General features: G+C 47.1%; 61 protein-coding genes (1 of these 61 running past the window's edge). 29 read left to right on the top strand and 32 right to left on the bottom strand.

Going from position 1 to position 56,716, the window contains the following annotated elements; translation table 11 throughout:
• Window positions 1-978: the 3' portion of a GGDEF domain-containing protein gene (locus LPA26_RS12465; RefSeq protein WP_229008589.1), read on the top strand. It extends 885 nt beyond the left edge of the window; the window shows 978 of its 1,863 coding nt (coding positions 886-1,863); its start codon lies beyond the left edge, outside the window; it ends in the stop codon at window positions 976-978.
• 354 nt (window positions 979-1,332) lie between these two features.
• Here the strand turns inward: LPA26_RS12465 and LPA26_RS12470 are convergent, their stop codons facing one another.
• The 4 genes from LPA26_RS12470 to LPA26_RS12485 form a co-directional block, all read right to left on the bottom strand.
• Window positions 1,333-2,322, bottom strand: coding sequence for a hypothetical protein (locus tag LPA26_RS12470; RefSeq protein ID WP_229008590.1), 990 nt, complete (start codon window positions 2,320-2,322; stop codon window positions 1,333-1,335).
• A 132-nt stretch (window positions 2,323-2,454) separates the two neighbouring features.
• Window positions 2,455-2,610 (bottom strand): DUF3309 family protein, encoded by a 156-nt coding sequence (locus LPA26_RS12475; RefSeq protein WP_082488023.1) that lies wholly within the window; start codon window positions 2,608-2,610, stop codon window positions 2,455-2,457.
• Window positions 2,611-2,892: 282 nt separating this feature from the next.
• Complete coding sequence (ligD, locus tag LPA26_RS12480; RefSeq protein WP_229008591.1) at window positions 2,893-5,538, bottom strand: DNA ligase D; 2,646 nt, start codon at window positions 5,536-5,538, stop codon at window positions 2,893-2,895.
• A 38-nt stretch (window positions 5,539-5,576) separates the two neighbouring features.
• Complete coding sequence (locus tag LPA26_RS12485) at window positions 5,577-6,509, bottom strand: Ku protein (RefSeq protein WP_229008592.1); 933 nt, start codon at window positions 6,507-6,509, stop codon at window positions 5,577-5,579.
• 449 nt (window positions 6,510-6,958) lie between these two features.
• Here LPA26_RS12485 and LPA26_RS12490 point away from each other — a divergent pair, with 449 nt between their 5' ends.
• Window positions 6,959-7,405 carry a DUF6232 family protein gene (locus LPA26_RS12490; protein ID WP_229008593.1) on the top strand — a complete coding sequence of 149 codons (447 nt, stop codon included), beginning with the start codon at window positions 6,959-6,961 and terminating at the stop codon, window positions 7,403-7,405.
• Window positions 7,406-7,441: 36 nt separating this feature from the next.
• On the opposite strand, the gene LPA26_RS12495 is transcribed toward LPA26_RS12490, so the two are convergent.
• Window positions 7,442-7,855 (bottom strand): CBS domain-containing protein, encoded by a 414-nt coding sequence (locus tag LPA26_RS12495; RefSeq protein WP_229008594.1) that lies wholly within the window; start codon window positions 7,853-7,855, stop codon window positions 7,442-7,444.
• 167 nt (window positions 7,856-8,022) lie between these two features.
• Window positions 8,023-9,222 carry a zinc-dependent alcohol dehydrogenase gene (locus tag LPA26_RS12500; protein ID WP_055828373.1) on the bottom strand — a complete coding sequence of 400 codons (1,200 nt, stop codon included), beginning with the start codon at window positions 9,220-9,222 and terminating at the stop codon, window positions 8,023-8,025.
• Window positions 9,223-9,496: 274 nt separating this feature from the next.
• On the opposite strand from LPA26_RS12500, the gene LPA26_RS12505 reads away from it, so the two are divergent.
• Entirely contained in the window at window positions 9,497-10,024 is a 528-nt protein-coding gene (locus tag LPA26_RS12505; RefSeq protein ID WP_055828376.1) for a DUF4142 domain-containing protein, read from the top strand.
• 85 nt (window positions 10,025-10,109) lie between these two features.
• On the opposite strand, the gene LPA26_RS12510 is transcribed toward LPA26_RS12505, so the two are convergent.
• From LPA26_RS12510 to LPA26_RS12530, 5 genes are all read right to left on the bottom strand, one after another.
• The gene (locus tag LPA26_RS12510) at window positions 10,110-10,595 is read right to left on the bottom strand and encodes a TIR domain-containing protein (RefSeq protein WP_229008595.1); all 486 of its coding nucleotides are present in this window, start codon (window positions 10,593-10,595) and stop codon (window positions 10,110-10,112) included.
• 162 nt (window positions 10,596-10,757) lie between these two features.
• Window positions 10,758-11,417 carry a hypothetical protein gene (locus LPA26_RS12515; protein WP_229008596.1) on the bottom strand — a complete coding sequence of 220 codons (660 nt, stop codon included), beginning with the start codon at window positions 11,415-11,417 and terminating at the stop codon, window positions 10,758-10,760.
• The gene (locus tag LPA26_RS12520) at window positions 11,347-12,498 is read right to left on the bottom strand and encodes a TIR domain-containing protein (RefSeq protein WP_229008597.1); all 1,152 of its coding nucleotides are present in this window, start codon (window positions 12,496-12,498) and stop codon (window positions 11,347-11,349) included. Before LPA26_RS12520 ends, LPA26_RS12515 begins: the two co-directional genes overlap by 71 nt.
• Window positions 12,499-12,870: 372 nt before the next feature.
• A complete protein-coding gene (locus tag LPA26_RS12525; protein ID WP_055869647.1) occupies window positions 12,871-13,053 on the bottom strand; it encodes a hypothetical protein in 183 nt (60 codons plus the stop codon).
• 273 nt (window positions 13,054-13,326) lie between these two features.
• Window positions 13,327-13,542, bottom strand: a complete 216-nt coding sequence (locus tag LPA26_RS12530; RefSeq protein ID WP_229008598.1) for a hypothetical protein — start codon at window positions 13,540-13,542, stop codon at window positions 13,327-13,329.
• A 654-nt stretch (window positions 13,543-14,196) separates the two neighbouring features.
• On the opposite strand from LPA26_RS12530, the gene LPA26_RS12535 reads away from it, so the two are divergent.
• From LPA26_RS12535 to LPA26_RS12560, 6 genes are read left to right on the top strand one after another with little or no spacing between them, the layout of a single operon-like run.
• Complete coding sequence (locus LPA26_RS12535) at window positions 14,197-15,057, top strand: STAS domain-containing protein (protein ID WP_229008599.1); 861 nt, start codon at window positions 14,197-14,199, stop codon at window positions 15,055-15,057.
• A 9-nt stretch (window positions 15,058-15,066) separates the two neighbouring features.
• Entirely contained in the window at window positions 15,067-15,420 is a 354-nt protein-coding gene (locus LPA26_RS12540; protein WP_055828397.1) for an STAS domain-containing protein, read from the top strand.
• Window positions 15,421-15,460: 40 nt separating this feature from the next.
• Window positions 15,461-15,877 carry an ATP-binding protein gene (locus LPA26_RS12545; RefSeq protein WP_055869639.1) on the top strand — a complete coding sequence of 139 codons (417 nt, stop codon included), beginning with the start codon at window positions 15,461-15,463 and terminating at the stop codon, window positions 15,875-15,877.
• The gene (locus tag LPA26_RS12550; protein ID WP_229008600.1) at window positions 15,874-16,887 is read left to right on the top strand and encodes an ATP-binding SpoIIE family protein phosphatase; all 1,014 of its coding nucleotides are present in this window, start codon (window positions 15,874-15,876) and stop codon (window positions 16,885-16,887) included. The genes LPA26_RS12545 and LPA26_RS12550 overlap by 4 nt, the downstream gene beginning before the upstream one ends.
• Before the next feature lie 13 nt (window positions 16,888-16,900).
• Window positions 16,901-18,721, top strand: coding sequence for an ATP-binding protein (locus tag LPA26_RS12555; RefSeq protein WP_229008601.1), 1,821 nt, complete (start codon window positions 16,901-16,903; stop codon window positions 18,719-18,721).
• A gap of 29 nt (window positions 18,722-18,750) precedes the next feature.
• A complete protein-coding gene (locus LPA26_RS12560) occupies window positions 18,751-20,277 on the top strand; it encodes a response regulator (RefSeq protein ID WP_229008602.1) in 1,527 nt (508 codons plus the stop codon).
• 59 nt (window positions 20,278-20,336) lie between these two features.
• On the opposite strand, the gene LPA26_RS12565 is transcribed toward LPA26_RS12560, so the two are convergent.
• The 10 genes from LPA26_RS12565 to LPA26_RS12610 all read right to left on the bottom strand — a co-directional run bounded on the left by LPA26_RS12565 (window position 20,337) and on the right by LPA26_RS12610 (window position 25,910).
• Window positions 20,337-20,495 carry a hypothetical protein gene (locus tag LPA26_RS12565; RefSeq protein ID WP_156376460.1) on the bottom strand — a complete coding sequence of 53 codons (159 nt, stop codon included), beginning with the start codon at window positions 20,493-20,495 and terminating at the stop codon, window positions 20,337-20,339.
• 468 nt (window positions 20,496-20,963) lie between these two features.
• The gene (pal, locus tag LPA26_RS12570; protein ID WP_229008603.1) at window positions 20,964-21,515 is read right to left on the bottom strand and encodes a peptidoglycan-associated lipoprotein Pal; all 552 of its coding nucleotides are present in this window, start codon (window positions 21,513-21,515) and stop codon (window positions 20,964-20,966) included.
• Window positions 21,516-21,623: 108 nt separating this feature from the next.
• Window positions 21,624-21,887: a hypothetical protein gene (locus LPA26_RS12575; RefSeq protein ID WP_229008604.1), complete on the bottom strand. Its 264-nt coding sequence runs from the start codon at window positions 21,885-21,887 to the stop codon at window positions 21,624-21,626.
• 117 nt (window positions 21,888-22,004) lie between these two features.
• Entirely contained in the window at window positions 22,005-22,160 is a 156-nt protein-coding gene (locus tag LPA26_RS12580) for a DUF3309 family protein (protein ID WP_082488022.1), read from the bottom strand.
• A gap of 198 nt (window positions 22,161-22,358) precedes the next feature.
• Window positions 22,359-22,778, bottom strand: coding sequence for a hypothetical protein (locus LPA26_RS12585; protein WP_229008605.1), 420 nt, complete (start codon window positions 22,776-22,778; stop codon window positions 22,359-22,361).
• A 101-nt stretch (window positions 22,779-22,879) separates the two neighbouring features.
• Window positions 22,880-23,590, bottom strand: a complete 711-nt coding sequence (locus LPA26_RS12590) for an MBL fold metallo-hydrolase (RefSeq protein ID WP_229008606.1) — start codon at window positions 23,588-23,590, stop codon at window positions 22,880-22,882.
• 123 nt (window positions 23,591-23,713) lie between these two features.
• Window positions 23,714-23,953, bottom strand: coding sequence for a hypothetical protein (locus tag LPA26_RS12595; protein WP_229008607.1), 240 nt, complete (start codon window positions 23,951-23,953; stop codon window positions 23,714-23,716).
• An 88-nt stretch (window positions 23,954-24,041) separates the two neighbouring features.
• On the bottom strand, window positions 24,042-24,416 hold the full coding sequence (locus LPA26_RS12600) for a hypothetical protein (RefSeq protein WP_055828426.1): 375 nt from the start codon (window positions 24,414-24,416) through the stop codon (window positions 24,042-24,044).
• A gap of 294 nt (window positions 24,417-24,710) precedes the next feature.
• Window positions 24,711-25,019, bottom strand: a complete 309-nt coding sequence (locus LPA26_RS12605; protein ID WP_229008608.1) for a hypothetical protein — start codon at window positions 25,017-25,019, stop codon at window positions 24,711-24,713.
• 237 nt (window positions 25,020-25,256) lie between these two features.
• Window positions 25,257-25,910, bottom strand: coding sequence for a pyridoxamine 5'-phosphate oxidase family protein (locus LPA26_RS12610; RefSeq protein WP_055869618.1), 654 nt, complete (start codon window positions 25,908-25,910; stop codon window positions 25,257-25,259).
• A 418-nt stretch (window positions 25,911-26,328) separates the two neighbouring features.
• On the opposite strand from LPA26_RS12610, the gene LPA26_RS12615 reads away from it, so the two are divergent.
• From LPA26_RS12615 to LPA26_RS12675, 13 genes are all read left to right on the top strand, one after another.
• On the top strand, window positions 26,329-27,474 hold the full coding sequence (locus tag LPA26_RS12615; RefSeq protein WP_229008609.1) for a diguanylate cyclase: 1,146 nt from the start codon (window positions 26,329-26,331) through the stop codon (window positions 27,472-27,474).
• A 347-nt stretch (window positions 27,475-27,821) separates the two neighbouring features.
• Window positions 27,822-27,998, top strand: a complete 177-nt coding sequence (locus tag LPA26_RS12620; RefSeq protein WP_229008610.1) for a Flp family type IVb pilin — start codon at window positions 27,822-27,824, stop codon at window positions 27,996-27,998.
• A gap of 58 nt (window positions 27,999-28,056) precedes the next feature.
• The gene (locus LPA26_RS12625) at window positions 28,057-28,506 is read left to right on the top strand and encodes a prepilin peptidase (protein ID WP_229008611.1); all 450 of its coding nucleotides are present in this window, start codon (window positions 28,057-28,059) and stop codon (window positions 28,504-28,506) included.
• An 8-nt stretch (window positions 28,507-28,514) separates the two neighbouring features.
• The gene (locus LPA26_RS12630) at window positions 28,515-28,988 is read left to right on the top strand and encodes a TadE/TadG family type IV pilus assembly protein (protein ID WP_055869605.1); all 474 of its coding nucleotides are present in this window, start codon (window positions 28,515-28,517) and stop codon (window positions 28,986-28,988) included.
• A 26-nt stretch (window positions 28,989-29,014) separates the two neighbouring features.
• Complete coding sequence (gene cpaB / locus LPA26_RS12635; RefSeq protein ID WP_229008613.1) at window positions 29,015-29,944, top strand: Flp pilus assembly protein CpaB; 930 nt, start codon at window positions 29,015-29,017, stop codon at window positions 29,942-29,944.
• A gap of 25 nt (window positions 29,945-29,969) precedes the next feature.
• Window positions 29,970-31,352, top strand: coding sequence for a type II and III secretion system protein family protein (locus LPA26_RS12640; protein WP_229008614.1), 1,383 nt, complete (start codon window positions 29,970-29,972; stop codon window positions 31,350-31,352).
• Between the two features lie 3 nt (window positions 31,353-31,355).
• The gene (locus tag LPA26_RS12645) at window positions 31,356-32,561 is read left to right on the top strand and encodes a hypothetical protein (protein WP_229008615.1); all 1,206 of its coding nucleotides are present in this window, start codon (window positions 31,356-31,358) and stop codon (window positions 32,559-32,561) included.
• A 10-nt stretch (window positions 32,562-32,571) separates the two neighbouring features.
• Window positions 32,572-33,837 carry a CpaF family protein gene (locus LPA26_RS12650; RefSeq protein ID WP_055869595.1) on the top strand — a complete coding sequence of 422 codons (1,266 nt, stop codon included), beginning with the start codon at window positions 32,572-32,574 and terminating at the stop codon, window positions 33,835-33,837.
• Window positions 33,834-34,751 (top strand): type II secretion system F family protein, encoded by a 918-nt coding sequence (locus LPA26_RS12655; RefSeq protein WP_229008616.1) that lies wholly within the window; start codon window positions 33,834-33,836, stop codon window positions 34,749-34,751. Before LPA26_RS12650 ends, LPA26_RS12655 begins: the two co-directional genes overlap by 4 nt.
• 2 nt (window positions 34,752-34,753) lie before the next feature.
• Window positions 34,754-35,671: a type II secretion system F family protein gene (locus LPA26_RS12660; protein ID WP_229008617.1), complete on the top strand. Its 918-nt coding sequence runs from the start codon at window positions 34,754-34,756 to the stop codon at window positions 35,669-35,671.
• On the top strand, window positions 35,668-36,357 hold the full coding sequence (locus tag LPA26_RS12665) for a tetratricopeptide repeat protein (RefSeq protein WP_229008618.1): 690 nt from the start codon (window positions 35,668-35,670) through the stop codon (window positions 36,355-36,357). Before LPA26_RS12660 ends, LPA26_RS12665 begins: the two co-directional genes overlap by 4 nt.
• 17 nt (window positions 36,358-36,374) lie before the next feature.
• On the top strand, window positions 36,375-36,710 hold the full coding sequence (locus LPA26_RS12670) for a DUF3613 domain-containing protein (protein WP_229008619.1): 336 nt from the start codon (window positions 36,375-36,377) through the stop codon (window positions 36,708-36,710).
• Window positions 36,688-38,319, top strand: a complete 1,632-nt coding sequence (locus LPA26_RS12675; RefSeq protein ID WP_229008620.1) for a TadG family pilus assembly protein — start codon at window positions 36,688-36,690, stop codon at window positions 38,317-38,319. Before LPA26_RS12670 ends, LPA26_RS12675 begins: the two co-directional genes overlap by 23 nt.
• 256 nt (window positions 38,320-38,575) lie before the next feature.
• Here LPA26_RS12675 and LPA26_RS12680 read toward each other — a convergent pair whose 3' ends face one another.
• From LPA26_RS12680 to LPA26_RS12695, 4 genes are read right to left on the bottom strand one after another with little or no spacing between them, the layout of a single operon-like run.
• Complete coding sequence (locus LPA26_RS12680; protein ID WP_229008621.1) at window positions 38,576-40,945, bottom strand: hypothetical protein; 2,370 nt, start codon at window positions 40,943-40,945, stop codon at window positions 38,576-38,578.
• A gap of 9 nt (window positions 40,946-40,954) precedes the next feature.
• Window positions 40,955-41,707 (bottom strand): ABC transporter permease, encoded by a 753-nt coding sequence (locus LPA26_RS12685; RefSeq protein ID WP_229008622.1) that lies wholly within the window; start codon window positions 41,705-41,707, stop codon window positions 40,955-40,957.
• A gap of 2 nt (window positions 41,708-41,709) precedes the next feature.
• Entirely contained in the window at window positions 41,710-42,717 is a 1,008-nt protein-coding gene (locus tag LPA26_RS12690; RefSeq protein WP_229008623.1) for an ABC transporter substrate-binding protein, read from the bottom strand.
• A 13-nt stretch (window positions 42,718-42,730) separates the two neighbouring features.
• On the bottom strand, window positions 42,731-43,570 hold the full coding sequence (locus tag LPA26_RS12695; protein WP_229008624.1) for an ABC transporter ATP-binding protein: 840 nt from the start codon (window positions 43,568-43,570) through the stop codon (window positions 42,731-42,733).
• Between the two features lie 215 nt (window positions 43,571-43,785).
• Here LPA26_RS12695 and LPA26_RS12700 point away from each other — a divergent pair, with 215 nt between their 5' ends.
• On the top strand, window positions 43,786-44,481 hold the full coding sequence (locus tag LPA26_RS12700; RefSeq protein ID WP_229008625.1) for a GntR family transcriptional regulator: 696 nt from the start codon (window positions 43,786-43,788) through the stop codon (window positions 44,479-44,481).
• A gap of 51 nt (window positions 44,482-44,532) precedes the next feature.
• Here LPA26_RS12700 and LPA26_RS12705 read toward each other — a convergent pair whose 3' ends face one another.
• Window positions 44,533-44,793, bottom strand: coding sequence for a hypothetical protein (locus LPA26_RS12705; RefSeq protein ID WP_229008626.1), 261 nt, complete (start codon window positions 44,791-44,793; stop codon window positions 44,533-44,535).
• Between the two features lie 196 nt (window positions 44,794-44,989).
• Window positions 44,990-45,220, bottom strand: coding sequence for a DUF2171 domain-containing protein (locus tag LPA26_RS12710; RefSeq protein ID WP_055828448.1), 231 nt, complete (start codon window positions 45,218-45,220; stop codon window positions 44,990-44,992).
• 289 nt (window positions 45,221-45,509) lie between these two features.
• On the opposite strand from LPA26_RS12710, the gene LPA26_RS12715 reads away from it, so the two are divergent.
• Window positions 45,510-45,953 carry an OB-fold putative lipoprotein gene (locus tag LPA26_RS12715; RefSeq protein WP_229008627.1) on the top strand — a complete coding sequence of 148 codons (444 nt, stop codon included), beginning with the start codon at window positions 45,510-45,512 and terminating at the stop codon, window positions 45,951-45,953.
• A 48-nt stretch (window positions 45,954-46,001) separates the two neighbouring features.
• Here the strand turns inward: LPA26_RS12715 and LPA26_RS12720 are convergent, their stop codons facing one another.
• On the bottom strand, window positions 46,002-46,277 hold the full coding sequence (locus LPA26_RS12720; protein WP_229008628.1) for a hypothetical protein: 276 nt from the start codon (window positions 46,275-46,277) through the stop codon (window positions 46,002-46,004).
• Window positions 46,278-46,482: 205 nt separating this feature from the next.
• Between LPA26_RS12720 and LPA26_RS12725 the strand changes: the two genes are divergently transcribed.
• Window positions 46,483-47,232, top strand: coding sequence for an AAA family ATPase (locus tag LPA26_RS12725; protein ID WP_229008629.1), 750 nt, complete (start codon window positions 46,483-46,485; stop codon window positions 47,230-47,232).
• Window positions 47,233-47,375: 143 nt separating this feature from the next.
• Here LPA26_RS12725 and rnk read toward each other — a convergent pair whose 3' ends face one another.
• Window positions 47,376-47,735, bottom strand: a complete 360-nt coding sequence (gene rnk / locus LPA26_RS12730; protein WP_229008630.1) for a nucleoside diphosphate kinase regulator — start codon at window positions 47,733-47,735, stop codon at window positions 47,376-47,378.
• A 240-nt stretch (window positions 47,736-47,975) separates the two neighbouring features.
• Window positions 47,976-48,881 (bottom strand): LysR family transcriptional regulator, encoded by a 906-nt coding sequence (locus tag LPA26_RS12735; RefSeq protein ID WP_229008631.1) that lies wholly within the window; start codon window positions 48,879-48,881, stop codon window positions 47,976-47,978.
• A 124-nt stretch (window positions 48,882-49,005) separates the two neighbouring features.
• Between LPA26_RS12735 and LPA26_RS12740 the strand changes: the two genes are divergently transcribed.
• Together LPA26_RS12740 and LPA26_RS12745 are read left to right on the top strand one after the other, a co-directional pair.
• Window positions 49,006-49,359, top strand: a complete 354-nt coding sequence (locus LPA26_RS12740; protein ID WP_229008632.1) for a hypothetical protein — start codon at window positions 49,006-49,008, stop codon at window positions 49,357-49,359.
• A 378-nt stretch (window positions 49,360-49,737) separates the two neighbouring features.
• Complete coding sequence (locus LPA26_RS12745; protein WP_229008633.1) at window positions 49,738-50,274, top strand: D-alanyl-D-alanine carboxypeptidase family protein; 537 nt, start codon at window positions 49,738-49,740, stop codon at window positions 50,272-50,274.
• Window positions 50,275-50,331: 57 nt separating this feature from the next.
• Here the strand turns inward: LPA26_RS12745 and LPA26_RS12750 are convergent, their stop codons facing one another.
• Together LPA26_RS12750 and LPA26_RS12755 are read right to left on the bottom strand one after the other, a co-directional pair.
• Entirely contained in the window at window positions 50,332-52,497 is a 2,166-nt protein-coding gene (locus LPA26_RS12750; RefSeq protein WP_229008634.1) for an ATP-binding protein, read from the bottom strand.
• The gene (locus LPA26_RS12755; RefSeq protein WP_229008635.1) at window positions 52,494-53,084 is read right to left on the bottom strand and encodes a biliverdin-producing heme oxygenase; all 591 of its coding nucleotides are present in this window, start codon (window positions 53,082-53,084) and stop codon (window positions 52,494-52,496) included. Before LPA26_RS12755 ends, LPA26_RS12750 begins: the two co-directional genes overlap by 4 nt.
• 163 nt (window positions 53,085-53,247) lie before the next feature.
• Between LPA26_RS12755 and LPA26_RS12760 the strand changes: the two genes are divergently transcribed.
• Both LPA26_RS12760 and LPA26_RS12765 read left to right on the top strand, forming a co-directional pair.
• On the top strand, window positions 53,248-55,248 hold the full coding sequence (locus tag LPA26_RS12760) for an MHYT domain-containing protein (protein WP_229008636.1): 2,001 nt from the start codon (window positions 53,248-53,250) through the stop codon (window positions 55,246-55,248).
• A 60-nt stretch (window positions 55,249-55,308) separates the two neighbouring features.
• Complete coding sequence (locus LPA26_RS12765) at window positions 55,309-56,568, top strand: MFS transporter (RefSeq protein WP_229008637.1); 1,260 nt, start codon at window positions 55,309-55,311, stop codon at window positions 56,566-56,568.
• The last annotated feature ends 148 nt before the right edge of the window (window positions 56,569-56,716 follow it).

Genomic DNA, 56,716 nt, shown 5'->3' on the forward strand with positions numbered 1-56,716 from the left:
TACCAGAATAGTTACATCGCACTCGACCACCGCTCCAATGTCAGCAAACTGCTGAAATACATTCCGCCGATACAAGCGGACATGACCAATAACGAGGTGATGCGCGTGATTGATGCGGACAGCAATATTCACATGCTACCAGTTGTGAACGGTGAAACACCCATCGGCCTGATTACCCGCTACACCATGATAGATAATCTGGCGCGGCCTTATCGCCGGGAGTTATATGGTAACCGCCGCTGCGCAGAGACGTTTATGGATCCGCATCCGCTGATCGTCGAAAAATCCATGAGCCTGAAAGCTTTGAGCGACATCATCGCTGAAGAAGCGCAGCACTTCAGCAACGGTTTTATTATTACCGACAACGGCCGCTACCTGGGCATTGGCCGCGGACAGGATTTACTGCGTGAAGTGACGCAAATGCAGATCAATGCCGCCCGCTATGCGAACCCGATCACACTATTACCGGGTAACGTCCCCATCAATGAGCAACTGGAAAGATTACTCGCTTCAGAATGCAAATTCAGCGTCTGCTATTTTGACCTGGATACGTTCAAGCCGTATAACGACATCTATGGTTTCAGACGTGGTGATGAAATCATCAGCTATACCGCAAAATTATTGCTAAGCAATGTAGATCAGAATTTTGACTTTGTCGGCCATATCGGCGGCGATGATTTTATTGTGATTTTCCAGAGTGAAGACTGGCAGGAACGCTGCAAGAAAATCCTGGCGAGTATGGAAGCAGATATCGCAAACTTCTATGATGAAGCGCACAAAGATGTAGGCGGCATTGTGGCTGAAGACAGGCAAGGCAAAGTGGTTGAATATCCCTTCGTCAGCCTGTCTATTGGTGCAGTTAAAGTGAAACCAGGCAAATTTCGCTCACAGCATGAGTTGTCATCCGCCGTCAGCATGGCAAAAAAGCAGGCTAAAAAAATGCCGGGCAACAGTTTGTTTATTGAACGCAGGCTTTAAAGGAACACAAGTTATAAAGATGGAAAGTTATAAAAAGCAAAAAGGCGAAGCCAGCTTCGCCCTTATCTGATTTAGCGTACGAATAACGCAATCAGGATAATAATTGGAATTGGAACCCCAATAAACCAAAGTAATAATGAACGCATAACAACCTCCTGAACTAATAGTTAACAATCACTTCGCGAATTAACGCACGAACAAAGCAATCAAGATAATCAATGGAATAGGCACGCCTAAAAAGAAAAGTAGTAATGAACGCATGTTAGTTCTCCTGATAATTTAAAAAGCTGGGCCTTAATGATTCACTTAACTTTATTAAACCCCAGCTTGGTCAGCCAGGGTTTCACTAGCTAATTAGGCATCACGGCAACGACCGCCCCATGTTGCGGCCAGACTAGCTGAGAAAGCGCCGATCAACAGGGAAACAAACAACCACAAGCTGATGCCAACCGAGGCTTTGCGAGCTGCGTCAGCGGCTTCTTTAGCTCTCACTTCTACTTCTTTGGCTTTGTCCTGCACGGTTGTGTAAATCTGGTTAACGCGTGCTTCAGCTTCCTGCTGGGTTAAACCGGTATGTTGTGAAACCAGTTGCGCAAGGTAAGTTGAATCTTCAGCAGATAATGCACCATTGGCAATTGAAGTCGCAATGATGCGGCTTACCTCTGCACTAGGAACAGCATCTTGCTGTGGCGCAGTCATGGCAGCATGGTGGTGCCCAGCACTTGAAGATGGATCATGATCCGCAGAATCTGTTGTAGTATTTGCAGGCGCTGGTCTGAACAAAGCATCTACAAAATACGCCGAAGCACCACTTGCCTGATCGCCAGCATCTTCACTAATGCCCGTGTGAGCAGCAGCAACCACACCTGCAGTTGCTGCACCGCCGGCAACGCTGGCAGTGGCTTGCACACCTGTGCTAACAATAGAGCCAATCACCGATGTCAACAGCGCAGCCGTTAGCAATGTAGCAACACCCCAGGCAATAAAGCCATGCGCGGTGTCGCGGAAATAGACCTCATCAGGGTCTGTATCTTGCCATCTAACGCGCAGGCGACCTGTCAAATAGCCACCCAAACCTGAGGCTAGTGCCTGAGTCACAGTGATCCAGATAATCGCAGCAATACCAAAAGTGGCAGCCGTTACACCATCATGTGACCATGGTGAAATAGAGGAAAGACCCAGGCCTGTACCGAGTATGAATAAAATCAGTGAAAGTGCTGCAGCAGCAACCGCGCCAAGCAGGATTGCAGCCCATGAGATTGCGCTCCTGTTAGTCGTATCGACAGAGGTGATAGTGGTGTTTCGACCCACTAGCGGATCATTTGATAAATTAGCTTGTGCCATGATGTAACTCCAAAATTTATAATTAAAATATTTTTTAAACTGCTAACACCGGTCCACATCTGTGCCTTGCTAACCGGGGAAATCACTTTTCTGGTTAATCAGGTCGTCTATCACTTGGTTGTTTAATTATTTTTAAATTAATCCTGCCAGTGACAAAATCAGCAATAGAACAAGCGCTGAACCTAAAATACCCGTCGGGTAATAACCCCATTTGGTGCTGTATGGCCATGTTGGCAATACAAATAACAATGCAAAAATTAAAAACCCGATCACAACATTACCCAACATGATTCCCTCCAAAACCAAATACTGAATAAAGGATTGAACTGTTTACGATCACTTCCGTAACTAGCATTAAGCTGCTAAACACTGGAAGTTTCGCTAAAGAGGCTTCGAGTAAAAGCCCTCTTAGAGTAAGGCTCCATCATGCGTATTTGTCATACACAGCTCCATACAATTTAATCTGAAATTTTTGTAGGAATTCTCGGACGCTTTAACTGCGAAGACAGCTAGTGCAAGGGGATTAATGAAGTATTAGTACAGACTGAAATCACAGGCTGAAAAATAAGCTTAATCTGCTTTGTTAAATAATTTGATTAGTTTAGGACTGAGTTTTTGTTTGGTTTTTAGATACTCTTTCCAGGGGTCAGACTTCAGCTGCGACAATCGTTTCCCAATATTCATGATATTGAAACTATCCCCCTGAATATCTCTGCCAACCTCATCCCATGTCAGTGGTGTAGCCACCGGTGCACCTGTGCGGGCTCGCGTCGAGTACGGAACGATAGCGGTGGCACCTGAACCATTGCGCAGGTAATCAATAAAAATCCGCCCTTCGCGTTTCTTTTTAGAAATACTGGAAGTGAATCGTTCAGGAATCTGGTCTTCAAGATACTGGGCAATACCGCGCGTAAAAGCTTTCACAATATCCCATGGGTAATCCGCTTTAATCGGCACTTCTATGTGCAAACCTTTGCCGCCGGTGGTTTTCACAAAACATTGCAAATCGACTTCTTGTAACAGCCCTCTTAGTAAATTGGCGGCTTCAGTGACTTTTTGCCATGCAAGATCAGGGGCCGGATCCAGATCGAAAATCAAGCGGTCTGCCAATGACGTTACCGGATAACGTGAGCCCCAGCTATGTAACTCCAGGACCCCTAACTGCACCAGTTCGATGATGGCGGGCAGGTTATTGGCAATAAAGTATTTCGCGTCTTTTCCGGCAGGATCAAGCTGTATTGACTGCAAGTGACTATCACTGTCATCAGCCACATGCTTCTGGAAAAAACAGGACTTATGGTAACCATCCGGACAACGCACAATAGACAGTGGCCGGTCTTGTAAATACGGCATTATCCACTGCTCGATATCTGCGTAATAACTGGCAATATCGGCTTTGGTATAGCCATCTTCAGCATAGAGTATTTTGGCAGGATTACTGAGTTTGATACCGGCAATCCGTGCTCCGTTAACAGACGTTGCGAGTGTTAAACTCGATGTTTTACTAGCGGTTTTTTCAGGTACAGCTTTTTTATCCCGCGTCGTTTTTTTCTGTTGTGTTCCAACGGGTGTTTCTTTATCAATGTGCTCCGGCGCCAGCATAGTTTCATGTGTGACGTCTCTGGCAGGTTTATCATTCCTTAACCCTACAAAACTGGCATGCCGCACTGAGCCATCATTAGTCCATTGCGCAAACTTGACTTCTGCCACCAGCGTAGGCTTTAGCCAGTGCACACCAATGGCTTCCTTACCTTTGGGGGGATTTACGAACGGAGTCTTTGCAGTGAGCAATTTAGGAAACTGTCCGGCAATCATCTTCAGCGTCTCGGCATCAAAACCGGTGCCTACGCGACCGGCATAACGTAACTGGCTTTTTCCTTTATTATCTTTATCATTGGCATCATAAGTACCAAGTAGCAATGCGCCAAAGTGTTCGCGACTCCCGGCGGGATCAGTATAGCCTGCCACCACAAACTCCTGCCGCATGCCACACTTCACCTTTAACCAATCTGCGGACCGATATTGCACATAAGGCGCTTGTGCATCTTTTACCACCACGCCTTCCTGACCCAACAAGCAGGCTTGCCGGAATACTTCACCCGCATGACCTTCTACGTGATCACTGAAATGGATGGGACCTTGTGCCTCTTCATCAGCCTCATCTTTTTTGGCTAGTAACTCTCGCAATAATTCTTTGCGGTCTATCAGTGGCAATGCCGTCAGGTCATAACCATCGAGATACATCAGGTCGAAAACAAAATAGACCAGCGTAGCTTCCTTATCCAGCCGCATGGCATTTTGAAGCAATTGGAAACTGATATGGCCATCCGGCCCAATTGCCACCACTTCGCCATCCAGCCACGCAGAATCTACCGGTAAATCAGCCATCGCCTTGACCAGGCCCGGCCATTTGGCTGACCAGTTATGGCCGTTGCGCGTGAGCATGCTGACCTTGCCTTTTTCAATGCGCGTCAGAGCCCGGTAACCGTCATATTTCAACTCAGCCAGCCATTGATCACCTTCCGGGGCAAGTGTTGCCAGCGTCGCCAGTTGCGGTTTGAAAGTTTCCGGCATGGGCTGGTGTGCCTGTTTGGATGAAATATTTTTTGCAGTAGTTTTTCGAGCTGGTTTATTAGTATTGAACTCTGCCGATAAATCATGAATGTCAGGCAAAGTACTGACAGACTCAGCCGCAGTTTCGGTAATCTGTGCCTTTGTACCTGTGCGGGATTCATCATCTTGTTCTTTAATCAACAGCCAGTTGGTTTTATCGTCTTTATCTGCAGGCCTGCTTTTCATACGCACCAGCGCCCATTTACCCTGCAACTTGTGGCCCTGCAGCTGAAATTTCAATGAGCCGTTTTTGTAGCCTTCCGCCGCATTGCCTATCGGTTCCCAGGTACCTTTATCCCATAACAGCACATGCCCTGCCCCATACTGGCCAGTGGGAATCTCGCCTTCAAAAGTCCCATAAGCTAAAGGATGATCTTCCACCTCTACCGCCAGCCGTTTGTCGGCAGGATCCAGGCTGGGGCCTTTTGGTATTGCCCAGCTTTTCAGCGTGCCGTCCAGTTCCAGCCTGAAGTCATAATGCAACCGGCGCGCATGGTGTTTTTGAATGTAGAAACGCAAATGCTTCCCAGCCGCTTCCACCTCACCACGTGGTTCACTGGTGATATCGAAATCACGCTTTTTCCAGTATTTTTGTAAGCCCATGTGTTTACCCGTTTATCATCAACTGTCTAATGAATGCGCTAGGCAGAACGTTTGCGGGGCGGCGTGTCTGCTTTAGACTCGGCTATTTTTTTACTTGTCGTTTTGGACTTGACTATCAGTTTTTCCGCTTCGGGTTTTGACCTGGATTTAGTCACTCCCAACTTAGCCGTTTTATCCCCGATACTGGCTTTGAGTAATTGCATAAGGTCAACCACATTGCTGGATGATGATGCACGCGGAACGTCGCCCTCAGCCTCGGGTTCTGTCAATGTATGCGTTTGCTTGGCTTTGACTTTTTTCTTGACCAGCGCCAGCACATCCTGACGGTAAGTGTCTTGATATTGCTCAGGGTTCCAAGGCTCAGACATATCTTTTACCAGTGATAACGCCATCTCAACCTCTTTGGCGGATACCAGTGATTGCTTGCCGGTTTTAGGTTCGGCCACCTCAGGTAACTCCCTGATTTCTTCCTGGTAACGCAGAAGATTGAGGACGATGACCTTCTGGAATGGCATTAACGCAGCCAGGTGTTGCTTGGTCCGGATGACCACTTGCCCCAAGGCCAGTTTGCCGGATTTCTCCAATGTCTGCCGCAATAAGGCATACACTTTTTCGCCGCCTTTGCCTGGTACTAAATAATAAGGTTGTTCAAAAAAGAATACCGGGATCTCACTGGTATCGATAAAGGACAGGATATCGATGGTCTGGGTACTTTCAGGATTGGCCCTGCGCAAGTCTTCATCGGTCAGCACCACATATTCATCCTTTTCATAGGCATAGCCCTTAACGATATCCGGCTGCTTTACTTCTTTACCCGTCACTTTGTTATAGCGTTTATAACCGACAGGTGCAAAATCACGTTTATCCAGCAAATCCAAGTCAATACCTGAACTGCTACTGGCAGAATGTAGTTCAACCGGGATATGTACCAGGCCAAAGCTGATGGCACCTTTCCAAATAGGACGTGACATGCGGTGAATCTTTCAAGAATCAGGAAGAAATATAATCATCCTTAATCCATTGTCCCAAGTATCAGGATTCAGCTGAAAATCCTGTAGGAAAAGTACTAAATTTAATAGCTGCCACAGCAAAAGGTTCCCAACTCTTGACTAAAGACTACCGCCAGAAAATTAACATATGAAAATATATACCTTTATCTCTATATCAGCGTATATTGAAATCTGACTTCGGAAAACAGTTATGAATTTTTCACTCGTGTAGCCACGTGAGACTCTTTCACCAAGTACCTGTTTAAGCAGTCGTTATAAAACTTTCCTTCTCGTGCTTCCCTAGTAGTTTGTTTACTTCCGTAGCATACGTTTGCATTTCGCATAACACGCATTACGCTTGGGCACACTGGTAGCTGCATCTCTCCATCCATTCTTACCCTCGCTTTTAACTATTAAAAAAGGTCAAGAACATGGAAGAAACTATCTTATTCAGCAATACCGACATAAAAGTCAGTCATCAGCACTTGAATATTCACGGGCAAACTTATGCTATCGCAGACATCAACCACATAGAGCTGAAACTGATAGAACCTAAACGCATTGTGGCGACTATTCTATTTTTGGCAGGGTTATTTTTGCTCATTGATGAAGGGCAATTATTCGCCCTGGGTGGCTTTTCAGTGCTTCTCGGTGTCGTGTTCTGGGTATCTGGCGGCACTAAATATGCGTTAATGATACACTCTTCGGCAGGTGAACAGCGGGTTCTGACCAGTGACGATCGTTTGCTCGCTGAGAAAATCATTCATGCAGTAGACACTGCAATGTTGGAATATGCGAATCCACGAGTGACAAGTGCTCCTACCTCTAGCGAAACAACTTACCGGGATTACAATAGCGACAGCCTTGGTGCTTACTAGTGTAGCCGTCAGTAATTTCAATACACAAGCTGCGGTTTAAGCCGGTTGTGAAATACCTGCCAGTGCCTCAGTGGCAGCTGTTTCATCAGTCATGACAATATCTGCTAGCGAGATAATGCCAACCAGCTGATTTTCCCGGTCTAGCACTGGCAATCTGCGTATTTGGAACTGTTTCATCTCGTGTGCTGCCTCTTGTACTGTCTGGTCATCAAATACATATCTGGCTTCAGTGCCAAGTAATTGGCTGATTCTGGTGTCATCCAGTGACAAGCCTCTTGCTACCGCGCGTATCGTGATATCTCGATCCGAGAGCATGCCTATCAGTCCATCATTCTCGCAAATGGGTAATATACCCAAATCGTGCTCCAGCATGGTTCTGGCGGCTGAGCGTAAGGTATCATTAGGTGATGCGACAATTACCTCTGGTGTCATTATCTGGCTAATCAGCATGTTGTTTCCTTTGCATAATCTGTGTGCCAGCTTGCGAGAGCAAACTTGAAGCACCGTTAGACATGATTCTAAAGATCTGAACGCCACAAAATCATCCGTGGCAGGCTGATTGCAGCGTCAGACTTTGAGTCAGTTGTATACAGACTTCTCTGACAAGCCAGCCATGCTTAAGCGGGTAATGCCTGTTTTGCTAAAGAAGATCCGCCTGGACTCAGCACGACTTTACGGCAAGCTTCTTCCTTCTTGTTGAAAATTTCATACCCTCTGGCGGCGTCCTCCAGCGACATGCGATGGGTGATGATATCAGCCGGATGTAATTTGCCTTCTTCAATGCTATTGAGCAATTCGGGCAGGAAACCATGCACATGGGTTTGTCCCATCTTAAAGCTCAAGCCTTTATCAAACGCATCCCCCATTAAAAAGCCATGAATAAAACCAGCATATAAACCTGGAATGCTGATAATGCCGCCGCGACGGGTAGCTGCAATACATTGGCGTAATACTTTACCGCTGCTTGTTTCGACCTTTAACGTTGTCAGGGCAGTTTCAAGCATGCTGCCTTTTGCTTCAAAACCAACTGCATCAATACTGGCGTCTACACCTCGGTTACCGGTTAACTGGATAATCAATTCGGCCGGATCATTATTTTCATCAAAATTAATACTGATGGTGTCATACGCTTCTTTGGCAAAATCGAGGCGATACTGGTGATGGTCGACCATGAAAATGGTTTCCACACCCAGCATGCGGGCACAAGCGGCAGCCATCAGGCCCACTGGCCCTGCCCCGAAAATCGCGATTTTTGAACCGGGCCCGACATCTGCATTGAGTATTGCCTGATAACCGGTTGGTAGGATATCGGTGAGAAATAATACCTGCTCATCTGCTAATGACCCGGGCACTTTAAAGGGACCGACATTGCCATGCGGCACTCGCACAAGCTCTGCCTGCCCGCCCGGGACGCCGCCATACATGTGGCTATAGCCGAACAAAGCAGCCGGAGGTCTTGTATCTTTTTTATTCAGCGATGCGCCACGATCCGGATTGGAAGTTTCACAGGCAGCGTACTGGCTTTTCTCACAGAAAAAACAGTGCCCGCAAGCAATTACAAATGGAATAATTACCCGGTCACCTTTTTTGACATTGGTAACGTTGGGGCCCACATCTTCTATGACACCCATGAATTCATGGCCAAGAATATCGCCATCCCTTACTTCCGGTATTTTGCCGCGATACAGGTGAAGGTCAGAGCCGCAGATAGCAGTTGCTGTGACCCGCAAAATGACATCCTCCTCGTGTTTCAAGATGGGATCAGGAACAGTCTCGACTCGAACATCATTACTGCCGTGATAGGTTAGTGCGCGCATAGGAAATCCTTTGTTAAAGAAGAGAACTGGTGAAATTGACTCAGTTTGTTGGCTTCGACTTCAAACTTTAAGGATTGGGCAAAAACAAGATAAGCGTGCTATCTCTGATTATTTTGTAGGTATTGCTAGTCATAAAATCCAGGGATTTTTCATTTGACTGATGCGATAGCAAATGAAAAGCTGCGTCTGACAATAGAATCAGATATTCACTGACAGTATCCCCACGCATTACGCCCTAAACTGGTTTCAATTCAATGATAAAAAGGAAATCGCCATGTATTCAATTAAACGTTTAGTGCTGGGTTCAGCTGTGTTGGGCCTGCTTTGTATGAGCTTGAATGTCAATGCCAGAGATGTGACTTCTTCCGACAAACGCTTTTTAAAGAACGCGGCAGAATCAGGTAATTACGAAGTCGAAGGCAGTCAGCTTGCGCTGAAAAAATCGAAGGATGCAGACATCTTGAAGTTTGCAAAAATGATGACTGAAGACCATACACAAGCTGCTGCTAAAGTTAAAGATTTGGCGGCAAAACGCAATGTGGAGTTGTCCAAGGAACCTAGCCTGATACAACAAGCCAAGCTTAAATATCTGGAAACAAAAGAGGGTACAAAATTTGATAAAAGTTATGCAGCGGGTGTAGGGGTGGCTGCTCACGAGCAAACGATAAAGTTATTTGAAGATGCGGCTGAAGATGCAACGGATCCGGAAATTAAAAAATTCGCAGCGGATACGTTACCAGTGTTGAAAAAACATCTGGAAGAGGCAAAACGGATCGATGCTAAAGTTAACAAAGATGACTAATTATTAGTTGCTTGTCCCTATAGCAAAAAAGCCTAACCAGGTATCCCGGTTAGGCTTTTCGCTGTTCTAATACTCGTCGGTGGATTTAACGCTGGGCAACCGCAGTTTCGATCCAGCTTTCAATGTTTTCACTGATATGCGCATACACTTCTTTGCTGGTTTCGCCTGGCGGATCATAAGTGTGAATAGTGTGCATCGCCGGTCGGCCGTCCGGCATACTCAACCCCTCAAAAGGATTAGGCCCGGGAGCACTTTCCTGCTGATTTTGATCCAGCAATCTGTGTATCCTGATACCCAATAAACCCTTGCCTTTAGCCAGGGATTGTTCTATTTCATAATGTACCCATTTGCTATTTGCAGTTTGTGCGCCTATGAGTACAACTGTGCAACTACGCCCATTTAGTTGCTCGTTAATCCAGCGTCTAATAGCTGAATCCTTAGTTTTCAACACTGACTCCCAGGAGTTATCAATTGCAGCCTGATTACCTGCCACTACGCCGATATTCCGCACCATAGAAGCCCGCCAGCTATCATGGTCATAATCAAAACTGTAGAAAACCTTGCGCGCCATACAAGCCCTGTGAAATCCAAACCATTATGGTACTTTAAATGCCAGGAAGCTTGTAGGACAAATCAGATTTTTTTGATTTTCCTGGTGATCATCAAAACTAAGCAGTTGCTGGTTAATTAACTGATGGTCAATAAGCTAGAGTCTGATATTTTATTTGGAATGCTATTGCAACGGATTGGTGGTGGCATAAGCAAAATGGGCATGAAAAAGTCGCGCAAAATCTATATCTGCAAGATCAGTTTGAGTGCCATAGCCATGATCTAACACTAAATTTAAAGCGGCACCACCGGGCGAAGGTACTGGTAAAATGCTGGCGTTCGGATGATAGTATTTGAATATTGCATGTTCGGTTTCCACTCCTTCCATGCCGCCTATAAAGACGGCTCCGATGAGATCCTTACGTGAAAGCATCTCTTTGCGCATATGCAGGATGCTAGCTTCCCTGTTATTTGAGACAGCGTTGGTATAAATGACATTGCCAAACTTTTTGTTTTCTTCAGCAAACTCATCTTCAAAAAACTTGCTCTGATAGAGAATGACTGCATCGGCGTAATCTACGCCCAAGTCCTCGCAGATGCTCCATAACATGGGTGTAATCGCCGGGTGCCCTCCCCAAACAATTTTATGCTGCCTGATCACAGCAACCACCATCTCACGCACCGCACACTGGATAAGAAACGGGTTAGCCGTCTCGTGATAGGTACCACGGTTTATAACCGGCACACTGGCTGAAAGAAATATTGCTCCCATATTAATGATTTCCCCAATGCTCAAATTGCTGACTGGCTTCGGTGATTTTAATCCAACTGTCGGGTTGAGCATGTGTGTTTAGCCAATCCAGGTAATGCAGGCCTTTTTGACACATACCTATTGGATCATATATTACGGCTACGGATTGTTCGGGTGACGATGTATGGTTAAGCGCTTCATCCAGAAGGACAGGAGTTGGTACACCAAAAGTTGGATACACTGTCAGAAATTGTCCCGCAGGTAACTGCATATGCATCGCCCTGTTAGTGCTGACACCCAGCATTTTTCCACCGATCGCCTGAATAGCGATACGGAGGTTGCTGATAATATTGACTGAACGTATGGCGTGATTCTGGCTCCGGATTTCTTCCAGTTTCAAGCAGACACCTTCCAATGCACCTTCTTCAAGTAGCCCTGTGTCAGCATGAATATCTTCGGTTTTAAGATCGGTCAGCCAGGCAGTTGCAGAGCGTCGGGAGGGAGTAACTTCAGGCCAGCTCACCCGCAAAATGCTAATGCCTTTAGCCAAGACCCGGCCAAATTCCGCGTTAGTCCAGCGATCATCAAAATAGCTGGGGGTGTCCAGCATTAACAATACATCCGTGTCATATAGCTTGTGCCATGACAGGGCCTTTACATCTTCATCTATTTCATTGCCATGCGTGTCAAGAAACACATCAAATTGGCGTGCTGAAAACGCTTCATAAAGCTGTAAAGCAGCGGCTGAAGCTTCACCATGATGGTGACTGATAAATACGCGACGTTGGTATGGCAGTAACCCTACACACTCGAGCAAAGCGTTCGCGATGCGCTGAGCGCCGCCTTCTGCGTAATTCAGGCAGTTCAGTGGCTGCAATATTTCAGGTAATTCTGCCTGCGGTTTATTCAAGTCGGATACCACTGGCAATACTGGTACGCCACGCTCTAAAAGTTCTTCGAGGTTTGCAATATCTAGGGTGTCTCCGCCAAAGAATACCGCGGCTGAGGGTTGAAGCTGATGTGGCTTGAAACTGGCAGGTAATACATCCCAGGCCACTTCATGTCCAAGTCGTAAATTAAACTTTTCCAAAGCAGTGGCTATGCATTGGCTGAGATCGCGAATTTGCGTTTCTGTTGGCGCACCCAGCACGGCAAGTTGATATAAAAAAGTCATGTTAAAGCAGCCATATATTCTTTCGAAAGATCATTTTTATTGCTTTTGATCTTAATTATGCAAATACTCACTTACAGTATATAGGTTAATCCTTAGCCAAATACGTTAAGTGCGTCAAAACCATAAGTATTAATGGAGCTGTGTTGTTTTTGAAAGTAATTATCATCCAATTAATTACGTAATCATTGAATAACTGGTAAAAATCCTCTAGTCATGAAGGGCTGATATCAATGTAAGAATTATCGCACCACGCCGACATGAGCGCATCCTGGCAAAATATAGTAATATTGTTTATTAACCACGAAAAAAAGGATGTGTTCGCACACATCCTAAAATGACCCGACAAAACACCTCGTCGGACATCATCATGAATTAGCTTTTCTTTGCACCCTGCTTGCCAGACTTGTCATTGCTTCCAGAAGAACTACGACCAGTTGAGGAGTCTTGATCACTCTTTTGATTTTTTTCACTCGGACTAGCCGCTTTGGATTCCTTGTCACTAGAACTGCCACGCGTATTTGATGAACCTTGTTTGTTACCTTGATTTGCTGCCATGATACTTTCTCCTATTTGTCATCCAGATGATTAACCCACTGCCTCAGGTATCTGGAAGACTAGAATGAGGCGAAGCAATGTGTAGTTATCATAGGGGGAATGTATCTGTTCTTTCATCCGCAGATGGCTGATTGCAGCGTCAGAATTTCATTCAGGTAAACGCATTTGCCAGCAATAAAATGACATAGCATTCTAGCCAAAACAATAAAGACTCAAGATAGCGTAGCTTGAGTCTTTAGGTATTGTCAGAAGCGTCTGATTGATCAGCGGCTATTAAACAGACTTTGCAATTAAATTAGGTTGTTGGTCGTGAGTTTGCTTGGATATAGGCTTGTAAACAAAAGTGATTTTAGCACCGCTTTCTGCAGCCGCATTGGCTAGCTGGTCTATATCTTCAGCGGTTTTGCCAGTAGCAATAAGCGTGAATCCCAAGCCGGCTTTAGCAATCCGCAGTAATTCATCCGTAGACTTATTTTCAAAGCTCATCATATGTATCCTTGCGTAAACTGATCGGAGAGTGTTACATCCCTTGATTCAAGATTAGGAAATAGCGGGTGCGAAAAGGCTAGCATTTGGCAAATAATCATATCTTTAATGACAAGTTTTAGCATACTCGCCTCGAGATTAATAATCAGCATTCCTTTAGACTTTCAATCATATTCGGGAATAATTCCCACCCAACGCAGCTGCCTTAGAAAATGGCTAGATCGGCAATTCAATAAATAAAGCCACGATATTGCCACCAATTCTACTAGTCCCCAGTAAGTCACAATCCGGAGATTAATGCGCCTGAACATGAATTTTGATTTTCTGATATTGAATTAGGAAAGAAGCGCGGTGATTTACAAAACACGATCGGTTAAACACTAAGCTTGGTGTAAGAATCACCAGTGGAAAAACCACCGATAGAGCGTTTTTATATCGATTTGTAGGAATAACTTTACAGATTTAGGCATTTTTATATTTATCTTCTGCCAAATTAAAAGCCACAATAAATCTTGCTTTTAAAGCGCTCCCCTAAACCCTCAAAACCATATAGACTGGTTGCTTTGGCAATGATTTTAGATATTAAAGAACAGTTGATTTCGTTCTTTAGAATAGCTGGTAATCAAAATTACCTATAACCGAACAGCGGAGATAACAATGAGTCAGGATTCAACATTGCAACTTGCAGGGCTTATCAAAGGGAATGAAGCAGCTTTAGTCGACGAATTAATCACGGCAATGAGAAATAAACTCATGCGTTTTGACAAGGTATCAGAGTCAGAGATTAGGCAACAGACCGCGCAGTTGCTCAAGCTGTTGGAACTGAACATCCCGAAAACAACGACCCACAACCTGAATGATTCCATCTGGGCTGAAACAAAACAATTGCTGACCGAGTTTTCCCATGCCAGGGTAAAACAAGGATATACCCCTGCTGAAACTGCTAGCATCATTTTTTCTTTAAAAGAACCGATTTTTAAACTTTTGCGCGCCTCTCTGACAGATCAACCACAACAACTGGTAGAAGAACTGGCAACCACTACCGCCTTGTTCGACAGTCTGGGACTGTACACCATTGATGTTTTCCAAAAGGCCAGGGAGCTGGTGATTTCACGTCAGCAACAGGAACTGCTCGAATTATCAACCCCGGTGGTGCAATTATGGCAAAACGTTCTCGCGTTGCCACTGATCGGAACGCTGGACAGCGCCAGAACGCAAGTGGTGATGGAAAACCTGCTGCAAAAGATTGTAGAAACAGGCGCGCTGATTGCGATTATTGATATCACTGGCGTACCGACAGTCGATACCCTCGTCGCGCAGCATTTGCTGAAAACAATCGCTGCGGCGCGCTTAATGGGTGCGGATTGCATTATCAGCGGCATCAGGCCTCAAATTGCCCAAACCATTGTCCATCTGGGTGTCAACCTGGAAGACGTGATTACCAAAGCAACACTGGCAGATGCTTTCGTGATTGCATTGAAAAAAACCGGTGCTTCTATCACTAACTCAGCGGCGTAAGGGGGCATTATGGAACGCATTCCAATCCTCAGGATGGGCTCATTATTGCTGGTGACTATCCAGGTCGATATGCATGACCGCCTGGCGATGACTTTACAGGAGGATTTGACAGACCGCATTGTGAAAGACCGCGCTAAAGGAGTCCTGATTGATATCTCTGCGCTGGATATTGTGGATTCATTTATTGGCCGCATGATCAGCAATACCGCTGCCATGGCAAAGATACTTGATGCCAAGACTGTAGTGGTTGGCATGCAGCCCGCTGTGGCGATTACGCTGGTTGAACTGGGTCTGGCACTTGAAGGCGTGAGTACAGCGCTGAATGTTGAACGCGGCATCGCCATGTTAGCTCAACGCGAATGAGCGGCTTTTCAGAGTATAAAAAACCACGCATGGTGCTTAAATGAAAACAGCAGAGTCAGGTGCGGTAGTCATGCCCTTGTATAGTGACGAGGATGTGGTCCGCTTAAGAAAACTGGTTCGCGAGGAACTGGCTGCTTTGGGGTTTGGGATTGTTGACCAGACCAAAATGATTACAGCGGCGAGTGAGCTCGCCAGAAACACTTTGAAATATGGCAAAGGCGGCGAATGCCATTTAGGCAAATTGAATGAATCGCCCAAAATTGGTGTCGAATTAGTATTTACCGATGATGGTCCCGGGATAGAAGATACGGCTCTGGCACTCACTGACGGTTATACCAGCGGTGGTGGTTTAGGGTTGGGCCTGAGCGGTGCCAAAAAACTTTCTGATGAGTTTCATCTTGAAACACGGCTTGGTGAAGGCACGACTGTCACCATCAGAAAGTGGAAATTCGCATGATGCGTTTAGGGTCACAAAGTAGACATAATATAGGTGAAATCGGCGAAGTTTCATCTGCACGCAGGGCTGGCGTAGAGCTGAGCCGAAAGTTAGGGTTTGATGAAGTGCGCGCCGGGGAGTTGGCCATTATCATTACCGAGGCGGGGACCAATATTGATAAACATGCCAGCTCGGGAACAATTTATATCCGGGCGATCTCAGCAGGTGAAAAACATGGTGTAGAAGTGCTTGCCGTCGATTCAGGCCCTGGTATGGGGAATATTGAGCTAAATTTTGAAGACGGTAATTCTTCCACCGGCACTTATGGCACAGGCTTGGGCGCAATCAAACGACTGGCACACCATGTGGACATTTACTCCGAGCATGGCAAAGGTACGGTGCTGCGGATGATTCTGTGGGCTGAGCCGGCAATGGTCTCCGAAGACTTCTGGGAAATTGGCACTATATGTGTACCGATCCCATCAGAAGAGGTGTGTGGTGATTCCTGGACGGCGGTTGGCTCGGGAACTGTACTGAGTGTATTGGTCGCTGACGGACTCGGCCATGGACAAGGCGCGGCAGATGCCTCTTTATTGGCTGTGAAAGCGATGGAAACTGACCCGGATTTTTTCCCGTTACGGGCCATGCAAAACAGTCATGCGCTGATGCGCGGCAGTCGGGGCGCAGCAGTCGCCATCGCCAGAATTGATGTCAATGCCCAAGAGATCAGGTATTGCGGCGTCGGTAATATCGCCGGCTGCATATTTTCAGCAGAAGGCCGCCAGCACCTGATTAGCCACAATGGCATTGTCGGTACCAATATGCTTAAAACACAGGAATTTACGCATGCTTGGAAAGAAGATGCACTTGTCATCATGCACTCCGACGGCATCAGTACTAAATGGGCGCTGGAAAATTATCCAGCTCTTGAAAAATGCCATTCGTCAGTGATTGCGGCAGTGATTCATCGCGATTTCACACGTGGCAGGGATGACGCTACTATCGTTGTTTTCAAGCGTATCTTAAATTAATCATTAGGCACAAATGTCGATTAGATTTCTCGCGCTAAGTATCGAAACCGAACTGGATGTCGTCGCTGCCAGACAGCGTGCGAGGGATATCGCTGCCATCTGTGGCTTTGCCTTGCAAGATCAGGCACGCATTTCCACGGCGGTTTCAGAGCTTGCCAGAAATGTCTACAACTACGCCGGTAAAGGCCGTATTGAATATTCAATTGAGGGAACGACGGTTCCGCAATTATTGACGATTCATATCGAAGACAAAGGCCCGGGCATTCCGCATATCAAGGAAGTGTTGTCTGGCGGTTATCAATCACCTACCGGTATGGGTCTGGGCGTGATTGGGGCAAAAAGGTTGATGGATCGGTTTGAAATCCACACGGATAGTAGTGGCACGTCGATTATCCTGCGCAAGTTTTTACCTAAAAGCGCACCCTTGCTCACGCCGGCCAAAGTTGGTAGTTCTATCTCGCAACTATCAGCACTGGCACCCAATATTTCTCTATCTGAAGTCCAGCACCAGAACCGTGAATTGCTTCGCATCCTGGATGAATTGAATGCCAGACAAAAAGAGCTAATTTCCCTGACTGAGGAACTGGAAGATACCAATCGCGGTGTACTGGCCTTATATGCCGAGCTTGACGAAAAAGCCAGTCATTTACGCCGGGCGGATGAATTGAAGTCGCGTTTTCTTTCCAATATGAGTCATGAGTTCAGGACGCCGCTCAACTCAATCAGGGCATTGGCGAAACTGTTGCTAGACAAAATGGATGGCGACCTCACCACCGAGCAGGAGGTGCAGGTGCAATACATTATGAAAGGTGCAGTTTCTTTAAGCGACCTTGTGAATGATCTGCTGGATATTGCAAAAATAGAGGCGGGTAAAACTGAAGTAAAACCGACCAGTTTTTACGTCAGTGAAATGTTCAGCGCCTTAAGGGGTATGCTGAAACCGCTGCTGGTATCCAATAAATTAGCACTTAACTTTACCTTCCCTGAAGCAGATATAGAACTGTTTCAGGATGAAGCAAAAATTTCGCAGATTCTTCGTAACTTCATCTCAAATGCGCTGAAATTTACCGAAGTCGGCAGCATTGAAGTCAGCGTATCAGTTGACGAACGCGATTGTGTGACTTTCGCGGTTAAAGATACCGGCCTTGGCATCCCGAAAGAGCATCTTGATTTGATTTTTGAGGAGTTTTCCCAGGTAGAAAATCACTTACAAAAAGCCGTCAAAGGGACTGGTTTAGGCTTGCCATTATGCAAAAACCTGGCCTCATTACTGCAGGGGAAAGTTTCAGTTGAAAGTACAGTCGGCCAAGGTTCGACTTTTGCAGTATCGCTGCCCGCCAAAATCAAACTGGTCAGTGCTATTGAAGATCCGATTCCAGCCATGACCGTCCAGGATAATCGCCTACCGGTGATGATTATCGAAGATGAGGAGTTTGAACAGTTGCTATATAGGCGCTATCTGGATGATAGTGAATTCAGGGTAATTCCAGCTCGTTCCCTGCGTGAAGCAAATGCCATGTGGAGCCAGGTTAAACCGGTGGCTGTATTACTGGATATTTTGCTCAAGGGCGAAGATTCCTGGCGCTGGTTAGCGGATTTGAAACAGGATGAACAGCGCAATGTACCTGTGATTATTGCTTCAAGCGTAGAAGATGAAAGAAAAGGCCTTGCCCTGGGGGCAGATGCCTATTTCCAAAAACCGTTGCTTAAAGCCGATTTGCTTTCCAGCTTAAGAGAATTATTAAATGTGGGGCGAGAAAACTCTTTAGAAGCGCTAGCCAGCGCTAAACATTCGACGGCAGATGCGACAACTATTCCATCGGATAACCTGTAATGAGAGACACTCAACCAAAGGCGGTTGAAATGATAAGAAATCATCCATTGCATGATTTTTTGATACTGAATGTGGATGATACTGATGCCGCCAGGTACGCAAAATCGAGGATTCTGACCAAAGCCGGGTTCAGCATCATAGAGGCTTCCAATGGTGGCGATGCCATCTCCATGGCAAACAGCGAACAGCCCAACCTTATTTTACTGGATACCCGATTACCGGATATCAACGGCTTCGAGGTATGCAGAAGATTAAAGTCTTCCCCCGCCACCGCTTCCATTGCCATCCTTCAAACGTCTGCTTCGTTCATTACCTTGATAGATAAAATCAATGGTATTGAATGCGGCGCTGATAATTACCTGTTTGAACCCATAGAGCCTGAAGAGTTAGTCGTCAATATTAAAGCGTTACTGAGACTTAGCTTGGCCGAGCAGGATGTGCGCGAAATTGATAGAAGAAAAGATATATTCCTGGCCACCCTTGCGCATGAGTTGCGTAACCCGTTAGGTCCGATACGAAACTCTATCAAGTTGCTGAAAACCTTGAATACCAAGCTCAATGCCAAAGAGTTTGAGCTATTGGATATTATCTCGCGCCAGACCGACCAGATGGTAAAACTGGTGGATGACCTGCTGGATGTTTCGCGAATCTCGCAGGGGAAAATTTCGCTAGATATCGAGACCTTGAATGTGCGTGACTTTGTCGAGGCAGCGGCAGAAAGCAGCAGCAATTTAATTGCCGATCGCGGCCATCAGATCACCATCACAATCTGGCCTGAGCCACTGTGGGTTTCCGGTGATAGAGTGCGCTTGATCCAGATCATCAGCAACCTGATTAATAATGCCGCCAAATTCACACCTGCCGGAGGCTTGATTACTGTTGATGTGACAAAAGATCAAAAGTGCGTACTGATTAAAGTGACAGATAATGGCATCGGTCTGGATGAAGAGCATCTGCACAATATTTTTGACCTGTTTGTACAGCATGCGCATACCGAAGAGCGCGCACAGGAAGGCCTGGGCATCGGGCTTTCGCTGGTAAAAAACCTCACACATTTGCATGACGGCGAAATCAACGTGACCAGCCCAGGTATCAATAATGGCAGTACATTTACTTTGGAATTAAAGCTGGTAGCCGCACCACAGCATGAAATCAAACCTGTTGCTGCAGCACAGGTCCCTCAGGACTTATCAAAAGAAAATACCAGAGTATTGGTAGTCGATGACAATGAGGATGCTGCCAGCACGCTTTCCGATTTATTGGAGCTGGCTGGTAATAACGTGAGGAGCGCTAACTCAGGCAAAGAAGCCCTCAAAGTAGCTGAGGAGTTTTTACCAAACATCATATTTCTGGATATCGGCCTGCCTGATATGACCGGCTATGAAGTTGCAAAAGCCGTTCGCCAGATAGAAAAACTCAGTAAATGCTATCTCATTGCCCTTACTGGCTATGGTACGGCGTCGGACAAGAAAAATGCACTGGATGCAGGTTTCGATTTGCATTTAACCAAGCCCCTGGATTATGAAAAAATTGAATCCATCAATCTCGGGCTTTAACTCAAATACAATTTGTGAATCAGGTTTGAATAGAATGCTGGATATATTCCAGGCTTGAATCAATGCTTACTTTTTGAGGTGTAGGTCACATTATTACCGCTAATCGAATGATTGTTAAACACAATGCCAATCAGCATGATGGTAGTAATAAATATAATAAACATCATCATTAAAGACGTCACCACAATGCCTGCCGAGATGATCAAGGAAGTCATCATGTTCAACATTTCTTTTGTGAAATCCCTTTTTTGCATTTAAGCCTTTATGTCTAAGCTAATGAATTTGGCTAGTAGTGAATGTGGAATATACATAGCTAGCAGGCTGTGTGAGTTGAGTTTGTTGTAACAGTGATCGTGGTGAAACCCGATAACGCATCGAAATTGCTCACTCTAGAGTTAAAAATTATCCCCTTTAAAAAAAATCCCCACCTAGGTGGGGAGATAAATTAGGGTGTCTCAGGGAAACAAAATGACTCTAAGCCAGCCACTCTGTTAGTAGTAATAATCGCACTTGCGATGAAATTAACATATAGGCAAATGCTGATTCGCTAGTAGGAGTTTTCTGACGTTACTTGTGATCGCATTCGGATTGATGAGGACTTATCCCACTATCACATAGTGAGCAAAACCTCTAATGCCTGCAAGGCATTAGAGGTTTCAAAGTTTTAAACCAAATAAAGCTAGTACTTACTGACCTGAATATACAACATCCACGCGACGGTCATGCTGGAAACAATCCTCATCACCGCAATTTTGCTTTGAGCGCTCTTCGCCGTAGCTTACAGTCTCAATTTGCTGATCGTTTACACCTTGAATATTCAGCGCATTTTTAACTGCCGCAGCGCGACGCTGACCTAAAGCAAGATTATATTCATGTGTACCACGCTCATCTGTATTGCCTTGCAGTACTACTTTGGTTTGCGGATGTGCGGCTAAATATTTGGCGTGATTTTCTATCAATCCTTTGTATTCATCGCGTATAGCATCACTGTCATAATCAAAAAAGATCTGGCGTTTAGCCAACTCAGATGCACTCATTTGATCTTTGCTGGAATCGACATCTACCGTTTTAATCGTAATTTTGTTTGGGGCGGCAGGAGCCTCAGCGCTGGTATTTTCTTGCTGGGTATTGATTGGACGTGTCACGCTAGGGTCAACCTGAGCCGGTTTCATCGGTGTGCTACTACAAGCTGAAAGTAATAATGCAAGTGAGGCAATTTTCCAAAGATTGTTGTTCATGATTTTTCCCTTAATTTAAATTATAAAATTCTCACTCATAGCCTTAATAAAAATTGATTATAAACCTGAGTACTCATTCAGATTTTTATTTTTATTATAGCCATACCGCTATGTTGGCTCAGTAAATATGCTCATAAACTCGGAGCGGTACAGCGCATCCAGGAAATGTCCTTCTTTGTCTTGATGCTCTGCATTTGAAGGGATGTTCGCTTCCATTTGTGATGGCATCATGACTTTGGTACGTGCAATTTCGTCACCGGTTAAAGTCCTGGTTGCCCAGATGCGATCACTAGTTATAGGCCAGTTAGCATCGTTAGATACGAATGAAGAAATCAGGAGGAACATAACCGCGGCAATAATGCCTGCAGTCATAGTAGCTAAAGATATGCCGCTATCTGAATTACTTGAAGTATCTGTGCTGTTCATCTTGAGGATCTCACTTACTAAAAATTTTTAATAATGTTGAAGCGTAAGCGGTTATTGGCAGGATTAAACGCCACCAGTTAGAGCCAGGATAATCAGGATTAAAAGTACCAAGCCTAGTCCACCGCTTGGGTAGTAACCCCATTTGGCGCTGTGAGGCCATGTAGGCAAGGCTCCAATCAGAGCAAGTATTAATACTACTATTAGAATTGTATGCAGCATGAACCTCTCCTAAAACCTAAGCCAAAAATCTCAAAATGAATGCTGTGCTAAAACACAATTCATTCAGTGGAGGCTCCATCATGCAGAACTTGCTTAAAACGCTGTATACAGTTTCAGCTGAATTTGACGTAGGAATCATCGTACAAAAAGACCCAAGGTACTAACCTTGGGTCTTCTTTATCTTAATTAAATTACAATTTAATCGTTGCGTGATTTCAAACTCTCTAACAAAGCATACTTTTCCCTGTCAATTTCATCTCGTGTACGGATTCCCATTCGACGCAGGATAGGCAACGGAGGACACCAGCCTTGCAGGCCATGCTGCAATAAAAACGGTAATACCACTGCAGGCAGCGCGAACCATTTCTTGTTGACGGTTAATCCCAATACTAAGCCGGTAAGTGCCAGCGTAGAGGCATTCACTTCCAGGACACGTTCAGTATCCCATTCTTTTTCCAGCGCAATGATGCGTTGTTTCACTTCCCAGGCTGGCCGGGTTGCGTAGTATTGGATATTGGTATTGGTCACACAGTCAATTTGCTCATTGACGTCTTCATCTGTCGAGTTCCTGACGCGATCAAACTGGTTGGAATTCTTTACCTCATAGTTTAAATCCATAACTTCACCTTACTGTTTAATTACTTTATACGAATAGGACAACTGAACTGTAGTTCACTTAATCGTGCGTGCCGAACAATAAGCGCTACTCATAACACCTATTAAATCCCGGCCACATGCCTGATGTTTAAACCTAGCTTTAAATTTGCTGGAACTGCCTTATCGATCATTTTTGGCGGTGGCAGATTCAGGTTATCCATCATGCGGATAAATTCTTCGCGGCTTTTACCGGCTATTCTTTCGTTTGAACGCCGCTCTTCGCCTATTGAAGAATGTGTCTTGCCCTCATAGTCGTGGCATGGGTAGACCAGGGTTTCATCAGGGTAGCTAAAAAGGCGCTGCGTAATGCTGTCGTAAAGCGTACCGGCATCACCGTTCTGGAAATCGGTACGCCCACAACCATTAATCAACAGGCTATCGCCAGTGAATAATTTGCCACTCCAGAAATATGACATAGCACCGGATGTGTGGCCTGGGGTATGAATCGCTTTGATCACCTGATGCTTGCCAAATGACAACTCCTGGCCATCATCAAGCTGGATTTCTGCAGCGGTAATTTTGCAGTGCACAGGAGTAGCCGCTCTGGCGCCGGTCAATGAGCAGAGCGCACCCGCTGATGTTATGTGATCAGCATGCGCATGTGTTTCCAGCACATATCTGAGCCTCAAACTTTCATCACTCAGCAATGACATATATTGCTGCAAGTGTTGGTCTACGGGGTCAATAATCACAGCCTGTTTAGTTTCAGCATCTGTCAGTACATAGGTATAGGTACTGGAGTCATCATCAAAAAACTGATAAAGGTCCTTCATTATTTATCCCTAATTTTTTTTCAACATCCCTATATGCTGTGCAAGCATCAACACTTCTTATTTTTAATAGACTTCTATATCCGGCAGCAAGTTTCTTAACTTTTTGCTCAGCCAGATTTTAGGTCATTGCTTTTGAGTGACGTTTGAGCTTAGATGAATCTCAGCGGGAGGATTACCAGACACAAAAGGCGTTTCTGTGCGCGTTTCACCTTCAAATAATGTCCCTACAAACACATCAATTGCAGCCATCACCATCAGCATCACCAAAAGCACAGGCAACACCTTAAATACTGAACTGGCTATGACACTGATCACTGCATTGATGGCACCTGCAACCTCATTGATTACTTGCGGATATGACATGGTGTAATCCTCTCGAATCGGCTTTTAAAATAAAAAATGAGGAGCATGACTGGCTCTTTTTACAAAGCCAGCCATAAGTGCCTCAATCTTAATTCGTAGTGGCAGGAGGTGCTGATTCATAATCCGTTGGCTGTACCGGATTGCCTTTAGTAGTGCCTGCTTTTTCGTCTTTATTATTTAATACTTTGTTTTTCTGTCTTTTGAAAGGACGGTCAGCAGAGCCTTTGTCGGTGCGTTTGTTTTGCTCTTTCAATTGCGGAGTATCCGAGTTGCCCAGATTGCTGGCATCATTGGGCACACCATTCTGGTTTACATCTGTAGGGCCCTTGTCCGTGTAGCGTTGCTGTCTTTCCACTTGAGGACTATTAGAGGTACCCAATTTGGCACCATCATCTTTGCTCTCAGCCGCATAATTGGACATTGAAACTGTTGAGAATAAAATCGCGATCATTATTTTTTTCATTGTTATATCCTTTAAATTTAGCGCTAAAAACTAAGCGCCGGTGATGAAATAAGTTATTTATAAGCGTAAGCCATTAAATAATGTTTTGTTATGCAGCTCTATCAGTTCGCCGCTCATTTCGCTGTAGGAAGTCACTGACTGATGTTGAATCACTTAAGATTTAGTGGGGATGACAAGGCTTGGAATATAAATGATCAGGAATGATGGCTGGACGGTTACTTAATATGGGCCTTATAGAAATAAAAAAAGCCGGCTGGATTTAGCGGGCTTTATGTGAAGCAGATTGTCTTAACTCTAGATACTGGCACGTTTACTAATATCCTTTCTCTTAACTTGAGGGATAATTCGATAGAGTCCTGGATCTGGAGCATCTGGATTATCATCCGGATAAAAATCTTCGTACAAGTCTCTCTCCACGCGTTCGGTAATGTCAGTGTCAATGGGGGTAGGACTCGAAGTATCCGGCTCGGGGATTTCAGACTCTTCTGAGTCATCAGCCAGTTCAGAGCGATCCGGGTCCAGCAGATTTTTGTCCCATATTCTCACTTCCTTGCTTTTAAACTCTATGTTCAAAGCCATCATCATCTCCTTTGCATTTTCCAAAGTTAAATTTCAGTCAATTGTTCAATAAATAACATCCCATCGTTAAGTTAAGACAATTTAGATAAAGAAGTTATAAGCCCATTTCTGATTGTAGTGTAAGAAAATTTATTTAGGTATTTTTTACCTATAATTTTCAGTAAAAATGCCTCTGATGAATACTTGCTAGCTACTAAAGCAGTGTGCCCTTGGTTACTTAACCAAGGGCACACATTTAACACCTATGCAAACGGGGGTTTACTAGCCTTCGCCACGTTTTACCTTATCAACATACTCCTCCAGATTCACCAAACCTTCTGATTCTGCAATCGCTTTTTCTTCGGGTGTAATGGCGTCCTGCACCATATCGAGTCTTTTCCAGGTTGGAATTGGCGTCACTTTACATGGCTCCGGCACATATTTTGATTGATCAATCTTTTTATATTTGTGGATATACCGCGGGCAATTTACCCATATCTTGGTCACAGTCACAAAGATCAGGTACTTTGCTTCGGTATATTCGGCCATCAGTGCATGCTCACGTACCAGTTTGGCAGTGCCTTGCACCCTGATTCTGTGTGGTGTTTCAAAGTCGATAAACAGCAAGCCAACTTTACCTTGGCCATCGATATTGCCAACCGAGTAAAACATGCCATTACCATCAAAACCTGGGAAAACCAGCGTGCTTTCATCCAGCACTTTTACAAACCCCACGCCGCCGCCCTTGTATGAAACTGTGGGCATGCCATCCCGGTCAACGGTAGAAAGAAAAAACATGTCACGGCTAGTGATAAACGCTTTCTCTTCATCAGAAATCGCTTCATGAATCCAGCCGTTGTCTAATAGTTCTGCAAGCTTGGTAGTTTCAAACTCTTCCTGCAGTGCGCGGTGCTCTGGTGAATATATTGATGCCATTGATTACCTCCTAAATAAGGCCATTAAGTACCGGCCATGCTATCCAACCCTAAAATCAATCCAGCCTTATTATTGGCTAAGTATTTTTATCTATGATCCAGCCTACAGCTTCATTCTATTCGAACATAGCATCATTACCAAACGGCTTTGAGGCGTCAATTTACCGACAAATTGCTGATGATGGTTCTTGATACCGATTTTAACTTTGTGTCTAACATATGTCGAAATCAGTTTCCAAAACATGTTTTAAAATTAATTATATAGATGCTGATAGACGAGCTAAAAATTTGAATGCACAAAAGTATATTTAAGAATAATATTTGTACTCATACTTTTAACAATGACAGAAAAATTAAAAGTATTTAACTTTCCTGCAGACTTGCTCTCCCTCAAAAACCAATAAGAACAGGATCGGATTTTGATTAAAAAAACTAGAGAAACCGCCATCAAGACTCTCGAGTTCGATCCGCATGACCTTGCTTGTGAAGAGTTACGTCATGTTTACCGAAATAAAAACAGTAGCAAATTAATCGTATTATTCAGCGGGTTGGTTGCGGCCGGTATGCTGGCCTGGGACATAGGTATTATTTATGCTGGCACATGGTATGCCTGGTTGCTGGTAGCGCATGCCTGGCATTGGTGGCTGGGTCGCCTGGATTTTCTCTCGGCAAACGTCAGCATTGAACTGGCACGCATTAACCGCCATGTAACGGCAGCAGCCATTGCCGGTTTGGGCTGGGGCGCGCTTTCATTCTCGTTGCCGTTCGTAAGCAGGCCTAGCAAAGCCGCTATCCTGATCATTATGCTGATCGGCGTCATCATGGCGCTGCCACGCCTGGTGGTTTTCCTGCCCATATTCTTTGCCTTTGCTGCCGGGGTGTATGTACCCCTGTTATTGGCAACCCCGTTCCTGGATTTTGAAACCCTGCATATGGCGATGGTCATGCTAATTGCGGTTGGTGCAACGATGTGGGCATCGGCCAGCGAGGTGCGCAAGATATTGATTGATGTGCTGCTGAAACAAGTGTTATCGGAACAGGCTTCGTGGGAAGATAAACTCACCGGCATTGGCAACCGACGTAGTTTTGATGTCAATTTTGCTAACTATTGGGCGCAGGCTTGCCGGTCCAAAGTACCGCTGTCACTCATGATGGTGGATGTTGATTTTTTCAAAAAATTCAATGATAGCTACGGTCATCAGGCTGGGGATGAATGCCTGCGCCAAGTGGCACTGGCACTAGATGGTTGCGCGCGCCGCGCTGGCGATTCCGTGACCCGCTATGGTGGCGAAGAATTTGCTGTAGTGCTATTCCATACCTCGTTAAATGAAGCACAGAACATTAGTCAAAACATGCTGAATGCCGTGCGCAAGTTGAATATCAGGCACGAACAATCTATACATGAAACCGTCACCATTTCAATGGGCATTACCACAATTCTACCCAGCCCTCACGATGACATGCAAAAGCTGATTGAAGAAGCCGATAAATGCCTTTATCGCGCAAAGGAAAACGGACGTAACCGGGCGGAATGGCAGATATTGGACAATTTGAACGTCTCATAACCCATACCCCCCTCCCCTAACTCTCCAAAATCGCATCTATTGTCATTATTTGTCATGATTTAGACAAAATATGTGAAGCTGAGATAGTTATTGTTGTTATGTATGTGCAATAATATTTACTCAAACCATATTTAAATCAAATAGTTATTACCTGTTTCACGAATATTAACAAGGATGGCACATAAGTTGCTAATTACATTTAGAGCAATATGTTTGGCTTAAAAGATGGAAAGGCTTTTAACCTCAAGCTTTCGCTAAAAGATTGAAGTACCTTCAAGAGTGCTGATTTTTAAATGTGTGTAACGTGGGTAGAAGTACCTAGCTTATCAATATTCCGGGGAATTAATATGTGCAATTTGATCAAAACAGTGTTTGTAAATTTCATCTCTGACGAAGAAGGTGCCAGTGCCATTGAGTATGCATTACTTGCAGCCATGGTTGCTATTGCACTTGTCACATTCGTACAGCCTATCAATACGGCTATCACTACCATTTTTACCAGCATCCAGACTGCGCTGACTTAAGTAACGCATCCCATGCACTCGCCAGTTCCAACTGGCGATCAATCACAGAATGCATAGCATGACTGTTGCTGAAATGATTGTAGTTGCCTGGTGCCTGGTTGTTACCATGTCAGATCTGCACGCAAGACGCATCCCCAACATGCTGACTCTGGGCATGTGTGGGATTGCGGTTTGCTGGTTGCTGTTGACCGGCCATTCCATGCTCAATGCCACCCTGCAATCCACTGCCATTGGCGCCGCCATCAGCCTGTTGTTAACACTACCGGCATATGCTGCGCGCCTGCTGGGTGCTGCGGATGCCAAGTTATTACTGGCAATTGCCTTGGTTGCTGGTAGCGACTTAACCTTGTTTTCCTTTGTGATAGCAGCCTTGCTTGCAGCAGTGTTGGGGATGGCTTACCTGTTGATTGCCTGGCTGCGTGCCCGACCCTTCACAGGCAATAGGTGGCTGCCATTTGGCGCTGCTTTAGGGGTGGGTTTGCTGTGTGCTATAGGGATAACCAATTGATAGTAACTATGAAAAAAAATGGTTATTTAAACAGACCTCAAAAAGGTGCAGTAGCTATCGAGTTCATGATGCTATTCATGCTTTTTTTTGCGCTGTTTTATGCAATGGTCAATTACGCCATGGTAATGCTGATGCAATCAGCATTTGTACATGCGGCGGAAGAAGGCGCACGCGCGGCCATTGCGGTCGACCGCCTGGCGTTCGTCAGTAACGTGGCTTATTTAAGCAACGGTATAGACCCAAAAGTACGCAGCGTGGTTGGCAATTCGTTGAACTGGTTACCCACAAAACCGAAAAGTAAGGTACTGGGTGCTGGCAATAGCAACGTGCAACTGAGCATGAATGGCAACCAACTGACAGTCAGTGTGGTGTATAGCGGTTATGCCGCAGACCCACTGATCCCGTTGCTGACCTTACCCATCATAGGACAGATTCCGAAAGTACCTGCTGATCTGGCAGGTAAAGCAGTGATCGAACTTTAGAAAAATACTAAGAAAAGGAAGGCAGCATGAACAGTACATTTTTGCGTGTATTGGCGACATTGATGGTGATTGCTGCCATTGTCACCGCCTATATAGGCTATAAGCTGAGCCAGAAAAAACCAGCCGAAAGTATTAAAGTGGTGGTACCGACTTATACACAGGTCATTGCGCGAAACACGTTGCCGGCAGGCCATGTGTTGGTGATTGAAGACCTGGATACAGCTACCACATCTGTTTTAGACAAGCATGCGTTCAGCGACCCGCAGGCGTTGATTGGCAAGGCAACCACGACCTCCATCATGCAAGGCGCGACGTTTACTGCTTCGCACTTTCCCACCAGCAGTGTGCTGGGGCAAGCGCTAGCTCCGCATGAGCGTGCGGTCGCCATCAAAGTAAATGAAGTGGTTGGTGTGGGCGGCTTTATCAAGCCAGGTGACCATGTCGATGTATTACTTTATTTGCGTTCCGAGCGTGAAACCGGCGAAGTCAGTTCTGCCCAGGTAATACTCACCGATGTAAAAGTGCTGGCTTATGGCAGCCTCACCAGCGAAAGTCTATCCAGCCAGCCGGAGGCATTGACGCCTTCAACACCGGCTAAATTGGGCGCCGATAACAATTCCGACATCAAGAACAGCAAGGACAGTCGTTCTGCCATTCTTGCAGTAAACGCAGAGGATATGGCAAAACTGATGCTGGGAGAAAACACAGGTTCTTTGCGCCTGGCTTTGCGTGGCGAGACTTCCGCGACCCACGGCCCTGCAATGGCAAGTAATCAGCTTGTCAGGTTGAGCGAAGTTTCTCAATCACCTGGTGTAAAAGCACCAGGGCTTTCTCCAACGACTATCGAAACCACTCATGCAGAGTCAAGCAAGAGGCCAGTCACTGCTACGTCTAAACGCGAACAGGTGATTGTGCATCTCGGCGAAAAAACAGAGGTCATCCATGTGGCCAGATAATAACCAGAAAGCCGGGGGTTTAACCATGTCGAATATAAAATATATCTGGCTAGTGCTTGTTTGTAGCTTGTGCAGCTTTGCTCTGACCGCACAAGCTGAGGAAACCAGTGGCCTGAGTCTGGCAGTTGGCGACCAGCAGGTGTACGTGCATGCCAGACAGGTCAAACGCGTGGCAGTAGGCAACCCTGATGTCGTTAGCATCAGCATGCTTTCCTCACGCAATCTGCTGATCATCGGCAAACAAGCGGGCGCCACTGACATTGCCATATGGGAAAGTGAAAAAGCAGCCACGCCGGCAAAACGGATCAAGGTGGCGGTGCAGGTCAGTACCGAGCTTGAACAGCAACGTTTAAAACTTTCTAAAAATATCAAATTGTTGCCAGCAGGCAACCAGGTGGCGATGGCCGGTGAAGCCGATTCCCTGGAAGACCATACCTTCGCCCGCCAGGCCGTTGATAAAAGCATCACAACCCCGATGGATGCGACTCTGAGCAGTTTCGATAATCAAGTGCAGATTGATATCAAAGTGGTTGAAGTGAGCAAGCAAAATATGATGCGGGCTGGGTTTTTCCTGGGGAAGAATAGTGGTAACACCACGCTTTCCATGGGAACTCCGGGCAATCTTAGTGGTGTGCGTAGAGGGCCTCCAGTCACTTTTAATGGTAGTTCTGGCGAGCCTTTCACACTGGATAGCGCCTCAGGGTTTTTACCTGTACCGAATGCCTTTAACTTTGTGGCTGGGAATGCAAGTCGAGGCCTGCTCGGTACACTGAGTATTCTCGAAGCCAATGGCTTTGCATACACACTTGCAGAACCAAGCCTTACTGCTTCTTCCGGGCAAAGTGCCAGTTTTCTTGCCGGTGGTGAATTTCCCATTCCGATACAGTCAGGTGCAGGCGGCTTGGGCGCAGTGACGATTCGTTACAAAGAATATGGCGTGCGTCTTATGCTGACACCTACAGTTTTAGATTCAAACAGGATTTTTCTCAAGGTATCCCCGGAAGTCAGTGAGATCGACTTTACCAATGCCGTACAAAGCGGCGGGGTTGCCGTGCCTGGCTTGCGCGTGCGGAGGACAGATACCAGCGTCTCGCTCGGCGATGGCGAAAGTTTTGTCATCAGCGGTCTGGTCAGCCGTAACACATTGCAAGATGTGGACAAGGTTCCGGGACTAGGTAACCTGCCGATTATCGGCGCGTTTTTCCGCTCTACCCGTTTTGACCGTGAAGACAAAGAATTACTGATGATAGTCACCCCGCACCTGGTGCGACCCATCGCCAGGGATGCCGCGTTACCTGTCATGCCAGGCGGCAACCTGCGTGACTACAACCCCAGCTACAGCGACCTGTTCTTCCAGAAAGGCCCCAAGCCGGATACTGGAATCCCTGCCACCGGCTTTTCGAGGTAAACCATGAGCGAACGTAACTGCTTTATTGCCATTACCCAAAGTCAGGACTGCCTGCAATGGCTGGGCCAATCGCTGCGGGATGAAGGTGAAATGATTCCTGCCGACTCGCCCTCGATTGACCGGGTGGTACAACTCTCGGATGCCATCGGTGCCTCCATTATTTTTGTGCAGCTGAATCCGGCTGAGTATCGAAAAGAAGCCTTACTGATTGAAGGTATTATTGCTGCCAAGCCTTACTTGCCGGTGATCGTAGTGGCAGACTCTTTTGACCAGAATCTGTTGCTCACCGTCATCCGCCTTGGTGCCCGTTTTATCAAGATTGGCAGTCGTGCAAGCGAAGTCATCGCCGAAGTCAAACGCCTGAATCCCCGTGATAACGGATTGCAAACCTCACAAAGTGACCAGCATGGCAAAATCACTGCGGTGGTCAGCGCCCGCCCAGGCAGCGATTCTCCCATGCTGGCGCTACATCTTGCGCTGGCGATTCAGGAGACCGAGCCTACCCTGCTGCTGGATCTGGGGGTGCCCCATGGCGATGCCATGCTCTACCTTGGCCTGACTTCTTCGTATAGTTTTATCGATGCGATCCGCAGCTTGCGGCGTATCGATTCCACCCTGATCCAAACCGGTTTTGGCCGCCATAAAAGTGGCCTCACCGTGCTTTCAATGCCAGAAGACTCCTGGACAGGCGCCCAGTTTACTGCTGCTGATGTATGCGTGCTGCTACGCAGCCTGCGTCGCCATTTCTCACGCATCGTACTTAACCTGGGTGGCATGGTCGATTCAGATTTCCTGCTATTGCTGCTGGGCAATGTCGACCAGATTGTTTTGCTGGTAGAGCAAAGTGTGCCTAGCTGCCGGCAGAATATGCAGTTGATCAAGCATTTACGTGAGGAAAAGGTCTCTCTCGCCAGTACCGGTGTGGTAGTAGATCGCTACCTGTCCAAAATGCCGCCGGACGCAGATAGCATTGCCCAATCATTTGGCTTGCCTTTGCTTTCCAGCTTGTCATCTTCAGGCATGGCACGCCTTGCCACCATGAATTCTGGCGAAAGCATGTTTGAGTTATCTCCCAATGACCCCTACAGCATCAGTGTGCGCAAACTGGCTGAAAAATTGTTGGATGGCCCCGCCACGCAAACTGAAAAAAAGAACGGCCTGTTGCATAAGCTAATTTCTGCCATCACATCCACTGACGATAAATCTTAAAGGCATGAAGATGAACTTCCAATTACGCGGATTTGATTATGGCCTGAAACAGGCGCAAGACTACCAGGAGCTCAAGTTTCAGCTGCATCAGCACCTCATTGCAGAAATTGAACGCGACCACTTGGGATTGCTGGAGCTGGCACGTGACGAGGTTGCCGATTATGTGCGTGAAAAAGTGATTGCCTATGTGGCTGACCGGCATCTGCCTATCAGCGGTTATGACCTGGATAACCTGGTAGAAGAAGTGGTCGACGAACTGGCCGGTTATGGCCCATTGGAAAGCTTGATCAAGGATGACCGCATCAACGATATTCTGGTCAATGGCCCGACAAAAATCTTTATCGAGCGAGATGGAAGGCTGGAAACCACCACCTTGCGCTTCATTGATGATGAACATGTATTACGCGTGATTCGCCGTATTCTCGCCCATTTGGGGCGCCGTATTGACGAAGCCAGCCCGATGGTTGATGCACGGCTGCCGGATGGCAGCCGGGTCAATGCCATCATTCCACCACTGGCGCTGGATGGCCCGTGCCTGTCGATTCGTAAATTCCGCAAGCAACCACTACTTTCCGGCGACTTGCTGCAATATGGCACGCTGGATGAAGAAATGCTGGCTTTCCTGACTGCCGCGGTTGAACGACGCTGCAACCTGATCGTGAGCGGTGGTACCGGTGCCGGCAAAACCACTTTACTGAATGTGCTTAGTCGGTTTATCCCTCCTAATGAGCGGATCGTCACCGTTGAGGATGCAGCCGAGCTGCAACTGGAACACGAGCATGTGGTCAGGCTGGAAACCCGGCCCTCCAACATTGATGGCAATGGTGAAATTACCGCACGCGAGCTGGTAAAAAACTCATTGCGTATGCGGCCGGACCGGATAGTGCTGGGCGAGGTCCGCGGCGAAGAAGTGATGGACGTACTGCAAGCCATGAATACCGGCCATGATGGTTGTATGAGTACGGTGCATGCCAACAGCCCGGAAGACGCCATGTTGCGCTTCGAAATGCTGGCTGGCCTGGCAAAATTCCAAGGCACGGAAAGTACCTTACGCAAGATGATTACCGCCGGCATTGAACTGGTGGTGCAGATTGCACGCATGCCGAATGGGCAGCGCAAGGTTACTTCAATTACCGAGATTGCCGGTGTGCGCGATGGTCACTTTGTGCTGAATGAGCTATACGCTTACGACGCATCCACCGGCTATTTTGACCACCCTGGCGTCAGGCCCTGCACCAGGAAATTACAGAATCTGCCATTCCGGAGGCAGGCATGACTACGTTAGTCGTATGTATTATTCTGGCCTCTGCTGGCATGTTGCTGCTTGCTTTCTGGATGTTCAGGTACAGCAAGCAGGCGCGTATCCGTGAGTTGATGTTCAGCCATTTTCGCGAAGTGTTGCCGAATGGCATCACCGTTGCCGGTGCTTTACCCGGTGCACAGCAGACACCCTGGCTACAGTTCAAAACACGCGCTTCTATCTACATTGGTTTTGACTTGCAAAAGAAACATGCATTCCTGATCCCGGTCGGACTACTGCTGATCGGCATGGTTGGCTGGCTCATTTATGGGTTAATCGGTGCAACCCTGATGACCGGTGCAACCCTGTTTATCTTTGGATTTTTACTGCCGTATAGCCGGTTGCGCCGCCGTCAGGCACAGACCATTGCCCAGATTCCACTGTTTATCGACCAGCTGTTACGCAGCCTGAGCACCGGGCGCAGCCTGGAAAGTGCTATCCGCTTTGCCGCAAATGAATCGGTGCCCCCTTTGCGTTATGTAGTAGACCGGGTCACACGTGCCGCCGACCTCGGTGCCGACATGGTGGAAAACCTGACCGAGGCAGCCAAGCTCCACAACCTGCGTGAGCTCAACCTGATTGCGTTGTCCATGCGCATCAGCAATCAGTACGGTGGCAGCCCGCGCGACATGCTGGATAGCGTGGTGAAAATGGTGCGCCAGCAGGAATTGGCACATCGGGAACTGGCCGCCATGACCGGCGAAACCAGGATGTCCGCCTGGGTGCTGGGGACTACGCCTCTCGCAATCGCCGTCTACATCATGGTGATGAACCCTACCTACCTTAATATGCTGCTGGATGATCCTACTGGCAAAACTTTGCTGATGACTGCACTGCTGCTGCAAGGCACGGGCGCATTTATCCTCTGGCGCATGCTGCGGAGCGTATAAAGATGAGCGTTTTATGGCCGATTTCTCTGGTGTTTTTGCTGGTCGCAGCAGGCCTGATGCTGTATGGCGCCCTTAAAGATAGCCATCCGCGATACATTCAGCGCCGTTTCCGCGAGGCTTTACAGCAGGAAGGTATCCATATCTCAACCCGGTTTGGGCCACTTGACCTGGAGGAGGTCGTACATGAAGTTCTGGACAAGGTTTCAAGCAGCGAAATGGAAGAAATGCAACGCCTGCTGGTGCAGGCGGGCTGGCGCGGTGCCAAGGCACAGCTGAATTTCCTGCTGGCCGCCTGGCTGCTACCGCTGGCCCTGGGTTTGATGGCAGCCGCTTATGCAGTTTTGAATCAGGATACCTGGATCAATGTGTTGTTCCATTTGCTGTTCGTCTTTGCTGCGAGCTTTGTGCTGATTCGCCGCCTGCTGCGCTGGAAGGCACAAAATCGCCGTGATGCCCTCCGTAAAGAAATCATTCCATTTTTGCATTTACTACGCATGCTCTTCGAAGCAGGCCTGTCGATAGAACACATTTTGTTAGTCATTGAGCAACAAGGCCAAGACCTGATTCCTAACCTGGCGAATGAGTTGAAACTGGTGATTAAACGCATACAGTCTGGGCAGGACCGCTCGGATGCCCTGATGGACATGGCCACACCATTAGAGGTCATGGAATTGACCGACACCATCGCCATGCTGAAACAGGTGACGCGCTACGGCGGCAATATCCGTGATTCGCTGGCGGAATATACCACCTTGGTTGAGCAGCGCCAGGTATCCGATTTACGCGAATATGTCAGCAAACTTTCCGCCAAGATGACGGTAGTGATGGTTTTATTCCTGTTTCCGGCATTGATGATTTTCCTGGCCGGGCCAGGATTTATGGGGCTCTCCAAAGCCTTGAATGGAGTCAATGGTCTATGAGAACGATCACATGTTTAATCATGCTCGCCGGCCTGTGGCTGCACACCTCATTAAATGCGATGGCAGCCGATGCCAAAGCACCTATTAAGCTCATAGCAGACAAGGTTTGCGCAGAGCTTATCCCCGAAGAATCCACCAGGCTGGCGCTGATTCAGCAAATGCTGGCAGATGGGAAACCACACGCCGCCATCGCCCACCTCGATGCGCTCAAGACCAATAGCGAACGCGCAGAATTATTGCGTGCGCACGGCTTACGCCAGACCGGGCGGGCGCAACAGGCACAGGTAATTTACGAACAATTAACCAACAGCTGTGTCTCCGGCCACGCCTATCGCGGCCTGGGGCTGATCGCCAGCAATGCCGGCAATTTACCGGAGGCCTTGCGTTACCTTAAAGCAGCAAGTAGCACCCTGCCTACCGAACATACCATCCGCAATGACTACGGTTATGTGTTGATGCAATCGGGCCAGCATGACGCCGCTTTGCACGAATTCCTCACTGCGGTAGAGCTGGCACCCGATCACCGGCAGGCGGCCCATAACCTCATTTTATTGCTATACCAACAGGGCGATACCACACGTGCAGAAGCGTTTGCCAAACAGTTTGGGATTGTGGCCGATGAATTGCAGCAACTGAAGAAATTGGCGCAAGCCGGCAATAGAGCCGGCCCGGTCACTGCACAATAAACAAGAAGGAGATCATCATGAAGCGCATATTTATGTTTATGCTGGGTGGATGTTTAAGTATGAACGTCTCCCTGGCAGAAGAGGTGCAAAGCCTGCCCACGCATGCGACAGCCGCCTATCCTTCATCTTCCGCAGAACCATCCTTAAGCCAGCCAGCAGAAATCAAACCTGCCCCTCGACAGCTGTCACCAACCCAGCAATGGCTGGAACTGCAACGTTCGGGAAAATCTGCCTCAGCCCAGGCGCAGCCATATTCCGGCGAGGTGATGAATAAAGTACATAGCCGCTACCTCAAGAGCTTTGAAAAGCCGATACCGGAATTCTTCGAGCATGAGATGCAGACCGCTCGCTAAATATCGCTACCAGCGCGGGGCCATCGGCCTCGTCGGCGGACTGTTATTGCTGATGGCATTATTACTGACTGCGTTGGTGGTCGACAGTGGCCGCCTGTGGATGCAACAGAAAAAATTGCAATCCGTGGCGGATATGGCCGCCATCCATGCAGCGCGCCATCTAGGCTGTGATGCCAGCCAGCAAAGTGTCGCTCAAATGGCACAACAAGCCGCGTTAAATAACGGCTTTGATGGCCAGTTATCTGCAACCCCAAACCAGGTGCTGCTTGGCAAGCTGAATACAGTGCAAGGCATACGCCAGTTTACTGCCGACGGCAGCCGTGGTGCGGTGTATGTCAAGGCCACTAAAGTGGTGCCTAGCAGCATGGTAGCCGGTGGTCTGTTTGGTGGCACGGTTTCGTTACATGCTGAGGCAGTCTCGGCCTCTGATCCATCCCTGGCAACCTTTGGCGTAGGCAGTTTCACCACCAATCTCAGCAGCCAGCAATCGGTATTACTGAATGGCCTGTTAGGTGGCATGCTGGGCGGGCCGCTGTCGCTGGATGCACTTACCTATCGCGGTATTGCAGCCACCACCGTGACTTTGCAAGATATCCTCGCCGTTTCCGGGCAAAGCGGCACGGTGGAGGGCTTGCTGAATACCAATATGCAAATTGGTGATTTACTCGACCTGGTTGCCAGCGCCGCTGCCCGCAACAGCCTGGCCGATATACAGGCAATTTCGGCGATGCAGAACATTGCCAATATGACCATTAAACCCGCTACGCTTAAACTGGGTGACGTGCTGGCCGTCACAACACCCGACGCCAATTCTGCGGCCACCGTTGCATTGAATGCCTTGTCAGTCATTACCACCGCGGCCATGGTTGCCAATGGCGTCAATGCCATCACCCTGCCCCTTGGTATCAACATACCCTCTATTACCAGCATCAATGCCCAGGTAACGGTTACCGAAGCACCTAAATTGGCCATCGGCCCTGCGGCAGAAGGTGGCGGCATATGTACTTCAGCACGTACGGCGCAGATCCGGACGCGGGTCGCAGTGCTGGTCAATATTCCGTTGCTGGCACGCATAGACCTCGCACTGGGTATGGAGGTGGCCCAAGGCTCTGCCAGCCTGAGCAGTATCAGGCACAATGAGGGTGATACAGAAGTAGAGATTGAAGCCACACCAGGCATTGCAGCGCTGACACTGAGGAACAGCGCTGGCACCGGACCAGCAAGGATTTCAACATTATCAGGTCTTCTTGCTCTTGCGGACATCGGTTTGAACATCCCGCTACAACCGCCTAATGCGCAAACAGTGGCATTCACTGTCGCGCATCCAACCAAAAGTCACCTGCCCTTAATGCAAAGTATGGCCAGCCCCTTGGGCAGCAGCCTGCAAAATGCCCTGGGCCGATCAAATGCATTGACGATTACCGTGTTGAGCGTGTTAAACCTCGGGCTGATCAATAATGTGATTTCTTCGATTGTTAGTCCCCTGTTGGCAGAAATCGGCAGGGTGTTGCTGGACCCGCTATTGAGTTTATTGGGTATTAGCCTGGGCGGCATGGATATTACATTGAGTGATGTGCAGTATCGCCAGGCAAAACCGCTGGTGATGTAGCGGGAATTCAAACAGTCGGCTCGGACTAGAGAAGCTAAGCAGCAATACAGATAAACTATAAAAGCAAAAAGGCACCCCGGAGGAGATGCCTTTTTTAACACTGGATCAATATGCAAATTGTCGAATGTGGGCAGGGATTGTTTCACTCCGTTAAAATAAGCGACTTATCCTAACGGTCCTAGTAGTAAAGCAAACCCTGGGCACCATAATGCAGGGAAACATTTTGCATGCCTATAGGAGTTTTTCCCGACCTGCACTACAAGCTTAAAAACAGTGCCGAAGTCCATACCCTGGATTGATCACGCTGTCTGGCGGTGATGAATAAAGCATGCTCCCTGCCGGATTCGAGTTCTAGCGCCGGTAAGTCAATCTGCCCGGAAACATCGCGTGGTAACTCTTTATCAGTAATACGTTCTATAGCCACTTTCAATTCTGCGCCCGGTAATTGTTTTTCGAGTTGCTGTGTTGCCAACAAGCTGTCGCCATCCAGTTCGAGCTTCACTTCCGGCGCATGCACATAAGGTTGTGGCTCTAATGGATCACCTACTTTAATGTAGCTATCAATACGCGATTTCAACATAATTTTGCAGCCAGCCAGGTTGGAAAGCTCAATCTCTATGCTGTCACTGTCGCCATTGGTATCGGTACGGAAACCAATAGTGGAAGCATCATTACGCCAGCAAACCTGTTCGGGATGATCAAGGCCAAACGCACTGAAATCGGTAATCGTTGCGCCAGTTACCTGAACCTCTCCCGTCCAGTAGGCACCGCGGTAACGATCCTTGATTCTTGCCCCACCCAGTCTTATGCGGATGCGGTTGCTGGCCAATCCCAACTCCTCATGTAGGTTGCGTGCCCAGATGCGCTGGCCACCTGCGTATAGACTGACTTCTTCCCAACCCTGGTCTCCCAGCACCTGGTATTCCAGCGGAACGGATAGCTCAGGCACATATGCGTCACCCATCAGGTGTTCTGCTTGCCGCAAGCTGGCAAAACTGCGCTCGCCGGTCGTGGCAAAGGTATGGCGGGCACGAAGTGCCTTGGCTACCCCTTCGCGATCAAACTGCGTGGCTAACACACCTGTTAAGCCGCCACGGGAACCAAATACTGCAGTGGCCGGTACGCCACCGCCGCAACGCCCCTGATGCTCGTCACTATTGGCAGCAGCACCTACGCGGTAACCGCGTTGCAAGGCTTCGGCGTAGACCCAGTGAAACTGGCCCCAGGCCGAACTGACTTCTATCAGTCTTTCCAGCTCGGGGTGATGCCAATCCAGGTTGCAACGTCGACCACCTACATGCGGCATCATCAAATGCCCTTCCGGGTCATGCGCATAGGCGGCATACAAATCATCGACCGGCCACGCGCCCGGCGTCAGCGTGCCATGCGTAAACTCATTCCATTCGAACGAGCGTACCAATCGGCCGTGCTCGTCGAAAGGAAACAGCGGTTTGCTGTCACGCAAAAAGACAATATTGCGGTCGCCACCAGCGCAGGAATTACCGCACCATTCAGTGCCAGGGTAGCAAACAAACCGGCCTGGCTCATTCAGGCTGTGAATCAGGGCAACCGCCTTGTCCCAGCGTTGCTCGGTAATATTAAAATCATTCGCCGTATAACCCAGGATATCCAGACCGGCTACGTCACGGCCATAACTGAGGTTGTACAAGGTATCATTCGTGCCTACGGTATCATCCGAATGCACATGCAGGTCGGCATAAAGCGGCCGCAACGCATTCGCTTCTGTTGAAACATTCACATAGGCTTGCGCGTTGGCGACCCGGGCATCTTCAACCTTGGCCTGTATTTTCCATTCGCCTGGATGACCTAACCTGATACCACCCAAACGCACAATGGCCCAGCCTTGTTCCGCCAGGGTAAACGGAAAATCATGGTGCTCACCGTTAGCGCCAGACAACAACAAACTACCAGCTAAAGGAAGATTGCGGCAGGTATTGCCCCAGGCATCGTCTGCCCGCACAATCATATCGAAAGGCTCCTCGCGATTCACCAACCGTGGCGTAATGATCTGCAGCGCTGAAGGTTCGCCGGGAATAATATTCAATAACACATCGCCAGGTACTTCAGCAAATTTTGAACTGCCTAGCGGGTCGATAAACAGCCTGAACTGGAAGTCTTTTTCAACGAAACTTTGTACCCGTGTCCCAGGACCACCATGACGGCGGTCACCCAGGCGAATCATGATACGGTCGCCCGGATTGAGATAGCCATCCACGACATCGACAATCACGGTTTTCTGGAAAGGACGCTCATGCCCCTTCTGGTCAAACCTGACCTTGAGGCTTTGTACGGTAGCAGGACTTTGCCCAGGCACCAATTCACCCGCCTGATATTCAGCAGAGATGTAGTTTGCAGCTGCTGGATCACTGGTCTGGAACAATGCCCAGTCAGAATAAAATTTAAAGGCCAACTTTAACCAGGCACCATCGGCCAGACCGGAGCCGCCGACTTCATAAGTCAGTACTAACTCTGCCCACTCGCCTGCTACCAACTCGTGCCGGTTAGCGGTGAGGCTGCCAAGAAAGGGCCTGGCCTTATTGCGCTCATATAGCCCTTGAGGCGCAATATATTGACCAGCTTCATTTTTTGGATCGAAATTTTTCATAGTTTACTCTTAATGAACACGCCAGGTTTGGTAGTGTTTTTCTAAACGTTTGAATGCCAGGTTTTCCATCAGCCAGGCAATCAGGCCTATGGTCGCGATCCCTAACAGCACCTGGTTGCTATTGCCAATCTGGCCACCCATAGAAACCATCCAGCCTATGCCTTTGGAAGCACCTATCATTTCAGCGGCCACTAATGCCCGCCACGCCTGGCTGAAGCCGATGCGTAATGCAGCCGTGACGAAAGGCAATGAAGCGGGGATATATACATACAAAATAATTTGCCAGGTATCAGCGCCCAGGGTACGCGCAGCACGCACTTCACCACCACGTATACTTTGTATGCCTTCCTGGATCGTAATTGCCATCGGAAACACGGCGGCAATAAAGATCACCATCACAATCGACCAATACCCTAATCCAAAAATGATCATGGTCAGTGGTGCCCACGCCACCGGCGGAATGGCCATAAACAGGCTGTTCAATGGCGAGATGAAGTCACGAAAATTGTTGGATAAGCCCGCCAGGGAGCCGAGCAATATCGCGACTACCGTTGCCAGGGCAAAGCCGCCAATTTCCTCAAGCAGGCTGGCTCGCAAATGCACCCACAAGCTGCCGTCTTTCAGCCAGCGCACAGCCTCCTGCGCGACATCCCACGGCTGTGGCAATATATAAGCAGGATACTGGCTGGCAATCGCGCTCCAGACGATGAGCAGGAAAGGGAGCGATAACCAGCCCCAATGGAATTTTGCAGAAAATCTCATTGTTATTTACTTAAAGACTGCTCGGCTCTTTGCAAGAAAGAGGTATCTACCACCTGCTCGACTTTCAGCGGTTTATTGATAAAGCCTAATGACAGTGAGTAATCCATCAGGCGCTGGATGAATTGCAGGTCTTTGGTATCCAGTCGTGCAGACCAGCCCATGCGCTTGCGTGCTTCCTGCACGATCTCCTCCGGCTTGATGGTTTTGCCGTTGGCACCTTGCGTAGTTTCCAGCTTGAAAGCCTCCGCAATGATCTGGTTCGATTCCTCAGGATTTGATTGCAGGAATGCAATCGCCTTCAGATGCGCGCGCAGCAATTTGGTCACTTCTTCCGGACGGCTCTTGAGCGTTTTCGGCAATGCAATCACCACATACCAGGGGTATTGCGGCAACTCTTTATTCACATCCAGCACCAACTTGCTGGAACCACGCAACAACGATTGGCTGACAAACGGCTCCCATGAGAATGCGGCATCCACTTCATTGTGCTCAAGTGCCGCATTCATATTGCCAGCCGGCATATTGATAATCGACAGGTCCTGGTCAGGGTCCAGCCTGGCTTTTTCTTTCAGCACATAGCCGCGCAGCAACACATCCATACCACTGCCTTTGGCTACCCCGGCCAGTTTTTTTCCACGTAAATCACTGACCGTAATCACCGGGCTTTTCTGATTGGCGATCACTGCTGCCTGGCCATAATTGACTTGCGCCAGAATCTTGCTCTCCAGGCCTCGCGAGAACCAGTGATACACCGGTGGCGAACCGACATAAGCGACATCCAGATCACCTGCTGCGACAGCCTGTTGCAATAATGGGCCATCGTTGAAAGATTTGAGATCTACATTCAGGCCCTCCGCTGCATAGAATCCCTTTTTATCGGCGATCACCGCCGGTGCATTGGCCATGGCATACACCCAGCCAATCCTCAGCGGCTTTTCTTCGGCAAATACGCTAGTCGCCAGGCAAACGAGGGCGACAGAAAAAATGGCAGTGATAGATTTTTTAATCATTTTTATTTCCTGATCATGAATGAATGTTGGAAGTGACATCTGTATGAATGACGTCAGATATGGTGCTCATTAAGCGAGTGCGGTAATCCAGAAACGCCGTCAGTTTGCGGGTATCAATATTCGCTCGCGGACGGGTAAGATTGATAGCCAATTCGCTGTGGATGCCTTGCGGTGCAATGCCCAGCACTACCACCCGATCAGACATAAAAATGGCTTCATCAATATCGTGCGTGATAAACAGCACTGTTTGGCCGAGTTCAGACCACAGTCGTAGCGTCTCTTCATTGAGATTGTTGCGGGTGATTGCGTCCAGTGCCGCAAAGGGTTCATCCATCAATAGCAATGCCGGCTCTAGCACCAGCGCACGCGCGAGTGACACCCGCTGCTGCATCCCTCCAGACAACTGATAAGGCAGTTTGTCTGCGGCTTTATCCAGTCCCACCAGCGACAGATAGTGCCTGGCTTTATCCAGTTGCGCTTTAACACCTAGCTGTTTTTGCATGCGCAGACCGAAGCGCACATTTTCTAATGCACTAAGCCAGGGGAATAGTTGCGGCGATTGAAACACATAACCAAGTTCAGGCATTTCAGGATGCACAGGCTGGTGATTGATATGGATGGTGCCCGATGATGGTTTCTGGAAACCTGACAACAGGTTTAAAAGTGTAGTCTTGCCGCAACCTGAAGGACCCAAAAGTGAAACAAACTCACCGGGTTGCACATGCAACGAAAACCCATCAAATACCGTATGCCCATTCGCATAAGAAAAGTTGATATCATCTACCGACAAAGATGCAGCTGGCCTGTGCGGGGCATTTGAATTAGTACTCGCTGGTGAACGTTGAATGGCCATGACTTATTAACAGTGTAAAATTTGTCAAAATAATACAAGTTAATACAAGTTGGCACAAAGAATAAAAAAATATATTCTTATAACTTATTTGTATATTTAATCTGCCATGCAAACGCATACAATCTGTCAGTTACTCATTCCTGATTTATACAAGATAAGCGCAATTGAAATCCATACCTTCACCTTTAATACGGGAAAACCCCACTGCTTTATATTTGCAGATTTCATCCCTGCTACGCGAAGAGATCAGCAGCGGTTTGTATGAGCCGTCAGGCAAGTTACCTTCCGAAGCGGAATTGCAGGCACGTTTTAACGTCAGCCGGATAACCGTCAGACTGGCGTTGGATCAGCTGGTGGAAGAGAAAATTGTCGAGCGCAAGCAAGGCAAAGGCACTTATGTTTTCAACAAGCAATTACGCTATGGCCTGGATACTTTACGCAGCTTTCACGAGACGCTGGTGATACAGGGACTCAAACCGGAAATGCGCCTGCTTTCCCATCGTGTCATTGATATTCCCGAAAATTTGAAAAGCACATTCAGTGCGGAGAGTACTCAAAGCCTGTTCATCGAACGCTTGCACGTGGTTGATAATCAACCTATTGCAATCGGCAAAAGCCATCTGCTTGCAGAAGTTGCAGCAGTGAGTTTGGATACTATTGAAAGTCAGCCAAGCTACAAGGCGATAGAAACCGTGACAGGACTGAAAGTGGAGAGAGCAGAGTTATCGATTACCGCACAATTGGCTGATGTAAAACATGCCAAAGCTCTGGAAATCAGCCCTGGCATGCCATTATTGATTATGAAGAGGCTTTCATATCTATCAAACAACACGTGTTGTGACCATTCAATATTCTATATCCGCCCTGAACATTACGAATTTGTGTTGAGCAGCCACTTCAAAGTCAGCTAAATCAACAAACGAGCGCCGCACCTGTCACTAATTTTATTGAATCGTGTTTGCCTAGGCAGGATTTTTAGGCGGGATTAATGAATCGTCCAGAATCTTTCCAGGTTCAATCTCTGGTTCAACCACAGGTGCAATTTCCGGCTCCACGCCTGGGACGACTTCGGGATCAACACCAGGAATTTTCCCTGGTTCAATCTCCGGTATGTTCGCGGGATTTACATCGTCTGTTTCATCAGGATGGATATCCGTTTGATGATCTGGTTGATTCACTTGCTCTCCAACACCCTCAATCTTGCCATTCGGGTCAGTAGCCATTACCTTCTCCTTTTTACAGAATTACGCTCATATATAATTTTTTGCACATCTATCTTATTTAGCCATGCAGAAAGTTTTCATCAGAAAATAGCTGATAAGGCTGTAAGAATCGCGTGTCAGAAGTGATGACGTTCTACATTTCACTATCAGAAAAGGAGCCTAGGCTCCTTTTTCTAATGACTGATTACATGCATGACTACATAGGCTTGCTAGACCAATCTTTCATGGCTTCATCACCTGGGCGGTCAACCACTACTTTTCCGTTTTCAACGCCGGTGACCCAACTGGTTGGAATATAGTGATGCTGACCCTGCCCGTCTTTTTTCAGCTTGATGGTATTGCTGCCTTCCATATGATCCACAGTGGCGAATTGGCCACCCTGTGAACAGACCACTGGCATTTCGGGAATAATCTGACTGGTATTCATATCTTATCTCCAAGGATGAACCGGTATTCCGGTTTAAATATCAGAGTAAGGTTAATTCTAGCCTTGCGTTATAAGTTATGTCTGAAACTAACGTAGGAAAGAGACTATAAAACTCTCCAATATGGCTTGCACACGGGCTTGGAGTCACCGGCCCATAAACGACAAAAAATGGGGAGATGGAACTAAGGAAAGACTTCAGGTTCTAGCCATTGTGTACTTTTTACAAATCTATGCTGTTTTAAAACCAGTGTCTCAATAATCAAAACTTTAAATAACGGACGGAGTGTTTATGACTAAAAACAACTACTTGCTTGGTATGTTGGCCGGGCTGATGGTGCTTAATTTAAACGCGTGTGATAAACCCACAGAAAAAATTCAGGAGAGAACCTCTGATAACAAAATTGTGGAAGAGAAAGTGCCTTTTGAAACCACTGCAAATGAGATCGCAAAAGCTTATGCGGATAATGTGGTCACTGCCGATAATAAATTCAAAGACATCACTTTTAACGTCACTGGCACAGTTGCTGAGGTCAGCAAGAATTTGATTAAAGAGCCTTATGTGCGTTTAAAAGGTGGTGTGAATACGGATAAAGAACCGCAATTTGTATTGCAGCAAAGTGAGAAAGATAAAGCCGCAGAATTGAAAGTCGGGCAAAACATCAAGCTTGAATGTATCGGGCAAGGCGATCTTGCTGAAATCCCGATGGCAGGTGAGTGTAAATTTCTAGATTAAACCAAGGCCCGTAAAACGGGCCTTTTTAATTAGATAAAGCTCACTGACTCATTTCTCGGTAAATTTTTCATCTTCCAGCATCTCACCGGGCACTATATCAGGCTGATTATTTGCATCAATGCCCTGCATTTTTGCGGGCTGGATCTTTGTCTTAATCGCTGGATGGTCTTCGGGGTCCACACCCGGAATATTGCCGGGTTGTTTTTCCATATCCGTAGGCGGGCTTCCTGAATTTCCATCATTGTTTCTGTTGATGTTGATATCTTTGTATTTATCTTTCGGGTTATCAGTACCCTCGACAGGACAGTTTAAATCGGTAGTCATTGAATCTCCAATTCAAGCATTTCGAACATTAGCCTGATTTTGTTAAGTGTCTAGAGATACTAGTAGCGAAGGGATTTTGAGATTATCAGAACACTACTGATTCTGCTGTAAGAGATTTCTTAAAGCCGGATTAAGTAAGCATTAAAAACTAATTGATATTAAACTTCCAGTCAGCATCACAACCAACTAACGCTTTTCAAACTCCATGATCTCAACTCAATATGTCAGAAATATCAGCCTGAAACGGGAGGGAATTGAGTCCTTTGAAACTTACCCGTTTTCTCTTTCGGCAGTACGGTCTTTAAGTACATTAGAACTTCATCCGAAGATCACATTCCTGGTGGGGGAAAATGGCTCGGGGAAATCAACTTTACTCGAAGCGATTGCAGTTTCTTTAGGATTTAATGCGGAAGGCGGGACCAAGAATTTTCGTTTCGGAACACGTGCATCACACTCGCAGTTAAATGAATTTATCCGTGTCGCCAAGGGAACACGGCAACCAACGGATGGATTCTTTTTACGCGCCGAGAGCTTCTTCAATGTTGCTACCGAGATAGAAAACCTGGACGCAGCCCCTGCATACGGGCCACCGATTATCAATTCTTACGGCGGCCATTCGCTGCATGAGCAATCACACGGTGAGTCATTTCTTGCTTTGATGATGAACCGTTTTGGCGGTAAAGGGCTTTATATTCTGGATGAGCCAGAAGCCGCGCTATCTCCGCAACGACAGTTAGCGGTACTCACGCGCATGCATGACCTGATCAATGATGATTCGCAATTTATCATCGCTACCCACTCGCCAATTCTGATGGCATACCCCGATGCCTGGATATATGCCTGCTCTCCATCCGGACTCACCCGCACTGAATACCGGGACACAGAGCATTATCAAATTACACATGATTTCATCATGCATCCAGAGCGGATGTTAAAGGTACTGTTGAACATTTAAACACTACGCCGCCTGCCTCTAACCATCTGGATAATTACTTGCATCAAAAAAAGACCCAAAGTGCTCACCTTGAGTCTGAATTTAGGTTTTTGCGTTAGTAATCCTCCGGCCAGTGAATTTAGCGCTGACTCCAACGGCATTTTTCAAGGTGCATGAGTCACCCCTACCACCTCGAGACGCCTGGATTCGCCATTCGGAAATGGCCATTCAATCTCATGACCCACTTTTAAACCAATTAAAGCAGTGCCTACTGGTGAAAATACAGAAATTTTTCCAGACTTGAAATCTGCCTCTTCCGGGAAACACAGCTCAACTTCCCTTTGCAAGCCATTACTTTTATCCAGGTAAATCACCCGTGAATGCATTCTCACGACATTATCAGGCATTTGATCCGCTGACACGACCACAGCTCTGCCTAACTCATCTCGTAACAATGCATCATTTTTAAACAGGGATAAACGTGCATAGTCCTGCTCCGACAATATTAAGTTTTCAGATTCCATATTTCCTGGTCCTCTAATGAATGCTAATCAACCGTTCACGCAAGCTCACAGGATAATCCAGGTAGATATAAAAAATTAGCCTGTTTAATTGCACATGACTGTTTCTTTTATAGCTACAATTCTTTCGTAGAAAAGAAAATAGTTTGGTAGAAATTTAGGGAGAGGCTACAGATTGAATGAACAATACCGGGAAAGAAAATAAACTAAGCATGTTGTTATCTTCCAGTCCCGGCGGGACACTTACTCTTTATCCCAATAAGGTTCTGCGCCAAATCGCTCAGACAAATAGTCAATAAAAACTCGCGTTTTCAACGGTAAGTTTCGTTTGGGCAAATGCAATGCGTAGACATGCTGCTCAATCGGAATATATTCTGACAATACCGATCTTAGCCGTTTGGCCTGGAGGTCTTTACCAATGATAAACGTTGGTAATAACGCCATGCCAAAGCCTCCCAATACCACTTGTGACAAAGCCTCATCATCATTGATACGCAACCTGCCGGATACATTTACTGTCACGGCACCTTCCGGCCCATTGAAACGCCACTGACCTTTATCTCCCGAGTGTATGTAATCCAGACAATTGTGATTGACCAGCTCTTGCGGGGCGATCGGCACTCCGTGGCGATCGAAGTAGCCTGGCGTTGCACACAGATTTCGCCGGATTGGCGCTAATCTTCTCGCTACCAGACTGAGCGGTAAATCTCTGGTCACGGTGATCACCACATCATAGCCTTCTTCAATCAAATCCACTGATCGATCCGTAATGGTCATGTCGATTTCCAGTTGCGGATATCGATGCATAAACTCGGCAATCGCGGGGGCTATATGCAAGGTGCCAAATGCCACGGAGGCTGCCACTTTAAGCATGCCTCGAGGTTGCGCATTCAGGCTTTCAATCATTTGGTGCGCTTCTTCAGCTTCCAGATGAATGCGCGTGCAATAGTCATAAAAACTGGCACCAATTTCGGTCAGGCTAAGGTGCCGGGTACTCCGGTTAAGCAGGCTGGCCCCTAATGCATGCTCCAGCTTGGCTACAGCTTTGCTGACTGAAGATTTGGTCATTCCCATCTTGCGCGAAGCGGCTGAGAAGCTTTGCTCGTTCACCACATTGGCAAAAATAATCATCAGATTCAAATCATACATCCATTGATTGTATCCTATTAGGAAACAGTGCTATGCGATTTGATGGACTTATTTTCTTTACAGAAATGGCTAACATAAGCCTTAGATCAATTATTCAAATAAAGCTTAACCAGGGGATTTGACCATGTATAAAATTTTTTCTGATACCAGATTGTTTATTGTTTCTTATCTTTTGCTGGTTTTGCCAACTTACCTGGCTGATGCTGGCCTTGTCCAAAACGGCTTGTCATTAAACACATTCAATATGACTTCATTACTGTATGTATTGTGTATGGTGGGGATCTGGGGACTATGTCTGGTCAGGGGTGCCATGATAGCCAAAAATTGGCTGGTGTTCATCCCGACAGTTGCGTTTATATTTGATTTGACACCAGCACTGGCCGTGATTTCAGCTGTGCCTTATATCTATCACGCACTGGCAATCTTTTTAGGTGCATTTTCGCCTAGTGTCACTACCAACGTGGATACCTATGTTTGATACCTTTGGTGCAAGGTAAATGACATACTGCAAAAAATATCCAGCTGGGGCGGCATGCGTTTAGTGACAAAATAGAAACCTTCCCTGCTCACTCCATTTTTATTCTAGTCTTAATCTAAAAAACGCCTGCTTGATGCTGGCGTTTTTAACATTATTTCAGGCAACTTACTCATCCCACCACCGAAAGATGGTACAAGTATGACTGTGAATTACTTCCCAATAGCGAGGGAAGCCTTTCCATTGATGTGACTTTTGATTCAGGAAAGATATTGCATTTCAATGAAGGATATATTGAAAATGGATATGCATTAGATCTGATCATTAAAAAGAATGAAATCTCAAAAAACCACCATTTTTATTAATCTGAGCTAATACTTCATGGATGACCGTTTAACTTTACTCATCGCAGAACTTGGTATTTCGACAGAAGCATTAATTGCCAGAGGCATGCAACAGTATGTTGAAACTGACCAGCTGGTGCTTGCCGAAATTGAAACCAGTGGTAGAGAACATTACCTGACTCCCGAAGCCGCAAATGCCTGGAAGAGGATGAAAGCGGCAGCGCTCGGTGAAGGTATTTCGATATATATCGTTTCTGCTTTCCGAAGCATAGACCGGCAAATCGAAATCATCCGCGGTAAATTAGTCAACGGCCAACCGATTAATAAAATCCTTGAGATCAACGCGCCTCCCGGATTTAGCGAGCATCATACCGGCAGAGCCATTGACGTGGCTACTTACGGCGGCCCGATTTTAGAAGTGGAATTTGAACAGACCACAGCCTTTTACTGGCTGCAAAGCCGCGCCAATGACTTTGGTTTTTACTTGTCGTATCCAGCGGGAAATGCATTAGGTTATCAGTACGAGCCTTGGCATTGGTGCTACCAGCCTGCGACTGCTAGCGGATTGGGTTAGCAGAGCGTTAAGTTACCCAGGTTAACCTCTTCAGCTTTTGAAGATAGCGTTTAATAATCATTCCCAATTCTGTTGAGCAGCTAATTTCAGGGTGAATACTACTTCCGCACTCTCATCATCATAGCTGTAGATAATTTCACCATTGTGAGCCTTCATGATTTCATTCGAAATATACAGGCCCAAGCCCATGCCGGTTTTGTTACGATCATTTTGCTTGGATAAGCGTTTGAAAGGGTCAAACAATATCTTCGTTAATTCCGGATCTATCGCGGCACCTTTGTTTCGTATAGCAAGTGTGATCACGCCTGTGTTATTTTGCAGGATGACCTTGATGGGCGTGCCGATCTCACCATGATGCCGGGCATTGCTGATTAAATTGGCAATCACCTGGCTAATCCGGTCAGGATCGACTACCGTGACTATTTCGCAAATATCAGAAATAATTTCAGAGCTCGGATAACCAACCCGGTTTTCTTCAATAATCTCATTCAACAAAGAGGTCAGGTCTGTTTCGACCGGGCTGACTTTTAACCCCATGCCTCCGTGCAGTTTTGCCATATCCATCACATCAGTAATCAAGCGGCTCATTCTCCCTGTAGAGCTTTTAATGCGGGCCCGCATTTTTGAAGAGCCTTCCTCGCGCTCCAGGAATTGATTCGCCATACTGATAGAGTTTAGTGGATCCCTTAAATCGTGCCCCAGAATCGCCATCAACTGCGTGCGTAAACGGTTATTCTCGGCACTCTTAGTGTTGGTGACCTTCATCAAATCCAGCTGCAAGTCTTTAGCGACGGATATTTCTGTCTGTGTCCACGCTTCACACTGTCCTTTTACGGTTTCTTTCCACTCATCAAATGAGCCCCGGGGCGTTAACCTGATCCCCAAGGGTCCCACCTTATACTCTTTTTCAGGGAAACCAGACCAGCTGATGGTGTGGACTTTTTCCAGTCGCAGATAAATGATCCAGCTTTGGTTACTTCTATCGATCGAGAAGCCTAACGCACCTGTGAGGCCGTTACCTACAGTGGTAAAAAAAGGAGGTGCTTCCTGGACAGAGCTAAACTGAAAGTAATCTTCTGGTAGACCATCTAACCAGTGAATCAGCTCATTGGCTAATTCAGGTCTGACTTCGAGCGTATTCACGCGGCCATTAAAAGTAATCAATACGGCATCGGCCTGAATGATTTTTTTAAACGAAGCAGCGCTATCCAGCAAGTCCTTAACGTAATCTTCTGAATTGACCAGTTTAAGGGAAAGCTGTGCGCGCTCAACCGAAGCTAATACACTCTGATCGGCCGCCGCCTTGGTTTCCAGCTGGTTAACCGTACTGCCAAGTATCTGGCAAAGTACATCGCCAGCCATGCGCAATGAGTAAGGCACCTGTTTTTTGGACATGTGATGACATGCAATCAGCCCCCACAGCCTGCCATTCACGACGATTGAAATACTCATGGATGCACCGACACCCATATTCTGTAAATACTCAATGTGGATAGGTGACACACTGCGCAGTATGCAGTGACTCATGTCTAACAGCGGCTGATTACCCAAGCTGAGAATGGGTATGGGTGTGCTGGACACATCCGAGATCAGGCGCAGCGTATTTTCAATATATAGACGTCTCGCCTGGGGAGGGATATCGCTGGCCGGGTAATGGCGATTCACAAGAGGTTCAAGATCATCACGTTTTGATTCCGCGACAATGTGTCCGCTATCATCCTGATGGAAAATGTAGGACATGACCCTGTCAAACCCGGTGAGAAGCCTGACTTCATTTGCTGCTGCCTGCATGACTGAAGCAATCGATTTTTGCTGGCGGATAACGTTAAGTGCCTTCTGCACTTTCACCGAAAAAGAAATGGTGTCATCATCAGCCAGGCTTCTGATTTCAAACTCGGCAATCACGATATCGGCATATGTATGCATCACCAGATCATAAACTCTATGGTCTATCGCATTCAGCTCATGGGTGATCAGTATCGCCTGGCCATTTCTGGCATCTTCCAGATATTGCAGAATATACTCAGCTGCGCCCGGTAACGTTTCAAGATGCAGATTATTTAGCGAACTTGACGGAATGCTTCCCAGAAAGCCGGCCGCATTTTCGCTGAAATAAAGCAAGTCGCCACTAAGCGCAAAACCCAATAAAGCGCCGTTCGGCTGGATAGCACCAGGCGTATGGATGGGTTCTTGATCGCAATTATCCAGCGTTAATTGAGTCATTGTTCTTGAGACATCTCATGCAATTTGATGTAGCGCTGGAAAGCCCATACTGAGCCTTGCTGAGCGCTCGCCAAGTCGTCTTCAGTCCAGTCATACGCCTCGAGCTTTTCAATAAATTCTTTCCAGCGGTGCTTGCCATTGTTTTTTGAATCCTGCATAAATTCAATAGGCGCAGCAGGAAACATTTTTGCTGCTTTGTTATAAAGCATCGCGGACCCCAAAGCGGAACCTTTAACAACGTATTCGATCCCCATACAGTAGGCAGCATTCAGCTTGATAGAACTTTCGTTGCTAGGCGCCGGAGAAGTTACTTTGACATTCAGTGCCTGTAAATCACGTTCAAGCAGCTTGAGTAACGCCGTATTGATCTCGCTAAACTCACTCGATGAAAAACTGCTGCGATCAACAAACGCGGCAATTTCAGAAAGCCAGTTTTTGAAACCAAGCAAGTGCTGAGAATAATCTTCAATGGATGGGTATGCAGAGGCTAATGGCAGGCTATTATCTAATTTTGCATGTAATTCTGCTGTGGCTTTCCGTAGCAGGGGTAGCACTGTATCTGAGGCCGTTGTTATCATAGCTATCATGTAATCATAGGATGCTTTACTATTGCAATAATTATTACCACATAGCAAAAAATTGCATTAAATTTGAAACAAGATTGTTACACATTTGGTGCCTTGATGCGCCTATAAATTAGCAAGAAATAAAAACTTTAAACAAGCAGCCACTGGCAAAAAAGGCACATCAATGTTGGTTAGTCATTATCAAACACCACTCGTCATCGCCTCTATCCTTGTTGCCATTTTCGCTTCTTACTTCGCCATCAGTCTGGCCGGGACCATCACAAAATCAGATGCCAAAGCTGCGCGCTGGTGGATAGCCGGTGGTGCATTAGCGATAGGTATCGGAATTTGGGCAATGCATTTCATTGGCATGCTGGCATTTCGCCTGCCTATCCCGCTAGGGTATGACTTCAGCATTACTGTCTTATCACTGGCACTTCCAATCGGCGTATCTGCATTGGCCTTGTGGCAAGCCAGCCGGCCGAAGCTACCCGTTAAAAGCCTGGTTGTCAGCGCGCTTTTGATGGGGGCGGGCATTACTGCCATGCATTACACCGGTATGGCGGCCATGCGGATGCAACCGGGCATTGTTTATGACCCTTTATTGTTTGTTACATCAGCCTTTATCGCGGTGAGCGCTTCTGGTGCAGCCATGTGGATTGCATTCCGATTACGGCAAGGTACTAAAAATATTATGCTCACGCGATTTTGTGCAGCTGTGGTGATGGGCTCGGCCATTGTGGGGATGCACTACACTGGAATGGCCGCAGCAGAGTTTCCGCTGGGAAGTATCTGTATGGCGGCAACGGATGGCTTCAGCCAGGATAGTTTGGCACTCATCGTCATCATCGCCACCTTTGGCATCTTCACGATTGCGATGACAGCATCATTGTTCAATGCCAGGCTTGAATCACGATCCCAGATTTTAGCGCTGGTGCAATCAACCTCAGATGAGCGCCAGGATTTGTTGCAGCGTGAGCAAACAGCGCGTCATCTAGCAGATAATCTAGGCCTGCAAAATGAACAGTTGCTGAAGAGCTCAGAAGAGCGCAAACGTCTTTACGAGACTATCCTCAATACCATCCCAGATTTTGTTTATATTTTTGAATTTGGCGAGGTGCATCATCATTTTGCCTATGCCAATGAAGAGCTCTTGAAACTGTTTGGCCGTACCTATGAAGAAACCGTCGGCAAGACCTTCCTGGAACTTGGCTATGAACCCTGGCATGCTGAAATGCATGATAAGGAAATCGATACTGTACGCAGTACTAAAAAGCCATTGCGTGGTGAAGTCTTTTTTGATGGCGCCTTTGGCCGGCGCATGTATGACTACATTTTTGTGCCGGTATTTGATGAGCAAGGCGAGGTCAAGTGTGTGGCAGGTACTACCCGTGATGTGACTGACCGCTACAATGTGAGGGAAGCACTTAAAGAGAACGAAATCGTGTTAAGGCAGAGTGAGAAGGCCCTGCGCGAAGCAGATATGCGCAAGGATGATTTTCTTGCCATGCTGGCGCATGAGTTGAGAAATCCTTTGGCACCGATCAGCGCCGCTGCCCACATCATGTCTTTAAGCAACTTTGATGAAGCAAGAGTCAGGAATTCCACCGAGATCATTCAACGCCAGGTAAAACATATGGTAGGGCTGGTCGATGATTTACTAGACGTATCCAGAGTGAACAGAGGCCTGGTCATCATTGAAAATTCACCTCAAGACATGCTGGCCGTGATTTCGGATTCAGTTGAACAAGTGAAGCCTTTAATCGACTCAAAACAGCAAACGCTTTCCCTTCAAATCGAATCAAGACCCGTCAGTGTGTTAGGCGATTTCAAACGCTTAGTCCAGGTGGTATCCAACCTGCTCAATAACGCTGCGAAATATACACCCGCGCAAGGCAATATCAGTTTGAGCCTGGAAACCGCCGACGACCAAGTCACTATCACGATCACAGATGATGGTATTGGTATTATCCCCGAAGACCAGAAACTGATTTTTGACTTGTTTGCCCAGGCAAAACGTAGCTCCGATCGATCACAAGGCGGATTAGGGCTGGGCTTGGCATTGGTTAAAACCCTGGTTCAGCTTCACGATGGCACGGTCAGCTGCCACAGTGAAGGTTTGGGATCAGGTAGCCAATTCACTATCAGGCTTCCTTTGCACGCAAAAGAAAGTGCTGCAGCTTAAAGCAATTAAAGGACTCTAAAGGCGGTTTCTGGTTTATTAACATTCGCTTAGGAAGCTAGCGTGAGTACACAAAAAACAATAAGCCATCGCAATACCCTTTCTCTGGATGCCCTAAATTTTTTCCTGGCGGATGTCCGCGATGGATTAGGCCCTTACCTGGCCATCTATTTACTGGCAGTACACCACTGGGAACCAGCCAGCATTGGCTTTGTAATGACGCTTGCCGGTGTGACGGCGCTAGTCACGCAAATACCCGCTGGCGCCCTGCTTGATAAAACACATCGCAAACGCGCAGTCATCATCATTGCCGCCTTACTGGTGACTATTAGCAGCGTCATTCTTCCGTTCATAAGCACATTCAGTTTGGTGGCGCTCACACAAGCCATTAGCGCACTCTCCGCATCTGTATTCGCACCCGCCATCGCTGCTATCTCGCTCGGCATTACTGGCCCACGTGCATTCACACAAAGAACCGGCCGCAATGAAACCTTTAACCATGCAGGTAATGCCGTTGCCGCCCTGCTGGCAGGTGTCTTCGCTTATTTCTTTGGTCCAGTCGTCGTCTTTTATTTAATGGGCGCCATGGCGATCGGTAGTGTAATTTCTGTCAGTTTTATCTCTGCAGATGAAATTGATCACAACCTGGCGAGAGGTTCAATTCCCAGTCCGTCATCAGATACAGAACATGCTTCAGGGTTGCGAGTGTTGCTCACTAACAAATCGCTAATCACTTTCGCCGTTTGTTGTGCATTGTTTCACCTGTCTAATGCGGCCATGCTGCCACTTGTCAGCCAGAAGCTGGCCCAGATTAACTTACAGATGGCGACGCCATTAACATCCGCCTGTATCGTTGCCGCACAGCTGGTGATGGTGCCTATGGCGATGCTGGTGGGTGCTAAAGCGGATACATGGGGTCGCAAACCTTTATTGCTTGCGGGCTTTCTGATACTCCCGCTACGTGGCGTGCTTTACATCTTGTCTGACGACCCGTACTGGTTATTGGGGGTGCAGTTGCTGGATGGCATAGGCGCCGGCATCTTTGGTGCACTGTTCCCTATCATTGTGAAAGACCTCACACAGGGGACTGGAAGATTTAATGTCAGCCTGGGTGCACTCTCCACTGTATTTGGATTGGGAGCGGCGCTCAGCCCCGGCGTGGCGGGTCTAGTACTACAGGAGGCAGGCTACAACGCAGCCTTCCTCACCCTTGCGGCAATTGCCACGGCGGCATTTACTTTGCTATTGCTGGCCATGCCCGAGACCAAGGGTTTTTCTGAAGAAGATGCCATCGCAGATGACAATAACTTTAGGTCAAATTAATATCTGTTACTAAACAATTTCTACATTGTGCATTTTCGATATTCGAGAATAAAGCTCACATCGTCCTATAAAACCTCTGATTAACTCCCTTGCTTTACCCAAGAAAAATTTATAGAATAAATAGACAGACCTGTCTGAACATTAAAGG

The sequence above is a fragment of the Methylophilus sp. Leaf408 genome, assembly GCF_916856905.1.
GTDB lineage: Bacteria > Pseudomonadota > Gammaproteobacteria > Burkholderiales > Methylophilaceae > Methylophilus.

Excerpts from the sequence above, each read along its gene's own strand:
- LPA26_RS12470 (WP_229008590.1), bottom strand. The coding sequence starts at position 2,322 with ATGGCACAAGCTAATTTATCAAATGATCCGCTAGTGGGTCGAAACACC.
- LPA26_RS12475 (WP_082488023.1), bottom strand. The coding sequence starts at position 2,610 with ATGTTGGGTAATGTTGTGATCGGGTTTTTAATTTTTGCATTGTTATTT.
- ligD (WP_229008591.1), bottom strand. The coding sequence starts at position 5,538 with ATGGGCTTACAAAAATACTGGAAAAAGCGTGATTTCGATATCACCAGT.
- LPA26_RS12485 (WP_229008592.1), bottom strand. The coding sequence starts at position 6,509 with ATGTCACGTCCTATTTGGAAAGGTGCCATCAGCTTTGGCCTGGTACAT.
- LPA26_RS12490 (WP_229008593.1), top strand. The coding sequence starts at position 6,959 with ATGGAAGAAACTATCTTATTCAGCAATACCGACATAAAAGTCAGTCAT.
- LPA26_RS12495 (WP_229008594.1), bottom strand. The coding sequence starts at position 7,855 with ATGCTGATTAGCCAGATAATGACACCAGAGGTAATTGTCGCATCACCT.
- LPA26_RS12500 (WP_055828373.1), bottom strand. The coding sequence starts at position 9,222 with ATGCGCGCACTAACCTATCACGGCAGTAATGATGTTCGAGTCGAGACT.
- LPA26_RS12505 (WP_055828376.1), top strand. The coding sequence starts at position 9,497 with ATGTATTCAATTAAACGTTTAGTGCTGGGTTCAGCTGTGTTGGGCCTG.
- LPA26_RS12510 (WP_229008595.1), bottom strand. The coding sequence starts at position 10,595 with ATGGCGCGCAAGGTTTTCTACAGTTTTGATTATGACCATGATAGCTGG.
- LPA26_RS12515 (WP_229008596.1), bottom strand. The coding sequence starts at position 11,417 with ATGCTCAACCCGACAGTTGGATTAAAATCACCGAAGCCAGTCAGCAAT.
- LPA26_RS12520 (WP_229008597.1), bottom strand. The coding sequence starts at position 12,498 with ATGACTTTTTTATATCAACTTGCCGTGCTGGGTGCGCCAACAGAAACG.
- LPA26_RS12525 (WP_055869647.1), bottom strand. The coding sequence starts at position 13,053 with ATGGCAGCAAATCAAGGTAACAAACAAGGTTCATCAAATACGCGTGGC.
- LPA26_RS12530 (WP_229008598.1), bottom strand. The coding sequence starts at position 13,542 with ATGATGAGCTTTGAAAATAAGTCTACGGATGAATTACTGCGGATTGCT.
- LPA26_RS12535 (WP_229008599.1), top strand. The coding sequence starts at position 14,197 with ATGAGTCAGGATTCAACATTGCAACTTGCAGGGCTTATCAAAGGGAAT.
- LPA26_RS12540 (WP_055828397.1), top strand. The coding sequence starts at position 15,067 with ATGGAACGCATTCCAATCCTCAGGATGGGCTCATTATTGCTGGTGACT.
- LPA26_RS12545 (WP_055869639.1), top strand. The coding sequence starts at position 15,461 with ATGAAAACAGCAGAGTCAGGTGCGGTAGTCATGCCCTTGTATAGTGAC.
- LPA26_RS12550 (WP_229008600.1), top strand. The coding sequence starts at position 15,874 with ATGATGCGTTTAGGGTCACAAAGTAGACATAATATAGGTGAAATCGGC.
- LPA26_RS12555 (WP_229008601.1), top strand. The coding sequence starts at position 16,901 with ATGTCGATTAGATTTCTCGCGCTAAGTATCGAAACCGAACTGGATGTC.
- LPA26_RS12560 (WP_229008602.1), top strand. The coding sequence starts at position 18,751 with ATGATAAGAAATCATCCATTGCATGATTTTTTGATACTGAATGTGGAT.
- LPA26_RS12565 (WP_156376460.1), bottom strand. The coding sequence starts at position 20,495 with ATGATGACTTCCTTGATCATCTCGGCAGGCATTGTGGTGACGTCTTTA.
- pal (WP_229008603.1), bottom strand. The coding sequence starts at position 21,515 with ATGAACAACAATCTTTGGAAAATTGCCTCACTTGCATTATTACTTTCA.
- LPA26_RS12575 (WP_229008604.1), bottom strand. The coding sequence starts at position 21,887 with ATGACTGCAGGCATTATTGCCGCGGTTATGTTCCTCCTGATTTCTTCA.
- LPA26_RS12580 (WP_082488022.1), bottom strand. The coding sequence starts at position 22,160 with ATGCTGCATACAATTCTAATAGTAGTATTAATACTTGCTCTGATTGGA.
- LPA26_RS12585 (WP_229008605.1), bottom strand. The coding sequence starts at position 22,778 with ATGGATTTAAACTATGAGGTAAAGAATTCCAACCAGTTTGATCGCGTC.
- LPA26_RS12590 (WP_229008606.1), bottom strand. The coding sequence starts at position 23,590 with ATGAAGGACCTTTATCAGTTTTTTGATGATGACTCCAGTACCTATACC.
- LPA26_RS12595 (WP_229008607.1), bottom strand. The coding sequence starts at position 23,953 with ATGTCATATCCGCAAGTAATCAATGAGGTTGCAGGTGCCATCAATGCA.
- LPA26_RS12600 (WP_055828426.1), bottom strand. The coding sequence starts at position 24,416 with ATGAAAAAAATAATGATCGCGATTTTATTCTCAACAGTTTCAATGTCC.
- LPA26_RS12610 (WP_055869618.1), bottom strand. The coding sequence starts at position 25,910 with ATGGCATCAATATATTCACCAGAGCACCGCGCACTGCAGGAAGAGTTT.
- LPA26_RS12620 (WP_229008610.1), top strand. The coding sequence starts at position 27,822 with ATGTGCAATTTGATCAAAACAGTGTTTGTAAATTTCATCTCTGACGAA.
- LPA26_RS12625 (WP_229008611.1), top strand. The coding sequence starts at position 28,057 with ATGACTGTTGCTGAAATGATTGTAGTTGCCTGGTGCCTGGTTGTTACC.
- LPA26_RS12630 (WP_055869605.1), top strand. The coding sequence starts at position 28,515 with ATGAAAAAAAATGGTTATTTAAACAGACCTCAAAAAGGTGCAGTAGCT.
- cpaB (WP_229008613.1), top strand. The coding sequence starts at position 29,015 with ATGAACAGTACATTTTTGCGTGTATTGGCGACATTGATGGTGATTGCT.
- LPA26_RS12640 (WP_229008614.1), top strand. The coding sequence starts at position 29,970 with ATGTCGAATATAAAATATATCTGGCTAGTGCTTGTTTGTAGCTTGTGC.
- LPA26_RS12645 (WP_229008615.1), top strand. The coding sequence starts at position 31,356 with ATGAGCGAACGTAACTGCTTTATTGCCATTACCCAAAGTCAGGACTGC.
- LPA26_RS12650 (WP_055869595.1), top strand. The coding sequence starts at position 32,572 with ATGAACTTCCAATTACGCGGATTTGATTATGGCCTGAAACAGGCGCAA.
- LPA26_RS12655 (WP_229008616.1), top strand. The coding sequence starts at position 33,834 with ATGACTACGTTAGTCGTATGTATTATTCTGGCCTCTGCTGGCATGTTG.
- LPA26_RS12660 (WP_229008617.1), top strand. The coding sequence starts at position 34,754 with ATGAGCGTTTTATGGCCGATTTCTCTGGTGTTTTTGCTGGTCGCAGCA.
- LPA26_RS12665 (WP_229008618.1), top strand. The coding sequence starts at position 35,668 with ATGAGAACGATCACATGTTTAATCATGCTCGCCGGCCTGTGGCTGCAC.
- LPA26_RS12670 (WP_229008619.1), top strand. The coding sequence starts at position 36,375 with ATGAAGCGCATATTTATGTTTATGCTGGGTGGATGTTTAAGTATGAAC.
- LPA26_RS12675 (WP_229008620.1), top strand. The coding sequence starts at position 36,688 with ATGAGATGCAGACCGCTCGCTAAATATCGCTACCAGCGCGGGGCCATC.
- LPA26_RS12680 (WP_229008621.1), bottom strand. The coding sequence starts at position 40,945 with ATGAAAAATTTCGATCCAAAAAATGAAGCTGGTCAATATATTGCGCCT.
- LPA26_RS12685 (WP_229008622.1), bottom strand. The coding sequence starts at position 41,707 with ATGAGATTTTCTGCAAAATTCCATTGGGGCTGGTTATCGCTCCCTTTC.
- LPA26_RS12690 (WP_229008623.1), bottom strand. The coding sequence starts at position 42,717 with ATGATTAAAAAATCTATCACTGCCATTTTTTCTGTCGCCCTCGTTTGC.
- LPA26_RS12695 (WP_229008624.1), bottom strand. The coding sequence starts at position 43,570 with ATGGCCATTCAACGTTCACCAGCGAGTACTAATTCAAATGCCCCGCAC.
- LPA26_RS12705 (WP_229008626.1), bottom strand. The coding sequence starts at position 44,793 with ATGGCTACTGACCCGAATGGCAAGATTGAGGGTGTTGGAGAGCAAGTG.
- LPA26_RS12710 (WP_055828448.1), bottom strand. The coding sequence starts at position 45,220 with ATGAATACCAGTCAGATTATTCCCGAAATGCCAGTGGTCTGTTCACAG.
- LPA26_RS12715 (WP_229008627.1), top strand. The coding sequence starts at position 45,510 with ATGACTAAAAACAACTACTTGCTTGGTATGTTGGCCGGGCTGATGGTG.
- LPA26_RS12720 (WP_229008628.1), bottom strand. The coding sequence starts at position 46,277 with ATGACTACCGATTTAAACTGTCCTGTCGAGGGTACTGATAACCCGAAA.
- LPA26_RS12725 (WP_229008629.1), top strand. The coding sequence starts at position 46,483 with ATGATCTCAACTCAATATGTCAGAAATATCAGCCTGAAACGGGAGGGA.
- rnk (WP_229008630.1), bottom strand. The coding sequence starts at position 47,735 with ATGGAATCTGAAAACTTAATATTGTCGGAGCAGGACTATGCACGTTTA.
- LPA26_RS12735 (WP_229008631.1), bottom strand. The coding sequence starts at position 48,881 with ATGTATGATTTGAATCTGATGATTATTTTTGCCAATGTGGTGAACGAG.
- LPA26_RS12740 (WP_229008632.1), top strand. The coding sequence starts at position 49,006 with ATGTATAAAATTTTTTCTGATACCAGATTGTTTATTGTTTCTTATCTT.
- LPA26_RS12745 (WP_229008633.1), top strand. The coding sequence starts at position 49,738 with ATGGATGACCGTTTAACTTTACTCATCGCAGAACTTGGTATTTCGACA.
- LPA26_RS12750 (WP_229008634.1), bottom strand. The coding sequence starts at position 52,497 with ATGACTCAATTAACGCTGGATAATTGCGATCAAGAACCCATCCATACG.
- LPA26_RS12755 (WP_229008635.1), bottom strand. The coding sequence starts at position 53,084 with ATGATAGCTATGATAACAACGGCCTCAGATACAGTGCTACCCCTGCTA.
- LPA26_RS12760 (WP_229008636.1), top strand. The coding sequence starts at position 53,248 with ATGTTGGTTAGTCATTATCAAACACCACTCGTCATCGCCTCTATCCTT.